The following is a 56,220-nucleotide window of genomic DNA, read 5'->3' on the forward strand; positions in this document are numbered from 1 at the left end:
GGCCCGTCGCCCGCGCGACGCCGAGCGCACCCGCCGCCACCCCCGCCGCAGCGCACGCCCCCGCGCCCGTCCCGCGCCGCTTCCCCGGGCAGCCGGTGCAGATCAGCAGCGGCCCCCGCGACCGGGCGCGCGTCGCCCTCACCTTCCACGGCCAGGGCGACCCCGCCATCGCCAGGACCGTGCTCGCCGAGGCCGAACGCGCCCACGCCAGGGTCACCGTCCTCGCCGTGGGCAGCTGGCTGGACGAACACCCCGAGATGGCCCGCCGCATCCTCGACGGCGGCCACGACCTCGGCAACCACACGCAGAACCACATCGACATCTCCGCGCTGGACGAGACCCGCGCCTACGCGGAGATCACCGGCTGCGCCCAGCGGCTGCGCCGGCTCACCGGCTCCATCGGCACCTGGTTCCGCCCCTCGCGCACCCAGTACGCCACCCCCCTCGTCCAGCGGCTCGCCGTCCGGGCGGGCTACCCCCACGTCCTGTCCTACGACGTGGACTCCCTCGACTTCACCTCGCCCGGCGCCGCGGCCGTCACCCGCAAGGTGGCCGGTGAGATCCGCAACGGATCGGTGGTGAGCATGCATTTCGGCTACGCGGACACGGTCGCCGCGCTGCCCCTCCTCCTCACCGAAATCGACCGCCGCCAACTGCGCGCGGTGACGACCACGGAGCTGCTGACCTGATGCCTCCCACCACCCCACGCACCGCCGCCCTGCTCGGCGGCGTCCTGCTCGCCGTGCTCACCGGCTGCGGCACCCCCGCCGGGAAGACGGCCGCCACCCCCGCGTCCGAGGCCGCCACCCCGACCGTCCGCGCCCGGCACGTCACCCCGCCCCAACCGCCGGGGCTCACCGGGATGCCGCCGGTGCTCGACCCGGAGAACGTGTACGCGGCCGACGCCCCCGGAAAGCTCTCCCCGGTCGTCAAGGACTTCCCCTCCCGCGTCTACGTGCCCAACACCAACTCCGACACCGTGACGGTCATCGACCCCGCCACGTACAAGGTCATCGAGACCATCCCGGTCGGCCGGCAGCCGCAGCACGTCGTGCCGTCCTGGGACCTGAAGACGCTCTGGGTCAACAACGACGTCGGCGACAGCCTCACCGCCATCGACCCGGCGACCGGCAAGCCGGGGAAGACCGTCGACGTCTCCGACCCGTACAACCTCTACTTCACGCCCAACGGCACGTACGCCATCGTGATGGCCTCCATGGACCGCGAGCTGGTCTTCCGCGACGCGCACACCATGAAGACCGCCAAGGCCGTGCCGGTCAGCTGCGCGGGCGTCAACCACGCCGACTTCTCCGCCGACGGCCGCTACTTCATCGTCTCCTGCGAGTTCTCCGGCGAACTCCTCAAGGTCGACACCGAGAAGATGAAGGTCGTCGCCCAGCAGAAGCTGCCGTTCGACGGCGCCATGCCGCAGGACGTCAAGCTCTCCCCGGACGGCGGCACGTTCTACATCGCGGACATGAAGGCCGACGGCATGTGGGTCCTGGACGGGGAGAAGTTCACCACCCCGAAGCTGCTGCCGACCGGCAAGGGCTGCCACGGGCTCTACGTCAGCCGCGACGCCAAGGAGATGTACATCTCCAACCGGGGCGAGGGCTCCGTCTCCGTCTTCGACTTCGCGCACAAGAAGCTGGCGAAGAAGTGGCACCTGCCGAACGGCGGCAGCCCGGACATGGGCGGCGTCTCGGCCGACGGCAAGGTCCTGTGGCTGTCCGGGCGTTACGACGCCGAGGTGTACGCGATCGACACCACCACCGGCAAGCAGCTCGCCCGCATCCCGGTCGGCAGCGGCCCGCACGGCCTCGCCGTCTACCCCCAGCCGGGCCGCTACTCGCTCGGCCACACCGGCGTCTTCCGCTGAGCACGGCCCGGAAACCCGCGCACCGGCCGGTGGCTCACCCCGCGATCAGCAGGGCCTCCGAACCCACCGGCCGGTAGCCAGCCGCCTGGAACGTCCGCACACTGCGGGCGTTCCCCGGCGACTGCTGGGCCCACACCACCCGGCCCGGCACCAGATGCCGGGCCGCCCGCGCCAGACGCTCGCCGAGCCGGCGGCCGCGCGCCTCCTCGGCCACCTCGATCGCGGCCTCCCAGCGGCCCGCCACGCCCCGGCCCAGGATCAGCACCCCGCCATCGGCTGACCAGACCCGCACCTCGTCGCGGTACTTCACCGCCCGCACCACCCGGGGGTGCTCCGGGTCGTCGATCTCCCGCAGCGCGAGTTCCGGCGCACCGGCCAGCGCGGGGGCGGCCGTGAGCAGATCGGCCGTGTTCATATGGCGGCCGGTCCGGGCCATCAGCGCGCCCAGGAAGTGCGGATTCATCGTGGCGGCGAGCGCGTCGCCGGGGGTCGCGGCCAGGGTGTCGCGCACCCACCCCGGGTCCTCGTCCAAGAACACCACCGAGTGCGCGGTGAACGCCAGCACCCCGGCGTCCCGGCGGTTGGGCTGTGCCACCACCGCCGTGGAACCGTCCGGCGGCGGGAACCGCCCCTCGGCCGCGTCGGCCAGAATCCTGGCCAGTGCCTCGCTCATCGGCGCCCCGCGCCTCCCTCTCCGGGTGACCGGCCACCGGGCGGCGGACGGCCCGTCCATGATCGGCCACCGGCCGCCGCGAGGGCCACCCCGGGCGCCCGTTAATCTGACCATCGTCAGACAGTCATACGAAGGGGTGGAAACGTGGCGGACATCGAGTCGGCGCGCAAGGCTTTCGAGCGGTACGACCTGAACGGCGACGGGCTGATCTCGGCCGCCGAGTACAAGAGCGTCATGGCTCAGCTGGGTGACCCCCACGTCACCGAGCCGGTCGCCCAGGCCGTGATCAACTCCCACGACGCCAACGGCGACGGGCTCCTGACCTTCGACGAGTTCTGGGCCGCGCAGAACAAGGGCTGACACGGGGCGGGCGGCCGGGCGAAGGAGGGGGACCAGTGCTTCCTGCCCGTGCACCGGCACCCGCCCGCCGCCGGCCCGCCGCCGCCGTCCTCGTCAGGGCGGCGGCCTGGGCCCCCGCCGTGGCGGCCGCCCTGCTGGGCGCGGCGGCGGCCACCCACGGCACCGGTGAGCTGCGCATACCCGGCGCCGGAACCGCGACCCTGCTGCGGGCGCTCCTCTTCGGCGCCCTCGCCGTGCACCTGGGCGCCCTCGCCGCGGCCGCGCTCACCCGTTCCGTACCCGGCCGCCCGGACACCGTCCCGCGCAGCTGGGCCGCGGCCGCCTCGGTCGCCGGCGCCCTCGCCGCGGCGGGCCAGATCGCCCGGCTCGCCCATGTCAGCGACCTCGGCCTGGTCGAGACGTACGCGACGCGGGAGGGCGGCCTCCTCCTCCTGACCGCCAACGGCTTCGCGCTCGCCGCCTGTTGCGCTGTGAGCAGGCGCCCCGGCCTCGCCGTCCTGCCGCTCGCCCTCGTCGTCGGCGCGGAGGCGCTGCGGGCCCACCCCGAGGCGTACAGCCCGCTGGTGGGCGCCGCGCTGACCGTCGTGCACCTGACCGCCGCCTCGCTGTGGACCGGCGGGCTCGTCCACGTCCTGCGCACCACGCGGCTGTGGCGGGCGGCCCCGGACGCGGCCCGCGCGCTGCTCGCCCGGTACGCGCGCCTCGCCGCGTGGCTGTACGCGGCGCTCGCGGTGACCGGTACGTGCAGTGCCGTGCGCCGGCTGCCGGCGGACACCGTCCTCACCTCGGCGTACGGGCGCACCCTGCTGGCCAAGCTGGTGCTGATGGCCGTGGTGAGCGCCCTGGCCCTGAGCGCACGCCGCCGGCTGCGGAACGGGGCCGGCCCGGCCGGTGCCCAGCGGGCCGCGCGCCGCGAAGTGGCCGCGCTGGTGGCCGTCGTGGTGGTCTCGGCCGTCCTGACCGTCGTCCCGGACCCGCACTGGCTCAGCACCCGCTGAAGACAGGCCCTGGCGCTACCGGTACGGCGGCCAGCCGCGCAGCTCGTCGTCGCGCGGGGCGCGCACCAGCTCCGGGGCGCCGGGACCGAAGCGCATCACCGGGCGCGAGGTGTCCCAGGCCGGCCAGCCCGGGTCGCCGGACGTCGCGAACCGCACCCATGCCGCGTGCATCGAGGCGGCCAGCTCGCGCGGGGCGTCGGGCCCGGCCAGCGCCTCGGCGTCGGGGCCGCCGAGGGTGTCGAAGACGAAGCCGATCTCCAGCCCGTGGCAGGCGCCGAGCCCCATGACGGGGGAGGGCCAGTCGAACTCGTAGAGGTGGGTGGAGCCGGGAGCGCCGGCGCGGGCGTCGGCCAGCCGGTTCAGCGGCACCCGCAGCAGCAGGTCGGTGGCGAGCGCGCCGAGCAGCTCGCCGGGCGTGGCCCCGGGCCGGTTGGCGCGGTACGTACGGGTGGTGGCGCGCGGCACCCGGAACTTCAGCAGCGCCAGCCGGAGTTTGGTGCGCGAGAGCCGTTCGGTCAGGCCGCTGGGGACGAACCAGAGCCGGTACTCCTCGGTGTTCGAGCCCATCATCAGGTCGACGCCGGACGCGGCCCCGTCGCACAGGGCCTCCACCGGGTCGCGGGGCAGCAGTTCGCCGTCCACCACGATCCGGAAGGCGTTGCCGCCGGTCAGCGGGGAAGCGCCGCCCGTCACCTCGCCCTGCGCGGCCAGCAGCGCGGCCGGGTCCACGGCGGCCAGGGCCCGGGCCGTCGCCGCCACCCCCAGCCGCTTCGCGATGAGCGCGGTCGTACGGCGGCCCTCGGCCGCGGGCACCGCGTCCGGTACCCCGCTCTGCAGCACGGCCCGCCGGAACAGCCCCCGGGCCCGGGGAGCGGTGAGCAGCGCCCCGATGCCGATGGCGCCCGCCGACTCGCCGCACACCGTGACCCGGTCCGGATCGCCGCCGAACGCCGCGATGTTGTCCCGCACCCAGGCGAGGGCGGCCAGCTGGTCGAGGAGACCGCGGTTGGCGGGGGCGTCCGGGAAGACCCCGAACCCCTCGATGCCCAGGCGGTAGTTGAGCGACACGAGCACCACACCGTCCCGGGCGAACGCCGTCCCGTCGTACAGCGGCAGGACGGACGAGCCGTGCAGCAGCGAGCCGCCGTGGATCCAGACCAGGACGGGCAGCCCGGTGCGGTCGGTGGACGGCGTCCACACGTTCAGGTTGAGGCAGTCCTCGCCCGGCACCGAGGGGTCGGCCAGCAGCCGGTCCAGCGGCGGGGCGTACGGCCGTTTGGGCGCGGTGGGGCCGAAGTCCACCGCCGCCCGCACCCCGGTCCACGGCTCCGGTGGCTCGGGCGGGCGGAAACGGAGGGCGCCCACCGGGGCCGCCGCGTACGGGATGCCCCGGAACACGGCGACGCCCCGCTCGTACGCACCCCGGACGGTCCCGTGGACGGTGTCGGCGTGCGGGGCGGGCCGCCCGGCGGACGGCCCGGATGTCGGAGGGGGTGCCGCTGTCATGACGTATCAGCCCTTCCGCGGTCGTCGGGGCGTCCGGTCCAGGAGACCACGGACCCGGGCGGGAGGCCAGGTGTGGGACGCCGAAACGGCGAAGGCGGGCCCGCGCACCGGCCACCGGTGCGCGAACCCGCCTTCGCCGTTTCGCCCTACTGGGCCCCGAAGCGCGCGCGCCAGCTCTCCAGGTCCTCGTCGGTGATCTTGGCGAAGAGCACCGGCGGCACCGAGAACGCGGTCCCGGCCGGCACGGACGCCAGGGCGCGGGCCTCGTCGGCGCTCACCCACGTCGCCGTGTCGTCCGCCAGGGCGAACGCCTCGCGCATGGCCCGCGCGGACGACGGGATGAACGGCTCCGAGACGACCGCGTACAGGTGGATCAGGTTCATCGCGGTACGCAGGGTGAGGGCCGCGCCCTCCTGGTCGGTCTTGATCTCCAGCCAGGGGGCCTTCTCCTCCAGGTAGGAGTTGCCCGCGCTCCACAGCGCCCGCAGGGCCTGGGCCGCCTTGCGGAACTGGAGCGCCTCCATGTGGCCCTCGTACTCGGCGAGCAGGCGCGCGATCTCCTCGCCCAGCTTCTGCTCCGCCTCCCCGGCCTCCTTGCCCGCCGGGACGGCGTCACCGAACCGCTTGCGCGAGAAGGACAGCACCCGGTTGACGAAGTTGCCGAGGGTGTCGGCGAGGTCCTTGTTCACCGAGGTGGAGAACAGCTCCCAGGTGAAGGACGTGTCGTCCGACTCCGGCGCCTGCGCCATCAGGAAGTAGCGCCAGTAGTCGGCCGGCAGCAGTTCGAGGGCGGTGTCGGAGAAGATGCCGCGCTGCTGCGACGTCGAGAACTTCCCGCCGTAGTAGTTCAGCCAGTTGAACGCCTTGACGTGGTCGACGCGCTTGACCGGCTCGCGGGTGCCGATCTCCATGGCCGGGAACATCACCGTGTGGAACGGGACGTTGTCCTTGGCCATGAACTGGGTGTACCGGACGTCGGACGCCTCGTACCACCAGGACTTCCAGTCCCGGGTCTCCGGCTCCAGGTCCGCCCACTCCTTCGTCGCCCCGAGGTACTCGATGGGGGCGTCGAACCAGACGTAGAAGACCTTGCCCTCCGCCGCCAGCTCCGGCCAGGTGTCGGCGGGGACCGGCACGCCCCACTCCAGGTCACGGGTGATCGACCGGTCGTGCAGACCCTCGGTGAGCCACTTGCGGGCGATCGAGGAGGCCAGGTGCGGCCACTCGTCGCTGGTCGCGTCGATCCACGCCTCGACCTCGCCCTCCAGCTTCGACTGGAGGAGGAAGAGGTGCTTGGTCTCGCGGACCTCCAGCTCGCTGCTGCCGCTGATCGCGGAGCGCGGCTCGATCAGATCGGTCGGGTCCAGCACCCGGGTGCAGTTCTCGCACTGGTCGCCGCGGGCCTTGTCGTACCCGCAGTGCGGGCACGTACCGACGATGTAGCGGTCCGGCAGGAAGCGGTCGTCGGCGATCGAGAAGACCTGCCGGATCGCCCGCTCCTCGATGAACCCGTTCTCCTGGAGCTTGCGCGCGAAGTGCTGCGTGATCTCGCGGTTCTGCTCGGAGGAGCTGCGGCCGAAGTAGTCGAACGCGAGCCCGAAGCCGTCGTAGACCGCCTTCTGCGCCTCGTGCTGCTCGGCACAGAACTCCGAAACCGGCAGCCCGGCCGCCTTCGCGGCCAGCTCCGCCGGGGTGCCGTGCTCGTCGGTGGCGCAGATGTACAGGGCGTCCTCGCCCCGCTGGCGCAGATACCGCGTGTACACGTCCGCCGGGAGCATCGACCCGACCAGGTTCCCCAGGTGCTTGATCCCGTTGATGTAGGGAAGCGCGCTGGTGATCAGGTGTCGAGTCATCGTCGGATGCTCCCAATTTCTACTGCGATGAGCCGTCTGCGGCCCGGCAATGGAGTCGAGGTCGGATTCCTGCCGAGGCGGCACCGCTCACGCGCGGAGCGCGCCGGTGCCTCTGTTGCAGGCCATGGGCATCCTATCGAATGGGGGGAGGCGGCCCTTACCGGATTTCCGCGGCGGCGGCCAGGGCCCGGCGAGAACCGCGGCCGTCCCGTCGGGCGTCCTGATCTACGGTGTCGTGAGTTCGCGGGAGAGGGGAGGGGCCGTGGAGCGATCAGGCGCAGCGCTTGCCGAGCGCATAGCCGAGCGGAGGAGCGGGGTCGGGGACCCGCGGGCGCTGGTCGGTGAGATGCGGCGTTCGGTTCTTCTGGTGCCGATGTCCGGGGACCGCTTGTGGTCGGGCGGATGGACCCGGCTCCGAAGCCGGCCAGGTCATCACCGCATACGGGCCGTCGGGGATCAAGGGAAGCTCCGGGGCGTCGGCGCTCGGTGGCAATGCTACGGATCCCGGTGGGCCGGTTACGCACGAGGCCATCGTGGAAGGCAGGATCCCGAGTAGAGACGGGTTCAAACCCCAGCAAAGCAGATCAGATGAGGCAGAGTCGACCATGAGACTGAGCTTCGACGGCAACTGGTGCGCGACGGTGACGGAGGAGCCGCTGAGCCTCGTCCCTCGTTTCGAAGGCCGGACAGTACGCGTCGTGTCCTATGCGGACGTGACTGAGCGGGAGGAGTTCCTCCTGAATACGTTCGGCAGCCAGGAATGTCTGTGGGACATGCCCGACGTCCTTCGGTTCACCCCAGCCGGCCGGCAGCTCGTCGGGGCCGAGTTCCGTGTGCCCGAGGGGTCCGCGGCCGCCGAGGACTGCGCCCGCGTACCGCTCCGACCTCCCGTACGTCCGGGCGGGCTTCGTGCCGACGAGGCACGGGATTTCCGGCACGAGATGGCCTCGGTGCACTGCCGCGCTCCCGGGGACGCCGTACTGACATGCCTGCGCGACCTCGATGTCCTCGACGGGCCCCTGGACGCCCGCATCGGCATCGCCCAGGACCTGGCGCTCCTCGTCCAGCACGGCAGTGTCGTCGGATGGAGCCTCTCCGACCCCGCGCGGTACCTGACCGCCTCCTACACCGACCCCGACCCCAACCCACCGACAGCCGCCGTCCGAAGGCTGTTCACCGAGTGTCTGGACCTGATCACCCAGCCCCTGATCCTCGACGTGGAAGACGGTGAACCGGCCGCCCTGGAACGGCTTCGGGCAGCCGATCAGGCCCTGCGCGGCCAGCAGGAGGCCCCCCACCGGGCGGACGCTCTGCGCACGTTCATCAGCCAATTGGTCGAGGACTACATCGACCTGCCGGCCAATGGGACAGACTCCTCAACGGCAGCGACGGATTGACGGTCACCACGCGCGTACTCAAGTCGTTGGCCGACGAGCCGCACTACCCTGTGGGCACGTCTGGTGGGAATGGGCGGGAGTCGCCATCGTTGGGCGACGGCGGAAGGTGGATATGTACCGAGAGTTCCTGACCCCCGACGACGAAGAGGTTTTCGAGGCCACCGGCGAATGGCCGGATGCGGACGAGAGCGGCGCGCGGATTCTCACCCTGCACGATGATGCAGGGCAATCGATCTTTTTCTCCTACGACGCATTGGGGAGATCGGTGAGGATCCGCTGGGTGAACGATCAGGGGGCCGAGATGCTGGACGTCTTCCGTGAAAGCGCGACGCGTCTCTTCTTCACCTCCGGGAATTCGGTCAAGGGAATTTCCATCGACTTCCACACGGGCGAGTGCGCGGGCACCCTTGAGATTCAGGTGACGCCCCGAATCTCGGTGAGCGACCGCCTGTTGTTCCCATAAGCAGCCAGTTCACAGGAGGAGAGCGAGAGACGCCCGACGTCCAGCTTCGCCGCCGCGTTCCGCAGTTCACCGAGCCCGTACCGCACGACTTGTGCCTCGGCGCCCGCGGACTCGATGGCGGGGGCATCGGCCGCGTCGGTGGTGGCCACGGTGGGAATTCCGGATTCCCCGCCGCGCACCCACGCGCCGGCGAAGCTCTTGCCCAGGGCGGTCCGGAGGTGGCCGGCGCGTGCTCCCGCCTCCGCCTCGTTACTGAGCCGCTCGCGCACTTGACGGGGCGTGAGGTGGAGATCGCGCTGCAGCGCGCTCAGCATGGCGGCGGACGGCTTCTCGGCCCCGGGAGCCGCGGCGGCGACTGCCGGCTTGCCGGAGGTCGCGGATCCGGTCGCCGACGTGGGCGGCTCGGCGGCGAACGCGACGGGCAGGCCCGTCAGCGGCAGGGCTCCGACTGCGGTCAGCGCGGCATGCGCGGCTCCAGCGCTTCTGTGGCCCATTGCGTGGCTCCTTGATTCCGGTGTGGAGAACGCCGGGGACCACAGGCATTGCCGAAGCCGCGTGAATGTTGCCTCCGGGGAATCGTCCGGCATGATCTGGAGAGGCCGCCTCGCAGCGCGCTGCGGCCCCGCCTCCGCCGCCGTGCTCGGTCGCGGGCGACGACTCGACCGGCCGGCCCCTCTGCACAGCAGCGCGCGTTCGCGTTCGTCAATGCGAACATGCGTTTTCACCGTCGGGCAGGCATGCGTAGAAGTAGAAGCCGCAGGCGCACGCCACCTCGCTGTCTGCAGAACGACGAAGCCCGTGGTCAGCTCAACGAGCTGACCACGGGGACCTTGAACGCCAGGTGCAGTGCCGGAGGCTGCGTGGCCTCAACTCACATGGGGCGCCCGGCCGGGCGTGAGAGCGACCGCCAGGGCCAGCAGAGCGATCAAGGTGGCCAGTATGGCTGTGAGGGCCGCGAACGCGCCGCCCGTCTCCGCAGCGGAGGCGAGGGTAGCGGCCGAAGTCTTGGTGGCGAGCAGATGCGCCGCGGTCAGCGCGCCCAGGAACACGACATCGGCTACGAGCACCGGCAGCCCTCGAGACAACAGAGTGGTGCCCGCGAGGAGGAGGCACAGACCTGCAACGCTTGCCAACACCGCGTAGGCGCTCGTCGACATGTCAGCCCGGTGGAGGGGGAAGTGCGTGGCGCCACAGAGAAGCAGCGCGGCAGCGGTCGTCCACCGAAGCCAATGAGGCAGTGATGTTCGGCCTGGCGTGCCCTTCTCTCCCGCACGGGTGAGGAGAGACCCGAGGGAGCGGGACGGCGGCTTGGGCCGTACGAGCTCGGGAGACGGTGGCCTTGAGCGAGCGGGCTCGAAGGCGCGCTCGGGGTGCGAGGGTGAGGTTTCGGTGGTCGGTACGTCTCCGGCGCCCGGCAGCCCGGCTGCGCCCGGTGCTTCGCCTGCCGGAACACCCCCCGCGTGCACCTCGCGGGTCGGGCTGCCCTCACCCAGCCCCTCACCCAGCCCCTCGTCCGGGTCCTTTGCCGACACGGGCGAGGCGTCCGAGGCAGTAATCGCCTCCGGCAACCGCTCGCTCTCCAGTCGGCTGATGAGCTCCGCCAGTTCGTCGACGGCTAGTTCCGTGGCAGCCGCGTGCACCGCCTCCTTCCCGGTCTGTGGGCTGTGGGGCGGGCAGTGAAGGAGGGCCACCAGACGGCTGATGTCGTCGATGGACCGCCGCGCGGCCGCCGCACGAATCACCTCGTCGGCCCGGGCGAGCAATTGCGGTGGCTCTGACAGCCGGGCTATCAGTTCGGCGACGTCGGGCACGGGCCGTTCCACAGCGGCCGCGCGCAGGGCCTCACCTGCGGCTTCCTCGCCACCCGGCGACTCCTCCAGCATCCGGATGAGGTGGATGACCTCATCCAGCGACCGGGCGGTGACAGCCGTCTTCACCAGGCCGCCGATGGGGTTCACGCGGACTTCGTGGTCCGGCACTGCACAGGCTTCGTGCTTTTGCGGCGCGCTCGGATGGAGGAGGTTTTGGACATCATCCAGCGCGAGCACCGGACCAGCCGTCACCGGTTCACTCATCTCCTGCGAAGGCGGTATAGGCGGCACGCCGCGAGTAAGGGGTTCCGGTTCGGTCGTCATGACTGCCTTTCGATTCCGGGCGTTGCCCCAGAGGAACGCTGATGTACAGGCACATGCGGACTCGGGACCTTTCTAATCTCGCCCGTTTCACGCCGCCACCGGAGGGGGCCCACCTGACTCGGCGAAATCCCGATCGACGTCGCCCGAAAGGTGAGCACCGGGCCCCGCGGTGTCCACTGCGGTACTCGTAGACCTCCGGGTACATCCCGGTGCACTGAAAAGCCGAACAGGTGGCGCCCCTGCTACTGTCAAGCGCTTCGCAGCGGTTGCCTGTCGCTCAGGGTCTGGTTGACGTCGAAGATGACGGCCTCGGGGTAGGACTGGGCGTGGGCGTGCTGGTCCGGCCGTTGGGCCAGTGGTGTGGGAGATGCCCTGCACGGGCTGCTTGGTACGGGGTACGCGGAACGGATGTGGTCCCCGATCTCTGGAGTCGTCCAAGAACACCGTCAACCCGCTCTCCCGGCTCCACGCACTGACGATCATGTCGGCCGGGCAGCAGACGATGAACTTCTGCATGAACACCGGCCCCACCTACATGGAGCCGATCGCCCGGCAGCTGTACCAGCAGATCGGTCTCATCGAGGAGGAGCACGTCAGGCACTACGAGTCGCTCGTCGACCCGGGTGAGTCGTGGTGGGAGCAGCTCGTCCACCACGAGTACAACGAGTGCTACCTCTACCACTCCTTCACGGAGCGGGAGAGCGATCCCACGGTGAAGGCGATCTGGGAGCCGCACCTGAACATGGAGCTGGAGCTGGAGCTGGAGCTGAAGCTGGAGCACCTGCACATCGCGGCCGATCCGATGGGCCGGCACGACGGCCGGGAAGCGGCCGAAGCGTGCGCGCCGTCGCCAACGTGCTCACGTTCGAGCCGGACAAGGCATACCTACGGGGTCTGATCGCCAACCAGCTCGACCTGACCACGCTGGGCACCGGTCACGTGCGCGAGGCCCACGAGCGGTTCGAGGCGATGCAGGACTCCATCCACGGCGGCGAGCCGTCCCCGAGCTCCGGTCGGCCCGATGAGCACGGCCGCGACCAGCCGGGGCCGGCATAGGAGGACACAGCGACCGAGCAGTCCCAGAAGGACATCACAGGACGGGGACCCGTGGCGTTCCCCTCTCGGCCGAGATTGCCCGGGACACCGGCTCTACCGCCCGTCTTCTTCCCCAGCAGCTGCGGAAGCCGCGTCCTTGCCGAGGTGCTGGAGCCGGGCCTCCACGAGAGCGCCGGTGATACGGGTCTCGAACGCCGGCTGGGCCGCGGTGGCCGGGCCCGAAGTGTTCCAGCCGTCCGACAGACGGAAGGTGCTGCCGTGCCAGGGGCAGCGGATGCAGCCGTCAACCACCTCCCCCTCGGAGAGCGGCCCGCCCATGTGACTGCACCGGTCGGACAGCACCCGGACCGACCCGTACGACTCGTGCACCACGACCACCGGCTCGTCGTTCAAACGGCTGCGCAGAGGTGTCCCGACCGGGAAATCGGCCAGGTCGCCGACCGGCCACCAGCCGGTTCCGACCAGTTCAGGAACATGCTCGGCGTGGTTGGCGCCCGACGCCTGCCGAAACGCCATGTGGCCGCCCAACGCACCACCCACGCTCACCGCGGCGAGCCCGCCCAGGCCCCACAACCGGCCGCGAGCGAACCGGCCGCGGGCCCGGGCGGCGAGGGAGACCCCGTAGAGAGCCACACCAGCCGCATTGGATACGGCGTGCACCAAGCCGACGCGCATTTGCGGACGTCGCAGCTCCGCCCAGTCCGCCCAGCCGGCCGCCGCCGCGGGGAGCGCGGCCACCAGCCCGATTCCCACCAACGTCCTGGCCGCCCGCTGCCGGCCCGGAACAAAGTCCAGGGCCGCTGCCGACATCCAGCTGCCCAACGGCAACTGCACCATCAGCGGATGCGCCGGATGCCCCAGCCACCGGCCATGCAGAACATCCCGACCCCGGCCCATGGGCACCGCCCGCACACCGGCCCGCAGCACGTCGATCAACCGGTCCACGCGCTCGGTATGCTCCAAGCGGTCCAGCGCGATCAGAAGCCGCCCCGGACCCGCCGCGGATGGCAGAACCGTATGCAAGGCGCCCAGCAACCGGTCCCGCGTCCCAGAGATATTCATGTACCCCGTGTAACCCACAGCGCCCGCAGGAAACAGCCCGCACTGCACTCCTCGGTCCCGACCAAGCCGATACCGGGCCTCGCGCCACCGGACGCACCCGCGGCAGAACTCAACCGGCCGCATCCATGCATTTCGGTCGGGCGGCCCCTCCACCTGGCCCCGCAGAGAACTCGTCATCGACGTCGTCCACAAGGCTGTGTACGCCCTTGTCACCGGCGCCGTAGCCGACGCACTCGCTGCCTGCGGGCAGCGCCACGCCGCCATCCGTCCGTGCCGGACACCGGATGGTGAGACGGAGAGCGGGCATCCGCTGGTGGGGCGGAACCGCTCGCGCCGCCGTGCGCACGATGTATGGACAGTTGCACGAATCGTCTCGACCGTCTCGCTTCCGGACGGCCCGAGCCGCAGCCCGTGGACGCGGCAGCCTGCCGGCTCTGCATCCCGACGGGCTGACCATGGCGGGCCGCTTGGACGTGCCCGCACGAGTGACGCGCTGGGATGTGCCGTGGCTGGACGCCCCCGGCTCGTACACGGTGACGGCGCGCTGGTCGCGCGCCGCCGGTCCTCCGCATCCAGCGGTTCGCGGGCCAGGACCTCGTCGAGCATCACGTGTCTCCTCTTCCTCCCCCTGCTCTTCGCTGCGCGCCGCGTCCCTCCGTCAAGGAACTGCCTGCCTGCGGGCTCCAGTCGCCACGGCCAAGCCGTGAGAAGTCGATGTCATCAGTCAGAGCCGCTGTTCTTCTGGAGCAGGCAGTCGTATCCCAGCTGCATGGCGTCGGCCATCGCCAAGGCGGCGACCGCTTCGGTAACGGTGCGCGTGGCGCGGGGCCACAGCTGATGAGCGCCGGCGAAGGTGGTTGTCAGCCAGACGCTGAGGCAGAAGGGGCAGGTAGCGAGCTCACCTACGGTCGACCTGATGCGGCCCCCACGGGGACTCTCCTTCACTTCGGCGGGGCCCGCCGCTCCTTCGTACCGTGTGAACGGTGCCCGCAGCGGGCTCGTGACGGACCCCTTGCTGAGCAGCCGGCCCAGCCGGAACACGGCGGCTGCCGTCAATACGAGATCGAGCGGGCGGTGGCGGTCCTGGAGCACGTCCCTTCGCAGACATACCGCCGTGCCCCAGCCGGCCGTGTACACACCGAACGCGACCAGTGCACCGAGGTGCCCGGCGAGATCATGCTCCTCAGGCGGTGAGTAGCCCTTGTTCACTCGCCGAAAGGCTGCTCCTGCCCTTTGCAGCAGCGCACCTTCCTTGTGTACGCCATGATGCATGATGCAAACCTCCACAAGTGTTATGCGCGATTTGAGCTTCGCTCGAAGGGGACGCTTCCTGGCGCGCCTGTTAACGAGGAGGACGTGGAAGGCGGAACGAGATCGGATTCATCGTCCGGGCCATATCGGCCCGGACCTGGGATGGTGATTTTTCCTGCATGCGTTGGCTTCTTTCCCTGTCGCGGCTGGGCGATGCGCCGACACCGCACGCGTATATGAGGATTGCCCATTTCGGACTGCGGTAGACCTCGCCAGACCACCGTGGTGCCGTTTGGGGGAACGCGCGGTCTTCACGAGGAACTGCGTGAGGGGTACGGGGCGAATCGTGAGCGGCGAGTCCCGGCCGGCGTGGATCGGCGATGCGGGAGCTCGCTGAAGGTGACAGTCTCGCCGTTGAGGAGTGTGTCCGCGAAGGCGGTGACCTGCCGGACGACGTCCGTGAAGCGTCCGGGGTAGCTCGTTGCGGCGGTGCCTTGCCGGCGGTGCCTTGCCGGCGGCGCCAGGCGGTGTAGGAGGTCTGGCGGCGCTCGCCGAGGTCGGTGATGGTGGTGCTGAGGGGTTTCAGAGTGATGCCGCGGTGTGTGGCGGTGGCGGTCAGCGCTGTGGTGAGTTCTTGGCCGTCCAGGTCGTTGAGGGTGAGGAGGCGGTAGAGGTCACCGTAGTCGCGGTCGCGGGTGTTGAGGTCGCCGAGTGAGATGGCGGTGGAGAGTTTTTCGGGACGACGCCGTCGTCGCTCTCGGTGGCGGCGATGGCCGCGATTCTGTGGATGATCTCTGTTTCTGTGCCTGGGAAAGATCGACCGAGGATATCGACGTCCCGGGTCATTCGACGTGCGCCGAACTGAGCGGGCAGCAGGCCACCTTTGAGGACGAAGCGCTTCCGGCCCAGGGCCGATGAGGCCAGGCGGTAGAGGAACCGTTCGAGGATGTACTCGACCATGACCTCGTCCGTGGACCGGCTGTTGCGGCGCGCCAGGTTGCGCAGGTCCTTGTAGACGCGGCCGGCGGTGGTGTCGCGGGTGGGGTCGGCCATCGGGCGAGCACCGCCTCTACGGCGGGGCGGACGACGGAGAGGGCGCCCAACTCGCGTGCGATGTGCTGGAGTTCGCCAACCCCGCCGCGCCCGCTCCGGCGCAGGTAGCGGCCGAGCGCGGACAGGGCGAGGGTTTCGCCGAGGCGGCTGCGGTGGCGCATTGCGTCGACGACGCTGCGAGCTGCGTTGTACATGGGGATGGTTTCTCCCGGGGCTGCTTCGAACCGTTCGATACTGAGGTCGAAGGTCTTTGCGGCGTACTGCGCCACCACGGTCGGCGGGTAGGAAATCGTCGGGCGGCGTGAACCGCGCGGCACGGCGATGTGTACTGCTGCGGGGATGTCGTCGATCAGTTCATGCAGGGCCAGGGCGGATTCACCGCACACGACGGCGCGATGGGCCCGTGCGCACACGGCCAGCACATCCGCGTGCGCCGTTTCCGGGGCGTCTGCCCGCCGGTACACCCCACGGGACAGTTCGTCTATCTCCCCCTCCGTGACCAAGTGCGCCAGATCGCGAGGGGAGAGCAGGGCCTGTCGCGCCTGCGCCGTCGTGAATGTGGGGGAGAGGCCGGCCAGTCGCTGCTCCAAGCGCGGGTTTTCCGCAGCGTTCGCGTATCGAAATGATCCCCCTTGGGTGGGAGTGGGGGGACGTTTTGATACATCAGCTGGTGGGTGAGCGGCACATCCGGCGTTGATCACATGTCGCGAACCCGCAGGTCGAAAACGCCTTCCAGGGGGATGTCCCAGGGACTTTTCAGGGACTTTCACGTCTGTCCCAGGGCGCGTTTTCAGGGACTTTCCGCCGCGTAAGCAGGGAAGGCCCTGACAGCGCTGAAAGATACAAACGCACTGGTCAGGGCCAATCTGCCTAACACTCGATGATGTTCACCGCGAGCCCGCCCCGGGCCGTTTCCTTGTACTTGACGGACATGTCCGCCCCGGTCTCCTTCATCGTCTTGATGACCTTGTCGAGGGATACCTTGTGGCTCCCGTCGCCGCGCAGCGCCATCTTCGCCGCGGTGACCGCCTTCACCGCGGCCATGCCGTTGCGCTCGATGCACGGGATCTGGACGAGGCCGCCGACCGGGTCGCAGGTCAGGCCCAGGTTGTGTTCCATGCCGATCTCGGCGGCGTTCTCGACCTGTTCGGGGCTGCCGCCCAGGACCTCGGCGAGGGCGCCGGCGGCCATGGAGCAGGCGGAGCCGACCTCGCCCTGGCAGCCGACCTCGGCGCCGGAGATGGAGGCGTTCTCCTTGAACAGCATGCCGATGGCGCCGGCGGCGAGCAGGAAGCGGACGATGCTGTCGTCCTTCTCGGCCTCGGTGGCGCCGCCCGCCGCGAAGTTCATGTAGTAGTGCAGGACCGCCGGGATGATGCCGGCCGCGCCGTTCGTCGGGGCGGTGACGACGCGGCCGCCCGCGGCGTTCTCCTCGTTGACCGCCATCGCGTAGAGCGTGATCCACTCCATGGCGTGGGTCTGCGGGTCGCCCTCCGCGCGCAGCTGGCGGGCGGTCTTCGCGGCGCGGCGGTGGACCTTGAGGCCGCCGGGCAGGATGCCCTCGCGGGCCATGCCCCGCGACACGCACGCCTGCATGGCGCGCCAGATGTCCAGGAGGCCGGAGCGGATCTCGTCCTCGGTGCGCCAGGCGCGCTCGTTCTCCAGCATCAGCGAGGAGATGGACAGGCCGGTCTCGCGGGCCGTGCGCAGCAGCTCGTCGCCGGTGCGGAAGGGGTACTTCAAGACCGTGTCGTCGAGCACGATCCGGTCCTCGCCCACGGCGTCCTCGTCCACGACGAAGCCGCCGCCGACCGAGTAGTACGTCTTCTCCAGGAGTGGGGCGCCCTCGGCGTCGTACGCGAAGACGGTCATGCCGTTGGCGTGGTACGGGAGCGCCTTGCGGCGGTGCAGGACCAGCTGCTCGTCCGCGTCGAAGTCGATCTCGTGCATGCCGAGGAGGTTGATCCGGCCGGTGGTGCGGATCGCCTCGACCCGGTCGTCGGCGGTCTCGACGTCGACCGTGCGGGGGGACTCGCCCTCCAGGCCGAGCAGGACCGCCTTGGGGGTGCCGTGGCCGTGGCCGGTGGCGCCGAGGGAGCCGTACAGCTCGGCGCGCAGCGAGGCGGTGTGGGCGAGCAGGCCCTCGTTCTTCAGGCGGCGCGCGAACATACGGGCCGCGCGCATGGGGCCGACCGTATGGGAGCTGGACGGGCCGATGCCGATCGAGAACAGGTCGAAGACCGAGATGGCCACGGGGTGACTCCTAAGGGTTGGTAGACGCCGTTGTCCGCCGGGTGGTGCGGTACGGGCCGGATCGGCCCGAAGAACAAGGGGCAAGGGATGGGGCACCGTGCTCACTGTTCAGTGTGCGCGGTGCCCCTCCCGGAAACGCAAACGTGCTGGTCCGGCTACTTCAGGCCGGGGTACAGCGGAAACTTCTCGGCGAGCTTCGCGACCCGGGCCTTCAGGTCGTCCGCGTCGTAGGACGGCTTGAGGGCGGAGGCGATGATCTCGGCGACCTCGGTGAAGTCCTCCGTCTGGAAACCGCGGGTGGCCAGGGCCGGGGTGCCGATCCGCAGGCCCGAGGTGACCATCGGCGGCCGCGGGTCGTTGGGGATGGCGTTCCGGTTGACCGTGATGCCCAGCTCGTGGAGCCGGTCCTCGGCCTGCTGTCCGTCCAGCTCGGAGTTGCGCAGGTCGACCAGGACCAGGTGCACGTCCGTGCCGCCGGACAGGACGGAGACGCCCACCTCGGTGACGTCCGGCTGCACCAGGCGCTCGGCCAGGATGCGGGCGCCGTCCAGGGTGCGCTGCTGGCGCTCCTTGAACTCCTCGCCCGCCGCGACCTTGAACGAGACCGCCTTGGCCGCGATCACGTGCTCCAGCGGGCCGCCCTGCTGACCCGGGAAGACCGCCGAGTTGATCTTCTTGGCGAGCTCCTGGGTGGAGAGGATCACACCGCCGCGCGGACCGCCGAGGGTCTTGTGCGTGGTGGTGGTGACGACGTGGGCGTGCGGCACCGGGTTGGGGTGCAGGCCCGCGGCGACCAGACCGGCGAAGTGCGCCATGTCGACCATCAGGTACGCGCCGACCTCGTCCGCGATGCGGCGGAAGGCGGCGAAGTCCAGCTGACGCGGGTACGCGGACCAGCCGGCGACGATCAGCTGCGGCTTGGACTCCTTGGCCAGGCGCTCGACCTCGGCCATGTCCACGGTGCCGGTGTCGTCCACGTGGTACGGGACCACGTTGTAGAGCTTGCCGGAGAAGTTGATCTTCATGCCGTGGGTGAGGTGACCGCCGTGCGCCAGGTTCAGGCCCATGATCGTGTCGCCCGGCTTCAGCAGCGCGAACATCGCGGCGGCGTTGGCCTGCGCACCGGAGTGCGGCTGGACGTTCGCGGCCTCGGCACCGAAGAGCGCCTTGATGCGGTCGATCGCGATCTGCTCGACCACGTCGACGTGCTCGCAGCCGCCGTAGTAGCGGCGGCCGGGGTAGCCCTCGGCGTACTTGTTGGTCAGGACGGAGCCCTGCGCCTCCATGACGGCGACGGGAGCGAAGTTCTCCGAGGCGATCATTTCGAGCGTGGACTGCTGGCGGAGGAGCTCGGCGTCGACGGCGGCGGCGACGTCCGGGTCCAGCTCGTGGAGGGAGGAGTTGAGAAGCGACATCAGGTGGTCCCTTGGGGTCTTTAGTTGCCGGAGAACTCGGTGTACTCGTCGGCGGAGAGCAGGTCCTTCGGCTCCTCCGCGACACGTACCTTGAACAGCCAGCCGCCTTCGAACGGAGCGGAGTTCACCAGTGACGGGTCGTCCACGACGTCCTGGTTGGAGGCCGTGACCTCACCGGTCACCGGCGAGTACAGGTCGCTGACCGACTTGGTCGACTCCAGCTCACCGCAGGTCTCGCCCGCGGTCACCGTGTCACCGACCTCGGGGAGCTGGGCGTAGACGACGTCGCCGAGCGCGTTGGCCGCGTGCTCCGTGATGCCGACCGTGGCCACACCGTCCTCGACGGCCGACAGCCACTCGTGCTCCTTGCTGTACCGCAGCTGCTGGGGGTTGCTCATGACCTGAATTCTCCTGTACGCGGGGGAGTGCTGATGAACGGTGGTCTTACGGTGTGAGACGGGACTGCGTCACGTACGCGGAGCCCGCCGGGTCCTACGCTTCTACTTCTGCCGCTTGTAGAAGGGGAGCGCCACGACCTCGTACGGCTCGTGGCTGCCCCGGATGTCCACGGCGACGCCCGCGGTGCCCGGCTCGGCGTGCGCCGCGTCGACGTACGCCATGGCGATCGGCTTGCCCAGGGTGGGGGAGGGGGCGCCGGAGGTGACCTCGCCGACGGCCTGGCCGTCCGCGACGACCGGGAACCCGGCGCGCGGCACCCGGCGGCCCTCGGCGACCAGGCCGACGAGCTTGCGGGGCGGGGCGGTCTCGGCGCGCTCGGCGGCGGCCTCCAGCGCCTTGCGGCCGACGAAGTCGCCGTCCTTCTCGAACTTCACGACCCGGCCGAGCCCGGCGTCGAACGGGGTCAGCGAGGTGGTCAGCTCGTGCCCGTACAGCGGCATGCCCGCCTCCAGGCGCAGCGTGTCGCGGCAGGAGAGCCCGCACGGGATCAGGCCGTGCGGGGCGCCGGCCTCGGTGAGCGCCTTCCACAGCTGCTCGGCGTACTCGGGGGCGACGAACAGCTCGAAGCCGTCCTCGCCGGTGTAGCCGGTCCGGGCGATCAGCGCGGGCGTCCCGGCGACCGTGCCGGGCAGCCCGGCGTAGTACTTCAGGCCGTCCAGGTCCGCGTCGGTCACGGACGCGAGGATCGCGGGGGACTCGGGGCCCTGGACGGCGAGCAGCGCGTACGCGTCGCGGTCGTCGCGCACCTCGGCGTCGAAGCCGGCGGCGCGCTCGGTGATCGTGTCGAGGACGAGCTGGGCGTTGCCGGCGTTGGCGACGACCATGTACTCCTCCTCCTGGAGGCGGTACACGATCAGGTCGTCCAGGATGCCGCCGTCCTCGGCGCAGATCATCGTGTAGCGGGCGCGGCCGACCGGGACGGTGCCGATGTTGCCGACCAGCGCGTAGTTCAGCAGGTCCACGGCCTGGGGGCCGGTGACGGTGATCTCGCCCATGTGGGAGAGGTCGAAGAGGCCGGCCTTCGTGCGGACGGCGTTGTGCTCGTCGCGCTCGCTGGCGTAGCGCAGCGGCATGTCCCAGCCCGCGAAGTCGGTCATCGTGGCGCCCAGCGAGCGGTGCAGGGCGTCGAGGGCTGTGAGACGGGGGGTGGTGCTCATGGACGGGGCTCCCAGGGCATGACGACGAGGACGATCCTCCCCATCTGTCATCGGAACCTGAGAGGTTCGCCGAGAGACCCCGCGGGGGTTCGGCTTGCACCTTGGGTGGAGCCGCGGCGCGGCTCGCTTTTCAGATCTGCCTCATCCACGCGGTACGGGGCCTGAGAGATTCAAGGGAGGATCTTGCTCCTTCGGCGCCCGGCACGGTGACCGGGACTCTCCCGCGCGGATTCAAGCGGCCTGTATGCAGTTGGCGGGGTCATCATCGCACGCATCCGGGAGGAGTGGGGCGCCGGGACAGGTGCGGTCGGTCACCGGATTCCGGCGGGTCGCACGGTTGTGGCGCATTACCTTTTCTTTACACTTCGCGGGTATGTACCGGCCGTGCACGCGCCGGCCATACGGCAGGGGGAGGCGATGACGTTGCGATACGCGACGACCGCGGGGCTTCGCGGACACGGCCCGGTGCGCGACGCGCCGCCCGCGCAGCCGGGCTCGCCCGCCCGCCGCGCGGCGGCGTTACGCGCCCCCGTCGTCCGGGACCTGCGCGGCCGGGCCGGGCGCGGCCCGCGCGTCCTGCGCTTCACCGCCGGGGACATCGTGGTGGTCTCCGGGCTGCCCGGCAGCGGCAAGTCCACCCTGATCGCCCGCGCCGCCCCGGCGCACGCCGTCGACTCCCAGGACGCCCGGGACCGCTGGGCCGCCCGGCTGCCCCGCTCGGTCCCCTACCTCCTCTACCGCCCGCTCGTCCGGCTCGCCCACTACTGGGGCCTGCGGCGGGTCCTGCGCTCCGGCGCCTCCGTCGTGGTGCACGACTGCGGCACCCAGGCATGGGTGCGCGCCCGGCTCGCCCGCCACGCCCGCCGCCGCGGCCGCGGCCTGCACCTGGTCCTGCTCGACGTCAGCCCGCGGACCGCCCGTGAAGGACAGCGCGCCCGGGGACGCGGCGTCTCCGGATACGCCTTCGCCCGGCACCGCAGGGCCGTGCGGCGGTTGCTGCGGGACATCTCGACCGGACTGCTGCCGCGCGGCTGCGCCTCGGCCGTGCTGCTGGACCGGGACGCGGCCGGGCTCCTCGCGCGGATCACGTTTGCTGACGCACAGACCGACAGCTGAGCGCGGTCCGTCCAAAAGCCGGACAGTAGCCACGAGACGAAGGGTGCGGGACAGCGCGCACCGGAACAGGCCCTACCCTCTTGCTGCACGGCATCGGGGTGAGAGAGGGAAGCAGTGGACATTCCTGCACAGGCCGGGAGCCAGCCGCAGGGCGGATGGCCGGCCAATGAACTCGAAGAGGTGCTGGGCGCCTCGCTCGGCGTCCCGGAGGCGGGCGGCCGCCTCGTGGAGGTGCTCGGGCGCAGCAACGTCTGGGTGCCCCTGCCGGGCGGCGGCGGGCCCGACGCCCGCGACCTCGACCTGCCCACGCTGGAGATCGAGGGCGCCGCGTACGTCCCCGTCTTCAGCTCCGAGCAGCAGTTCCTCGCCTGCGTCGGCGCGCACATGTCGTTCACGGTGGCCCCCGCCCGCGACTTCGCCCGCGGTCTGCCCCCGCAGCTCGGCATCGCGGTGAACCCGGGCGGTGCCGTCGGCATGCCGCTGCCCCCGCCCGCCGTCGCGGAGCTCTGCAGGGCCGGACGAACCCCGCTCGACGGCCCGGCCGTCGGCGGCAGGGTGCGGCTGTTCGAGCCGGACTGGCAGGAGGAGCCCGTCGACTTCCTGGCCGCCGCGGCCGGCGAGTTCGAGGAGAGCGGCGTCGTGCTCGGTGCCCGCCGGGCCCTTGCCAGCATCGAGGGCGGCGACCCCGTCCTCTTCGTCGGTGTCGAGCTCTCCACCTGGGAGGGCGCCGGGCAGAGCGCCCCCATGGACGCCCTGGGCCGGGCGCTGGGCCGCGTCGAGGTGCCCTGGCCGGTCAACCTCGTGCTGCTCGACATGGCGCAGGACCCGGTCGCCGACTGGATGCGCGAGCGGGTGCGGCCGTTCTACACGCGCGCGGGCGCTCAGGGGTCCGGCCCGTTCGCGGGATGACGGGGCCGGCCCGCGGCGTCAAGCCGGTGACAGTACCGCCGCATAAGCTGGTTTGATGGCCGAAGGCCCGTGCCCGGTGGCCGAAGGCCGGCGGCTCGGCACCGCGCCGCACCCGAGTGCCCCGGGGCGGCAGGCCGAAACAGAGGATCGACGAGGGGCGGGACCCAGGGTGAGTGCGTCAGGCACGGGGGCGGCCGACGGGGTCTTCCCCGCTCGAGCGGAGCCGAGAGGTCCGGGACAGGTCGAGCACATGCTGCGCCAGGTCACGCCCGGGCGCTACGACGCGTACGAGGCGCTGCTGCAGGCCCTGGCGGCCGACCGGGTCTGGATGCTCCTCTGGCACGGCCGCCCGGGCGCCCCCGACGCCCAGTACGGCAACATGGAGGTCGACGGGCTCGGCTACGCCCCCTGCGTCACCTCCGCCCAGGAGCTCTCCGCCAGCGGCTGGAACCGGGACCACGAGGTCGTCGCTGGCCTCGACATCGCCCGCGCCCTCTACCCCGACCGCTGGGGCATCTGGCTCAACCCGCACGGCCCCGGCGGCGGCGTCGGCGTCCCCTGGCTGGACCTGCGCCGCATCGCCACCGGCCTCGACCGGATGCCCGCGGGGCCGCTGCGGATCAGCGAGCCCGCCATCGAGATCCCGCAGTTCTACGCCCAGCTCGCGCGAAACGCCCACCACACGCCGGCGATCCGCTCGCTGCGCCGCGCCTGGGTGCAGCCCGCGCTCGGCGTCCCGTACCTCGCCATCGGCCTCGACCTGTACGACACGAGCTCGCCGTCCGTGGACGCGGTGCGCGCGATGATGCGGCAGTCGGTCGGCGCCGTCCCGGACGGGCTGCCCGTCTCCACGGTCGCCCTGTCCGACGAGTACGACCCCGTTGCGATGTGGCTGCGCGCCGGCGCCCGGCCCTTCTACGACCGCGAGGCGCACGCCGCCCCGGGTTACGGCTACCCGCAGGCCCCCGGCGCGGCTCCGCACGCGTACTGACGGCGCGTCGGCGGCCTGCGCATTCTCGGGGCATTCGTCAGCTGCTCAACGCTCTTGCGCGGTATGACCGTTATTGCTGATAAGTGACCGAGAGGTCCGCTCGGTGAGCATGGTTGTCCGGATACCGGAAGCATTCTGACGGCATCACGTTTGAGCAAACATTCCCCGTGAGGTCTGGCGGGGGGTCGCGAAGTGACTGAAGACTCCACGCAGCAGGTGCTCCCTGCCCTACGTGCCCCGCTTCTCACCAGGGCATGTCCGGCCGAGCCCTCGCGCCATTCAGCTACGAAGAAGCCGCTACCGCGGCGGTCACGGGCCGGCCATCGCCGGCCGAGAGGGGTCTCCAGCGCAATGACGGCACCTATCGAGACCACTGGGGCGGATGCGCGGCCCGAAGCGGTGCTGGAAGGCGCGGGCCGTAAGGAGATCGAGGGCCGTTCGCTCGGCCGCATCGCCTGGACCCGCTTCAAGCGGGACAAGGCGGCGATGGCCGGTGGCATCGTTGTCGTGCTGCTGATCCTCACCGCGGTGTTCTCCAAGCCGCTCCAGTCGCTCCTGGGGCTCGACCCCGACGCGTTCAACCAGGGCCTGGTCGACCCCATCATGCTGGCGCCCAAGGGCGACTTCGGCGGGATGAGCTGGGACCACCCGCTCGGTGTCGAGCCGCAGACCGGCCGCGACATCCTCGCCCGCATCCTCGAAGGCTCCTGGGTCTCGCTCGTGGTCGCCGTCGGCTCGACCCTGCTGTCCGTCGCCATCGGCGTCGTCATGGGCGTCGTGGCCGGGTTCTACGGCGGCTGGGTGGACAGCCTCATCAGCCGGCTGATGGACACCTTCCTCGCCTTCCCGCTGCTGCTCTTCGCGATCTCCATCTCCGCCTCCCTGCAGGGCAACGCCTTCGGGATGGAAGGGCTCACGCTGCGGATCGCGGTCCTGATCTTCGTGATCGGCTTCTTCAGCTGGCCCTACATCGGCCGCATCGTCCGCGCGCAGACCCTGTCGCTCCGCGAGCGCGAGTTCGTCGAGGCGGCCAGGTCGCTGGGCGCCCGCGGCCCGTTCATCCTCTTCCGCGAGCTGCTGCCCAACCTGGTCGCGCCGATCCTCGTGTACGCGACGCTGCTGATCCCCACGAACATCCTCTTCGAGGCGGCGCTGTCCTTCCTGGGCGTGGGCATCGCCCCGCCCCAGGCTTCCTGGGGCGGCATGCTCACCCAGGCGGTCGACCTCTACGAGGTGGACCCGATGTTCATGGTCATCCCCGGCATGGCGATCTTCATCACCGTGCTGGCCTTCAACCTGCTGGGGGACGGGCTGCGTGACGCACTCGACCCTCGTGGCAAGTAAACGCGGCAGTGCCGCACAGGACTAGCGAGGGGGCTTTCCTCAGCATGCAGAACAGAAAGACAGCGGCGCTCATAGCCGTCGCGATCGCGGTGTCGCTCGGTGCCACGGCGTGCAGCAAGGACTCGGACGGCGGCGGCGGCAAGGGCGGCGGCAACGCCAAGGCGGACGCCGGCCTGACGAGCATCGTCAACGCCTCGGACAAGAAGGGCGGGACGGTCACCTACGAGCACACCAGTGGCCCGGACTCCCTGGACCCCGGCAACACGTACTACGGCTGGGTGCAGAACTTCGCCCGCCTGTACGCCCGTTCGCTGGTGACCTTCAAGCCGGCCGCCGGCAAGGAGAGCCTGGAGGTCGTGCCCGACCTCGCCACCGGCCTCGGCAAGGCCAGCGCGGACGCCAAGACCTGGACGTACACGCTCCGCAAGGGCGTGAAGTTCGAGGACGGCTCCGAGATCACCTCGCAGGACGTCAAGTACGCCGTCGAGCGCTCCAACTTCGCGCCGGAGGCCCTGTCCAACGGCCCGACGTACTTCAAGGCGTACCTGGACGGCGGCGACAAGTACAAGGGTCCGTACAAGGACAAGTCCGCCGAGGGCCTCAAGTCCATCGAGACCCCGGACAAGTACACGATCGTCTTCCACCTCAACAAGCCGTTCGCGGACATGGACTACCTCGCCGCGTTCTCGCAGACCGCGCCGATCCAGCAGAAGGCCGACACGGGCGCCAGCTACGTCCAGAAGATGGTCTCCTCGGGTCCGTACAAGTTCTCGGCGTACGACGAGAGCAAGGGCGCGACCCTGGTCCGCAACCCGCAGTGGGACGCCAAGACGGACCCGATCCGCAAGGCGCTGCCGGACAAGATCCAGCTGAAGTTCAACGTCAACCCCACCACGGTCGACGAGCACCTGCTCAACGACGAGACGACCGCGGACATCGCGGGTACGGGTCTGCAGTCCAAGACCCAGCCCAAGGTCCTGCGCAAGGCGGCGGAGAAGGCGAAGACGGACAACCCGTACGCCGGCGCCCTCCAGTACCTCGCGCTGAACGTCAACGTGAAGCCGTTCGACAACGTCGAGTGCCGCAAGGCCGTCCAGTACGCCGTCGACAAGCAGAGCATGGTCGACTCGATCGGCGGCTCGGTCAAGGGCGACCCGGCCAGCACGGTCATCCCGCCGACCGTCGCCGGCTACAAGAAGTTCGACCTGTACCAGACCGAGGGCAGCAAGGGCGACGCGGCCCAGGCCAAGGAGCACCTGGCCAAGTGCGGTCACCCGAACGGCTTCAAGACCACGCTGACCGCGCGTTCCGACCGTCCTGACGAGGTCACCGCCGCCACGCAGCTCCAGAACAGCCTGAAGGCGATCGGCGTCACCGCCGAGATCAAGCAGTTCCCCGCGGACAAGTACTTCACCGACTTCGCCGGTGTCCCGAACTGGGTCCACAAGAACAACGCGGGCATGATGATGATGGCCTGGGGCGCCGACTGGCCGACCGGCTTCGGCTTCCTCGACCAGATCGTCAACGGCTCGGCCATCAAGCCCTCCGGCGGCACGAACCTGATGGAGCTCGACGACAAGGGGATCAACAACCTCCTCGTCAAGGGCATCGGCACCGTCGACACCGCGGAGCGCAACGCCACGTGGGGCGAGGTCGACCAGAAGGTCATGGAGAACGCCTCGGTCGTTCCCCTCTTCTACCGCAAGAACCTGCTCTACCGCCCGGACTCCGCGGCGAACGTCACCGTCACCGACGCGTACCTCGGCATGTACGACTACGTGCTCATGACGTCCAGCAAGTAACACCTGTTCACCAAAAGCATCCCCTGAAAGGCAGGTGAAGGCGCCGGGCCGGCGGGCGTACCCCGCCCGCTCGCCCGGCGCCGCACGGCTGTGGCTGCGTACATCATCCGACGCGTATTCGCCGCGGTGTTGCTGCTGCTGGTGGTCAGCGCAGTCACGTTCGCGATCTTCTTCCTGGTGCCCCGCCTCGGCGGGCAGACCCTCGACTCCATGGCCGCCCAGTACGTGGGGAAGAGCCCCGACCCCGACGTCATCGCCGCGGTCAAGAAGAACCTGGGGCTCGACCAGCCCCTGTACCTCCAGTACTGGCACTTCATCAAGGGCATCGTCGTCGGCGCCGAGTACCAGTTCGGCCCCGACCCCGTCACCTGCAACGCCCCGTGCTTCGGCTACTCGTTCAAGACCCACACCGAGATCTGGCCGCAGCTCGTCGACCGGATCCCGGTCACGCTGTCGCTGGCCGTCGGTGCCGCCGTCATCTGGGTCGTCTCCGGTGTCGCGATCGGCGTCGTCTCCGCGCTGAAGCGGGGCTCCTTCTTCGACCGCCTCTCCATGGGCGTCGCCCTCGCCGGTGTCTCGCTGCCGATGTTCTTCACCGGCCTCGTGGTCCTGGCGCTCTTCGGCAACGGCGAGTACGTCCCCTTCACCGAGGACCCGGTCGCGTGGGCCGGCAGCCTGGTCCTGCCCTGGTGCACCCTCGCCCTGCTCTACTCCGCGCTCTACGCCCGGCTCACCCGGGCCGGAATGCTGGAGACCATGGGCGAGGACTACATCAGGACCGCGCGGGCCAAGGGCCTCCAGGAACGCAAGGTGGTCGTCAAGCACGGGCTGCGCTCCGCGCTCACCCCGCTCGTCACCATCTTCGGCATGGACTTCGCGCTGCTGCTCGGCGGCGCGGTCATCACCGAACGCGTCTTCTCCTTCCAGGGCCTGGGCGCCTTCGCCATCCAGGGCGTGACCACCGCCGACCTGCCCAAGGTGATGGGCGTGACCCTGGTCGCCGCCTTCTTCATCGTCATCTGCAACCTGCTGGTGGACCTCGTGTACGCCGCGATCGACCCCCGGGTGAGGCTCTCATGAGCGACGCAATCAGCAAGGCTTCCCGGGCAACGGACGCCGTTCCGGGGCCCCGGTCCGGCGACGGACACGCGTTCCTCTCCGTACGCGACCTCACCGTCCACTTCGACACCGACGACGGCCTCGTCAAGTCCGTCGACGGCGTCAGCTTCGACCTGGAGGCCGGGCAGACCCTCGGCATCGTCGGCGAGTCCGGCTCCGGCAAGTCCGTGACCTCGCTGGGGATCATGGGCCTGCACACCTCGGAGCGGGCCCGGATCGGCGGCGAGATCTGGCTCGACGGCGAGGAGCTGATCGGCTCGGGCGCCGAACGCGTACGCAAGCTGCGCGGCCAGAAGATGGCCATGATCTTCCAGGACCCGCTCTCCGCCCTGCACCCGTACTACACGATCGGCACGCAGATCGTGGAGGCCCACCGGGTCCACAACAAGGTCGACAAGAAGACCGCGAAGAAGCGCGCCATCGAGATGCTCGACCGCGTCGGCATCCCCGAGCCGCACCGCCGGTACGACGACTACCCGCACCAGTTCTCCGGCGGCATGCGCCAGCGCGCGATGATCGCGATGGCCCTGGTCAACAACCCGCAGCTGCTCATCGCCGACGAGCCGACGACCGCCCTGGACGTCACCGTCCAGGCGCAGATCCTCGACCTGATCCGCGACCTCCAGAAGGAGTTCGGCTCCGCGGTCGTCATGATCACCCACGACCTCGGCGTCGTCGCCGAGATCGCGGACAGCCTGCTCGTGATGTACGCGGGACGCTGCATCGAGCGCGGCAGCGCCGAGAAGGTGTTCTACGAGCCCCAGCACCCCTACACCTGGGGCCTGCTCGGCTCGATGCCGCGCATCGACCGGGAGCAGACCGACCGGCTCGTCCCGGTCAAGGGTTCGCCGCCCAGCCTCATCAACGTCCCGTCGGGCTGCGCCTTCCACCCGCGCTGCCCGTACGCCGACGTCCCGCCCGACAACATCACCCGCACCGAGCGTCCGGAGCTGCGGCAGGTCGGCGACGGGCACTTCTCCGCGTGCCACATGTCGCCCGAGCAGCGCGACCGGATCTGGACCGAAGAGATTGCGCCGAAGCTGTGACTGAGCTGAACAAGAAGACTCCCGCGCCCGCCGCGGCCGGGTCGGACGGGTCCGGTCCCGAGCCGCTCCTCAAGGTCGACGGCCTGGTCAAGCACTTCCCGATCACCAAGGGCGTGCTGAAGCGCAAGGTCGGTGCGGTCCAGGCCGTGGACGGGCTCACCTTCGACGTGCGCCCCGGGGAGACCCTGGGCGTCGTCGGCGAGTCGGGCTGCGGCAAGTCGACCATGGGCCGGCTGGTGACCCGGCTGCTGGAGCCGACCGGCGGAAAGGTCGAGTTCCAGGGGCGCGACATCACCCACATGTCCGCCGGGCGGCTGCGGCCGATGCGCCGCGACATCCAGATGATCTTCCAGGACCCGTACGGCTCGCTGAACCCGCGCCACACGGTCGGCGGGATCGTCAGCACCCCCTTCAGGCTCCAGGGCGTCAAGCCCGCGGGAGGCGTGAAGGCGGAGGTCCAGCGGCTGCTGGAGCTGGTGGGCCTCAACCCCGAGCACTACAACCGCTACCCGCACGAGTTCTCCGGCGGTCAGCGCCAGCGCATCGGCATCGCCCGGGCGCTCGCACTGAAGCCGAAGCTGGTCGTCGCGGACGAGCCGGTCTCGGCGCTGGACGTGTCGATCCAGGCGCAGGTGGTGAACCTGCTGGACGACCTCCAGGACGAGCTCGGGCTCACGTACATGATCATCGCGCACGACCTGTCGGTGATCCGCCACGTCTCGGACCGGATCGCGGTCATGTACCTCGGCAAGATCGTCGAGCTCGCGGACCGCAAGTCGCTGTACGAGGCGCCGATGCACCCGTACACGAAGGCGCTGATGTCCGCGGTGCCCGTGCCCGATCCGCGCCGCCGCGGTGCCAAGAGCGACCGCATCCGGCTCAAGGGCGATGTGCCGTCGCCGATCTCGCCGCCGGCCGGCTGCCGGTTCCACACCCGGTGCTGGAAGGCGACACAGGTCTGCGGGACGACCGAACCGCCGCTGCTCCAGCTGAAGACCGGGCACCAGGTGGCCTGCCACCACCCGGAGAACGGCGAGGACCTGGTGCCGGGGGACGCGCCGCTCGTCGCGGACGTCATCACCGTGAAGTCGGCCGGCGCGACGGTGCCGGCCGCGGAACCCGCCGCGCCGGAAGCGCCGGAAGCGCCGGAGGGGTCGGAAGCGCCCGAGGAGTCGGCCGCGCCGGAGGCTCCGGAAAGCGCCGAGACCGCCGGGGCCACGGAGGTCACCGGGCCCGCCGGGGCCCCCGAGCCCGCCGAGTCCCCGGATTCGTCCCAGGACGGCCCGAAGGAGTAGTACGGGCACAATTGTCCGGTGCTCAACGAACTGTTCACGCCCTCCGTCCAGCATGCGCTCGACATCGTCGGGATCTTCGTCTTCGCGATCTCCGGTGCCCTGCTCGCCGTGCGCAAGAACTTCGATGTCTTCGGCATCGCGGTGCTCGCCGAGGTGACCGCGCTGGGCGGAGGGCTCTTCCGTGATCTGATCATCGGCGCGGTACCGCCGGCCGCCTTCACGGACCTGGGGTACTTCACCACCCCGCTGCTCGCCGCCGGCCTGGTGTTCTTCCTGCACCCGCACGTGGAGCGCATCCAGGTCGGCGTCAACGTCTTCGACGCCGCCGGCCTCGGCCTGTTCTGCGTCACCGGCACGGTGAAGGCGTACGACTACGGCCTGGGGCTCACCTCCTCGGCCGCGCTGGGCCTGGCCACGGCGGTCGGTGGCGGTGTGCTGCGGGACGTGCTGGCCAACGAGGTGCCGTCGCTGCTGCGCTGGGACCGCGACCTGTACGCGGTGCCCGCCATCGTCGGGGCCACGATGACCGTGCTCTGCATCCGCTTCGACACCCTCAACGCGCTGACCAGCGGCGCGGCGGTGATCACCGCGTTCACCCTGCGGCTGCTCGCGCTGCGCTTCCACTGGCGGGCCCCGCGCGCCTACAACCGGCGCTCGGCGCGGGCGGACGAGGCGTAGCGGATTCCGATGGCCCGATACACCGATACACCGATACATCGAAAAGCTACCGCTCAGTAATACGATCGGTGTACGGTGCCTCCATGGCACAGGCAACCATCGGAGACAGCGAGTTCGACCGGGACACCGCCGTCACCCTTCGCGAAGAGGGCGTCTACGACGCCGAGCTCTCGGCCGGCTGGACGATCATCCACGCCGTCAACGGCGGCTACCTGCTGGCGATGCTCGGCCGCGCCCTCGGCGAGGCCCTTCCGCACAGCGACCCGTTCACCGTCTCCGCGCACTACCTGACCGCGTCCGTGCCCGGCCCCGCGATGATCCGCACCGAGACCGTCCGCACCGGCCGCACCCTGTCCACCGGGCAGGCGTCGCTCTTCCAGTACGCCGAGGACGGCACCGAGGTCGAGCGCATCCGGGTCCTCGCCACCTACGGCGACCTGGACGCGCTGACCGACGACGTCCGCACCTCGGCCAAGGCCCCGGCCATCCCGCCCCGCGAACACTGCCTCGGCCCGAGCGACGGCCCGGCCCCCATCCCGGGCAGCTCCGCCATCACCGAGCGGCTCGACATCAAGCTCGACCCGGCCACGGTCGGCTGGGCGATCGGGCAGCCGTCCGGCAAGGGCGAGATGCGCGGCTGGTTCGGCCTGGCCGACGGCCGCGACCCCGACCCGCTCTCCCTGCTGCTCACCGTGGACGCGCTGCCGCCGACCTCGTTCGAGCTGGGGCTCAAGGGCTGGACCCCGACCATCGAGCTCACCACCCACATCCGCTGCCGCCCGGCCCCCGGCCCGCTCCGCGTCTCCATCACCACCCGCAACCTGGCGGGCGGCTTCCTGGAGGAGGACGCGGACGTCTGGGACAGCGCCGACCGCCTGGTCGCCCAGTCCCGCCAGCTGGCCCGCGCCCCGCGCAGCTGACCCCGTGACGGACCCGCTCCACGCCGCCCGTCTTCACGGACAGGCGGTGCGGGTCATACAGCGATACGGGTACCGGGGGGCGTCCGCAGGAAACGGGTGAGCACGGCGGTGAGCTCCGCCGGAGCATCCTCCTGCACGAGGTGCCCGGCCCCTTCGACGAACCGAGGGGAAGGGTGTTCCGTGCACCAGGACGACGGGAGGCGCCGCAGCGCCGCCCAGGACGTCCCAGCGGACCTCCCCGGCGAAGCTGGCGAACGTGCGGCCCAGCGTCCACCAGCCGGCGGCGTCGTTCATGCCGTGCAGCCTATGACCGTCCCGCCGGCCCGCCCCGGGGCCCCCGTTCCGGCTCGTCCAGCCAGTGCAGGGCGCCGAGCGTGATCAGCCGGAGGCGGCGCCGGGCGACGCGGGCCACCCGCGCGGCGCCGTCCGGGCCCGCGTCCAGTATCGCGGAGGCGGTGACCACCATGTGGTCCACGTAGAGGCCGCCCAGCATCAGGAGGTCCTCCTCGGTCCAGCCCTGTGACTCCGGTTCCGTCGCGAGGGCCGCCGCCACCTCCTCGGCGAACAGCTGGAGCTGGGCCGCGATGGCCTCGCGGACCGGGCCGACCCCGCCGTGCTGCTCGCGGGCGATGAAGCGGAAGTGGGCGGGCTGCTCCCGCACGTGACGCGCGATCAGGTCGACGCTGCGGTCCAGCCGGACCTCGCTGTCGCCCGTCCCGGCGAGTATCGCGCCGATCATGCCGTGCAGGCTGCCCAGCGTCTGTTCGACCAGGGCCACACCGAGTGCGGGGATGCTCTCGAAGTGCCGGTAGAAGGCCGTGGGGGTGATGCCCACCGCCCGGGTCACCTCCCGCAGGCCCAGGCTGCTCAGGCTCTGGTGCTCCAGCAGCCCGAGCGCGGCGTCCAGCAGCGCCTGGCGCGTCTTCAGCTTCTGGCTCTGCCGGATGCCGGCGGTGTGACTCATGCCATTCAGTAAACAACTGTTCTCTGACGCGGGAAAGGGGCGCACAGGTTTAGACTCATAAGTCAGTGAACACTCGTACTCCGAATGGTTCACCCGCACACGGAAAGGCCGAACATGATCGTCCTTGTCGCCGCCCTGCTCCTGCTGGGGATCGTGCTGGGAGCGGTGGCCCAGATTCCCCTTCCGCTGACGCTCGTCCTCGGCGCCCTGATCGGCTGCTGGCTGCTCGTCTTCGCCGTACGCGAGAGGACGCGCCGCTCGCAGTGACGGCCGCCCCGATCCGTACCGTCTCGTACCCGAAGGAGTCCGCACCATGACGCACACCGTGTACGCCCGCCGCACCACGTCCGAGACCGGGACCGAAACCGGGGCGGGGCCCGAGACCGAGCCCCGCACCGGCGCCGCGCCCGGGCCCGAGGCCGATGGTGCTCAGGCCGCCCCCGCCCGTCGGCGCTCCACCCGGGACGCGGACGCGCTCGCCGTCGCCTCCTTCGTGCTGGGGCTCGTCGGGCTGCTGGTGATGAACATCCTGCTCGGCCCCGCGGCCATCGTCATGGCGCTCGTCGCCCTGGCCCGCTCCACCGCCCGGCGCGGCCGCGCCTTCCTCGGCCTCGCGCTCGGCATCGCCGACCTGGTGGTCCTGGCCTTCCTCGTCACCGGAAACGGCGTCGTCGCCTGGAGCTTCGGCGGCTGACCGGGCCCCGCCCGCCGCGGTGCGCGGCCCCGGGACCCCATGCGGTCGGCATACGCCCCGCCCCGGGCTCGTAGAATCGAGCCCACCATGGCTTACCTCGACCACGCCGCGACCACGCCGATGCTTCCGGAGACGATCGCGGCGATGACCGCGCAGCTCGCCGTCACCGGCAACGCGTCCTCACTCCACGCCGCCGGCCGCCTGGCCCGCCGTACCGTCGAGGAGTCCAGAGAATCCCTCGCCGACGCCCTCGGCGCACGCCCCAGCGAGGTGGTGTTCACCTCCGGCGGCACCGAGTCGGACAACCTCGCGGTGAAGGGCCTGTACTGGGCCCGCCGCGACGCCGACCCCCGCCGCACCCGGGTCCTCGCCAGCCCCGTCGAGCACCACGCGGTGCTGGACGCGGTCGACTGGCTCGCCGCCCACGAGGGCGCGAACGTCGAATACCTCCCCGTCGACGCCTACGGGCGCGTCCACCCCGAAGCGCTGCGCGAGGCGGTCCTCCGCGACCCCGACGACGTCGCGCTGATCACCGTGATGTGGGCCAACAACGAGATCGGCACCATCATGCCGGTACGCGAACTGGCGGCGGTGGCCCGTGAGTTCGACGTGCCGATGCACGCGGACGCGGTGCAGGCGTTCGGACAGCTCGACGTGGACTTCGCCGCGTCCGGGCTGGCCGCGATGACGGTGAGCGCGCACAAGATCGGCGGCCCGACCGGCGTCGGCGCGCTGCTGCTGGGCCGCGAGTACACCCCGGTGCCCGTCCTGCACGGCGGAGGCCAGGAGCGCCACGTCCGCTCCGGCACCCTCGACGTGCCCGGCATCGCCGCGTTCGCCGTCGCCGGGCGGCTCGCCGCCGAACGGCGCGAGGACTTCGCCCGGGAGATCGGCGGGCTGCGCGACCAGCTGGCCGACGCCGTCCTGGCGCGGGTCCCCGACGCCCTGCTCGGCGGCGACCCGGCACCCGGCGGGCGGCTGCCGGCCAACGCGCACTTCACCTTCCCCGGCTGCGAGGGCGACTCGCTCCTGCTGCTGCTGGACGCCCAGGGCATCGAGTGCTCCACCGGCTCGGCCTGCACCGCCGGGATCGCCCAGCCCAGCCACGTCCTGCTCGCCACCGGCACCGACCCGGACCTGGCCCGGGGCACCCTGCGCTTCTCGCTCGGCCACACCTCCACCGAGCAGGACGTCGAGGACGTGGCCCGCGCGATCGGACCGGCGGTCGAACGGGCCAGGACGGCGGGGCTCAGCTAGGCCGGGCATGCCCGGTCCGGGCTGCCTGGGCTAGGACTTCTCGGACGCGGGCGCCGAGGCCGCGCGCCGGACCAGCTCCAGGTAGCGGTCCCAGTCCCAGCCCCGGCCCGGGTCCGTGTGGTCGGCCCCCGGCACCTCCACGTGCCCGATGATGTGCTCGCGGTCCACCGGTATCCCGTACCGCCCGCAGATCGCCGCGGTGAGCTTGGCGGACGCCCCGTACATCGCGCCGGTGAAGTCCTGGGGGCGGTCCACGAAGCCCTCGTGTTCGATGCCCACGCTGCGCTCGTTGTACGAGCGGTTGCCGGCGTGGAACGCCACGTCCAGCTCGCGGATCATCTGCGTCACATGGCCGTCCTTGCGCACCACGTAATGGGCGGCCGCCCGGTGCCCCGGGTCCTGGAAGGCGCGCACCGCGCTGCTGAAGCTGCCCTGCGTGACATGGATGACCACGCGGTCGATGCCGTAGTCGTCGGGGCGGTCCGCGCGCCGCCAGTTGGCGTCGGACGCCGCCACCCACCGGGCCCGGGCGTAGTCCACCGCGCCCGGCGTACGCGGCTTCTCCACGCCCGGCAGCCGCCACCAGGCGTGCTTCAGCCGGTCCCGCGCCAGCGCCGCCGTACCCACGGCCGTGACGGCGCCGCCGATCAGCACCGAGCGCCGGCTGATCCCGGTCCCGGTGCCGGACCCCGCCGTCCCCTTGGTCCCCATGTGACGGACAACGCTTATCCGCGAGCTTTCGGTTCCCGCCCCCACGTACCCTGGGGGAGCTATGACTGAGACTCCCCAGCGCCCCCTCCGCGTGCTCGCCGCCATGTCGGGCGGTGTCGACTCCGCCGTCGCCGCGGCCCGCGCCGCCGAGGCGGGCCACGACGTGACCGGCGTGCACCTCGCCCTCTCCGCGAACCCGCAGTCCTTCCGGACCGGCGCCCGCGGCTGCTGCACCATCGAGGACTCCCGCGACGCCCGCCGCGCCGCCGACGTCATCGGCATCCCGTTCTACGTCTGGGACCTGGCCGAACGCTTCCGCGAGGACGTCGTGGAGGACTTCGTCGCCGAGTACGAGGCCGGGCGCACCCCCAACCCGTGCCTGCGCTGCAACGAGAAGATCAAGTTCGCCGCGCTCCTGGACAAGGCCCTCGCGCTCGGCTTCGACGCGGTGTGCACCGGGCACTACGCCACCGTGGTCCTCGCCGAGGACGGCAGCCGGGAGCTGCACCGCGCCTCGGACATGGCCAAGGACCAGAGCTATGTGCTCGGCGTCCTGGACGAGCGCCAGCTCGCCCACGCGATGTTCCCGCTCGGCGACACCCTCACCACCAAGGACGAGATCCGCGCCGAGGCCGAGCGCCGGGGCCTCGCGGTCGCCAAGAAGCCGGACAGCCACGACATCTGCTTCATCGCGGACGGCGACACCCAGGGCTTCCTCGCGGACCGCCTCGGCGGCAAGGCGGAGGGCGACATCCTGGACGAGTCAGGTGCGAAGCTCGGCACCCACGAGGGCGCCTTCGGCTTCACCGTCGGCCAGCGCAAGGGCCTGCGCATCGGCCACCCGGCCCCGGACGGCAAGCCGCGCTACGTCCTGGACATCTCCCCGGTGAACAACACCGTCACGGTCGGCCCGGTCGAGGCCCTCGACGTCACCGCGCTCACCGCGATCAAGCCCCGCTGGTGCGGCACCCCGCCCTCCGGCCCGGGGACGTACACCGCCCAGCTGCGCGCCCACGGCGGCGAGACCGAGGTCACCGCCGAGCTGACCGACGCCACCCTCCACGTCACCTTCACCGAGCCGGTCCGGGGCGTGGCCCCCGGCCAGGCGGTCGTGCTCTACGACGGGACGCGCGTGGTCGGCTCCGCGACGATCGCGACGACGGTGCGCCGGGAGCGGGCGGCGGCGAGCTGAGCACCGTGCGGGGAAGCCCCGCACGGCTACGCCCGACCCCAGTACGGGCGTGGCCGCGCGGGGCGCTCACGGCCCCCCGGACCCGCCCGGCGCGGGTCAGGACGCCTGGCGGGCGTACGCGTCACGGCCGAAGAACTCCGCCGGCACCCGGGCGATCACCTGGGATCCCGGCTCGCGGGTCCGGCCCGTCAGCGTCCGGCGGCGGCCCCGGGCAGCGCGTCCGCCGGCTGCCGGGTCGCCGACCTCGCGGTGGCCGAGCTGGACCCGCCGCAGACCGCCGGGGAAAAGATTGCCTGACGGCCAGTCAGTGAGCGATCAGCTCCGTGTCGTAGAAGCAGAAGTGGTCCTTGATCGCCTCCACCTCGGCCTTCGGCTCCTCGTACGCCCAGACCAGATCGGCCGCGCCCGGCAGCGACCAGTAGGAGGCGTCCCCCTTGAACGGGCAGTGCGTGCGCGTGTCAGACGGCGTCAGCAACTCCGTACGCACGTCCTCCGGCGGCAGGTAGTAGCGGTCCGGACAGCCCGTCTCGCGCAGGACGAGCGGGCGGCGGCTCTCGGCGAGCAGCAGGCCGTCGCAGACCACGCGCACGTGCTCGGTGCCGGGCTCGACGGTGATGCGGTGTCCTCGGGTGGTAGTCATACCTCTCTCAGCCGTCCCCGGGGCTGGATTCTTCCCCGGTCGCCTCCCCGCCGGCGGCGGGCTCTACCGTGGCAGCCATGAACATCTGCGTCTTCCTCTCCGCCGCCGACCTCCCTGACCGCTACACCGTGCCCGCCCGCGAGTTCGCCGAGCTGATCGGCCGCGGCGGGCACACCCTGGTCTGGGGCGGCTCGGAGAGCGGGCTGATGAAGGTCGTCGCCGACGGCGTCCAGGAGGCGGGCGGCAGGCTCGTCGGGGTGTCGGTGGACTTCCTGGCCGCCAAGGCGCGGAGCAACGCCGACGAGATGGTGATCGCCCACGACCTCGCCGAGCGCAAGGCCCTCCTCCTGGCGAAGGCCGACGCGATCGTGATCATGGTCGGCGGCACCGGGACGCTGGACGAGGCCACCGAGATCCTGGAGCTGAAGAAGCACGGCAAGCACAGCAAGCCGGTCGTCCTGCTCAACACCGCGGGCTTCTACGACGGGCTGCGCGAGCAGTTCCGGCGGATGGAGGACGAGGGCTTCCTGCCGTTGCCCCTGACCGAGCTGGTCTTCTTCGCCGAGGACGGGGTCGGCGCCCTGGCCTACCTGGAGGAGTGGGCCGGCCTGCAGTGACCCGTGGTGCCGGGTGCGACGATGGGGCCATGTCCACTCACCTCATCACCGGTGCCGGCTCCGGCATCGGCGCAGCGGTCGCCCGCCGTCTCACCGAGCGCGGGGACGACCTCGTCCTGCTGGCCCGCGACGCGGGCCGCGCCAAGGAGCTGGCCGCGCTCCACCCCGGCGCCCGCACCCTCGTCGGCGACCTGTCCAACCCGGACCGGCTCTCCTGGGCCTTCGCCCAGCAGCCGATGCCGGAACGGCTCGACTCGCTGCTGCACATCGCGGGCGTCGTGGAACTCGGCCGGGTCGGCGAGCTCACCCCCAAGGCATGGCACCTCCAGCTCAACGCCAACCTCGTCGCCCCCGCCGAGCTGACCCGCCTCGTCCTCCCACAGCTGCGCGTCGCCCAGGGCCACGTCCTGTTCGTCAACTCCGGGGCCGGGCTCTCTGCGAGCGCCGAGTGGAGCGCGTACGCGGCGAGCAAGCACGGGCTGAAGGCGCTCGCCGACTCCCTGCGCCACGAGGAGCACGGTAACGGCGTCCGGGTCACGTCCGTCTACCCCGGCCGCACCGCGAGCCCCATGCAGGCCAAGGTCCACCAGCAGGAGGGCAAGGAGTACGACCCGGCCCGCTGGCTGGACCCCGAGTCCGTCGCCACCACCATCCTGATGGCGCTCGACCTGCCCCGCGACGCCGAGGTCAACGACCTCACGGTGCGCCCCGGCCGCTGACCGCACGGGCGGCGGACCGCCGTAGGCTTCCCGCGTGAGCGAGAAGAGCGAGTTCAGGGACTGCCCGGCCACCGGAATCGGCTCGATGCCCGGATCGGACGCCCGGGAGGCGGCGAAGACCGTCACCGGCTCCTTCGGCGACGGCCAGGGCATGCCGTATCTGGCGGAGCTGCCCGGACGCGGGCCGGGCGCGGACATGACCGGGCGGACGATCGGGCTGCTGGCCGAGATGTACGGGCACGTCGAGCCCAGCGGCTGGCGGATCAGCGACCGGCCGGGCCGCGACACCCGCCGGGCCCGGTCCTGGCTCGGCGAGGACCTGGACGCCCTGGAGGAGTTCACCCAGGGCTACGAGGGCCCGCTCAAGGTCCAGGCCGTCGGGCCCTGGACGCTGGCCGCCGCCCTGGAGCGCCGGGGCGGCGAGGCGTTCCTCGGCGACCCGGGCGCCTGCCGCGACCTGGCGGACTCGCTCGCCGAGGGGCTGCGCGGCCACCTCGCCGAGGTGCGGCGCCGGATGCCCGGCGCGCGCCTCGCCCTCCAGCTGGACGAACCCTCCCTCACCGGGGTCCTGCTCGGCCGGATCAGGACCGCCAGCGGCTACCGCACCTACCGGGCCGTGGACCGCCAGGTCGTGGAGGACACGCTGCGCGAGGTGCTGTCCGCGGCGGGCGAGGCCGCCACGCTCGTGCACACCTGCGCCCCCGAGGTTCCGTTCGCCCTGCTGCGCCGGGCCGGGGCGGACGGGATCTCGTTCGATTTCTCCCTCCTCACCGAGCGTGAGGAGGAGGCGGTCGGGGAAGCCGTCGAGAGCGGCACCCGGCTGTTCCTCGGGGTGGTGCCGGGCACCGACCCGGCCTCGGGCGGATTGTCAGACCCGGGCGGTAGCGTCATGGGTGTCAGGACGCTGTGGCGCAGGCTGGGGCTGAATCCGGGGACTCTGACCGAGTCCGTGACGGTCACCCCCTCGTGCGGTCTCGCGGGTGCGTCGCCCGCGTACGCACGGGCCGCGCTCGCCCATTGCGCCCGGGCCGCTGAATCGCTCGCAGACAACCCTGAGTAACGGGGCGCTGGGTAACGGGAGGACGGGACGATGGCCGGCGAAGAGCAGACGGCAGTGCCAGTGGAGGCGCGGGAGAGGCACAAGCTCCTCGCGGAACAGATCGAGGAGCACCGCTTCCGGTATTACGTGAACGACCAGCCGGTCGTCAGCGACGCCGAGTTCGACCGGCTGATGCGTGAGCTGGAGGCCCTGGAGGACGCCCACCCCTCGCTGCGCTCGCCCGACTCGCCGACCCAGAAGGTCGCCGGTCCCTACCGCACGGAGTTCACCTCCGTCGAGCACCGCGAGCCGATGCTCTCCCTGGACAACGCCTTCGACGACGAGGAGCTGGCCGCCTGGGGCGAGCGGATCGCCCGGGACGTGGGCTCCCCGGGCTACCACTTCCTGTGCGAGCTGAAGATCGACGGCCTCGCCGTCAACCTCACGTACGAGAACGGCGTGCTGACCCGGGCGGCGACCCGGGGCGACGGCCGCACCGGCGAGGACATCACGCCCAACGTCCGTACGATCGCCGACATCCCGCACCGGCTGAAGGGCGACCGCGTCCCGCCGCTGGTCGAGATCCGCGGCGAGGTCTTCTTCCCGATGGAGGGGTTCGAGGAGCTGAACGCCCGGCTGGTGGAGGCCGACGACAAGCCCTTCGCCAACCCGCGCAACGCGGCGGCCGGTTCACTGCGCCAGAAGGACCCCAAGGCCACCGCCTCCCGCCCGCTGCACATGGTGGTGCACGGCATCGGCGCCCGCGAGGGCTTCGACATCGACTGCCTCTCGCACGCCTACGAGCTGCTGCACGAGTGGGGTCTGCCCACCGCCAAGTACAACAAGGTGGTCGACTCCCTCGCCGGCGTACGGGAGTTCATCGCCTACTTCGGCGAGCACCGGCACTCCGTGGAACACGAGATCGACGGGGTCGTCGTCAAGCTGGACGAGATCCCGCTCCAGGGCCGTCTCGGCTCCACCTCGCGCGCCCCGCGCTGGGCCATCGCCTGGAAGTACGCCCCGGAGGAGGTCAACACCAAGCTGCTCAACATCCGCGTCGGCGTCGGCCGCACCGGCCGCGTCACCCCGTACGCCCAGGTCGAGCCGGTCGTGGTGGCGGGCTCCGAGGTCGAGTTCGCCACCCTCCACAACCAGAACGTGGTCCGCGCCAAGGGCGTCCTGATCGGCGACACGGTGGTGCTCCGCAAGGCCGGTGACGTGATCCCGGAGATCCTCGCCCCCGTCGTCGCCGACCGCGACGGCACGGAGACGGCGTTCGTCATGCCGACGCACTGCCCCGAGTGCGGGACGGAGCTGAAGCCCATGAAGGAGGCGGACGTCGACGTCCGCTGCCCGAACGCCCGCTCCTGCCCCGCACAGCTGCGCGAGCGCGTCGCCTATCTCGCCGGCCGCAAGTGCCTGGACATCGACCACTTCGGTTACGTGGTCGCCGCCGCCCTGACCAGGCCGCTGGAGCCCACCGAGCCGCCGCTGCGCGACGAGGGGGACCTCTTCGGGCTGACCGTCGAGGAACTGCTGCCGATCCGGGCCTACGTCCTCGACCCGGACAGCGGGCTGCCCAAGCGCGACCCGAAGACCGGCGAGGAGAAGACGGCCCTGGTCTTCGCCAACCAGCAGGGCGAGCCGAAGAAGAACGCCGTCGCCATGCTGGACGCCATCGCGGCCGCCAAGCAGGCGCCGCTGGCCCGCATCCTCACCGGGCTCTCCATCCGGCACGTCGGCCCGGTCGCGGCCCGGGAGCTGGCCCGCCAGTTCCGCTCCATCGACCGCATCGAGGCGGCCACCGAGCAGGAGCTCTCCGACGCCGACGGGGTCGGGCCGGTCATCGCGGCCTCGGTCAAGCAGTGGTTCGCCGAGGACTGGCACCGCGAGATCCTGCGCAAGTGGCGGGAGGCCGGAGTCCGGATGGAGGACGCGGGGGCCGGCGAGGACGAGGGGCCGCGGCCCCTCGAAGGGCTCACCGTCGTCGTCACGGGCACCCTGGCCGGGCACACCAGGGATGGCGCGAAAGAGGCCCTGCAGAGCCGGGGAGCGAAGGTCACCAACTCCGTATCGAAGAAGACCTCCTTCGTCGTGGTGGGCGACAACCCGGGCTCCAAGTACGACAAGGCGGTGCAGCTGAAGGTCCCCGTGCTGGACGACACCGGCTTCGCGGTACTGCTCGACCAGGGCGCGGGCGCGGCCCGCGAGGCGGCGGTCCAGCCGGAGGGACCGGCGGCCGAGGCGCCGGGGGAGGCGGCCGGACCCGGAGCGTGAGAGGCCCCAACACACCGCCCGTTTCACCCGATCGGGTGCATAGCAGATGCTGACGGATGGTCGGTTCGCATTCGGGCAAGAGCGGTAGACCGCTGCCCGTAGAAGCCTTCCGCGGCCTACTGTTGGAAGATGCGCCCTCGGACCCGGCCACCGGGCGAGGTCCGGGGCGTGGTGGCACGGAACGCAATCATCGGGTGACATCGGCATCGCCGGCTGTGAGAGGGACGGAATGAAACCGACCGAGAGCGCCGCACCGGTGGCGCGGCTGCAAGGTTTCGTGGGCCTCACCCCCAAAGTGGGTGCCGTCGTCGTGGCGCTCGCCACGGTCCAGCTCGCGACCGGCTTCTACCGTGCCCTCAGCCACGGGCACGCCCTCTTCCCGGACGGCCGGGCCGGCTGGTCGCTCGCCGTCCTCACCGGCATCGTCGTCGGCCACCTCGTCGCCCTAGGCCGCGACCGCTGGTGGGGCGGCACAGGCTCCGGCGCGGCCCTCACCCTGGCCGTCCTGCTGCTCTACGGCTGGGTGCCCGCCGGACTGGTCAGCCTCGTCGTGGTCGTCCTCGTCGGCGTCGCCCGCAGGCACCGCTGGTGGCAGGGGCTGCTGCACGGGGCTGTGGACATCCTCGGGGTCGGCGCGGCGGCCCTGGTGCTCGCCGCGTTCGGCGAGGTGCAGTCCGTCGAGGCGCCGTGGAAACCACTCGACTGGGGCATCGACGCCGTCCCGGAAGTCCTGCTCGCCGCCTCCACCTACCTGCTCGTCACCCGGGTCCTGCTGTGGTATTCGCGGGCCCAGCCGGGCGGCGGGCTGCCCACCGTCGCCCGCACCGCCATGCTGCGCCAGGGCCTGGTCGCGGTCGCCCTGCTCGGCATCGCCCCGCTGATCTGCGTCGTCGCGATGGCCAGACCCATCCTGCTGCCGCTCTTCGCGGTGCCGCTGATCGCGCTCGACTCCACGCTCTGGATCGCCCGCGCCCGGGCCGAGGAGCAGCTGAAGGACCCGCTGACCGGGCTGCCCAACCGGCAGTGGCTGCTGGAGCGGACCTGGACGGCGCTGGAGGAGGCCGAGAGCCTCAGCAGCCGGGTCGGCCTGGTCCTGATCGACCTCGACCGCTTCCGGGCGGTCAACGACACCCTCGGCCACCTCGCCGGCGACCGGCTGCTGCTCCAGATAGCGGAGCGGCTGCGGCTCGCCCTGCCGCGCGGCGCGGAGGCGGCCCGGCTCGGCGGCGACGAGTTCGCCGTCCTGCTGCCCACCGCCGACTCCACCACCAGCGCCCAGCGCGTCGCCCGCCACCTGGTCGCCGAGCTGTCCTCGCCGCTCGACCTGGACGGCCTCACCCTGGTCCTGGAGGCCAGCGCCGGCGTCGCCGTCTACCCGGACCACGCGCTGGACGCGGAGGGGCTGCTGCGCCGGGCGGACGTGGCGATGTACCAGGCCAAGCGCGACCGCACGGGCGTGGAGGTGTACGAGTCGAAGCGCGACAGCAACACCCCGGACCGGCTCGGCCTCCTCGGCGACCTGCGCCGCGCGCTGGACGCGGGCGAGGTGGAGCTGCACTACCAGCCCAAGGTCCGCTTCGACGGACAGGTGGCCGGGCTGGAAGCGCTGGTGCGCTGGGTGCACCCGGAGCGCGGCCGGGTCCCCCCGGACGAGTTCATCGCCATCGCCGAGTCCTCCGGGCTGATGCCGCACCTGACGGAGTACGTCCTGGAGACGGCGCTCGCCCAGGTCGCCCGGTGGCGCGCGCAGGGCCTCTTCGTGCCCGTCGCGGTCAACGTCTCCCCGCGCGACGTGCACACCCCCGGATTCGCCGGCGGCGTCGCGGCCCGGCTCGCCCGGCACGGCGTCCCGGCGGGAGCGCTCCAGCTGGAGATAACGGAGCACGTACTCCTGGAGGACCCGCAGCGGGCCGCCGACACACTGGCCGGGCTGACCGGGCACGGCGTGAAGATGTCCCTGGACGACTTCGGCACCGGGTACTCCTCCCTGGTCCACCTGCGCCGGCTGCCGGTCAGCGAGCTGAAGATCGACCGGTCCTTCGTGGCCCGGCTCGCCATCGACCACGAGGACGCGGAGATCGTCCGCTGCACGATCGACCTGGCCCACTCGCTCGGCCTGCTGGTCGTCGCCGAGGGCGTCGAGGACGACGAGACCTGGGAGCGGCTGCGGGACCTGCGCTGCGACGCGGTCCAGGGCTGGCTGGTGGCGGCCGCGATGCCGCCCCAGGAGACGACCGCGTGGCTGCGGGCCCGGGGCGAGCACGGCTGGCGCAGACCGGCCGAGCTGGCCGCCGCGGCGGCCGCGGCAGCGGCGGCGGCGAGTGTGGCGGCGGCGGCGCCGACCCCCGAGCTGGAGCAGCGGCCCTCCGGGCGGACGGCCGGTTCACGGCCGTCTCCGACGTAGAGCCGTCCCCGGGCGGCGAATCCGGCAGGTGGCCGTGGGCGGTGCGGGCGACCCCATAGGATTGGGCCAAAACCACACACCAACCCCTGAGGATCGCTGCATGCCTGGCATCACGCGCGAGGAGGTCGCCCACCTCGCCCGGCTGGCGCGTCTGGAGCTGAAGGGCGAAGAGCTCGATCACTTCGCCGGACAGCTCGACGACATCATCGGCGCGGTCGCCCGCGTCTCCGAGGTCGCCGACCAAGACGTACCGCCGACCTCCCACCCGCTGCCGCTGACGAACGTCATGCGGGCGGACGTGGTCCGCCCGTCCCTCACCCCCGAGCAGGCGCTCTCCGGGGCCCCGGCCCAGGAGCAGCAGCGTTTCAAGGTGCCGCAGATCCTGGGGGAGGACTGACAGCCATGACGGACATCAGCAGCATCATCAAGCTCACCGCGGCCGAGATCGCCGCGAAGATCGCCTCCGGCGAGCTCACGGCCGTCGAGGTCACCGAGGCCCACCTGGCCCGGATCGAGGCCGTGGACGAGAAGGTCCACGCCTTCCTGCACGTCGACCGCGAGGGCGCGCTCGCGCAGGCCCGCGCCGTGGACGCCAAGAAGGCGTCCGGCGAGAAGCTCGGCCCGCTGGCCGGCGTCCCGCTCGCGCTGAAGGACATCTTCACCACGAAGGACATGCCGACCACCGTCGGCTCGAAGATCCTTGAGGGCTGGGTCCCGCCGTACGACGCGACCCTCACCCGGAAGCTGAAGGCCGCCGACGTCGTCATCCTCGGCAAGACCAACATGGACGAGTTCGCCATGGGGTCCTCCACCGAGAACAGCGCCTACGGCCCCACCGGCAACCCCTGGGACCTCACCCGCATCCCGGGCGGCTCCGGCGGCGGCTCCTCGGCCGCCCTCGCCTCCTTCGAGGCCCCCCTCGCCATCGGCACGGACACCGGCGGCTCCATCCGCCAGCCCGCCGCCGTGACCGGCACCGTCGGCGTCAAGCCCACCTACGGCGGGGTCTCCCGCTACGGCATGGTCGCCTTCTCCTCCTCGCTCGACCAGGGCGGCCCCTGCGCCCGCACGGTCCTGGACGCGGCCCTGCTGCACGAGGCGATCGCCGGGCACGACCCGATGGACTCCACGTCGATCGACGCGCCGGTACCGCCGGTGGTCGAGGCCGCGCGCAACGGCTCCGTACAGGGCATGCGCGTCGGCGTCGTCAAGCAGTTCTCCGGCAAGGGCTACCAGGCCGGCGTCGTCCAGCGCTTCGAGGAATCGGTCGAGCTGCTGAAGTCGCTCGGCGCCACGGTGGTCGAGTTGGACTGCCCGTCCTTCGACCTCGCCCTCTCGGCGTACTACCTGATCGCTCCGTCCGAGTGCTCCTCGAACCTCGCCCGGTTCGACGCCATGCGCTACGGCCTGCGGGTCGGCGACGACGGCACGAAGTCCGCCGAGGACGTCACCGCGCTCACCCGCGAGGCCGGCTTCGGCGACGAGGTCAAGCGCCGCATCATCCTCGGTACGTACGCGCTCAGCTCCGGCTACTACGACGCGTACTACGGCTCCGCGCAGAAGGTCCGGACCCTGATCACGCGGGAGTTCGAGCGGGCCTTCGAGCAGGTCGACGTGATCGTCTCGCCGACCACGCCCACCACCGCCTTCCCGATCGGCGAGCGCGCCGACGACCCGATGGCGATGTACCTGGCCGACCTGTGCACCATTCCGACCAACCTGGCGGGCAACGCCGCCATGTCGCTGCCCTGCGGCCTGGCGCCCGAGGACGGCCTCCCGGTCGGGCTGCAGATCATCGCCCCCGCCATGAAGGACGACCGGCTGTACAAGGTCGGAGCCGCCGTAGAGGCCGCATTCGTGGAAAAGTGGGGACACCCGCTGATCGAGGAGGCTCCGTCGCTGTGAGTGCCATGGCAAAGCAGGCCAAGAACTTCAAGAAGTCGAAGACCGGGCTGTACGTATCGCTCGGCACCACCGCGTTCGGCGCGATCAGCGTCGCCAAGCAGGCGAAGCTCGCGCGCAACGACAACGACATGCTGCGGCTCGTCGACGCCGCGGTGTCCGCCGCCGCCATCGTCACGGGCCTCGCGATCCTCTATCGCGAACTGAAGCGTCTCGGCGACGACGACGTTCTGCTGGGCTGAGAGGGAAAGTTTTCACCGTGACTGTCATCGACCTGGAGTCGTACGAGGACGCCCTCGCGACGTACGACCCCGTCATGGGCCTTGAGGTCCATGTGGAGCTCGGCACCAAGACGAAGATGTTCTGCGGCTGCTCCACCGAGCTGAAGCAGGACGCCAACTCGCAGACCTGCCCGGTCTGCCTCGGGCTGCCCGGCGCGCTGCCGGTCGTCAACGAGATCGGCGTCGAGTCCGCCGTCAAGATCGGCCTCGCGCTCAACTGCGAGATCGCCGAGTGGTGCCGCTTCGCCCGGAAGAACTACTTCTATCCGGACATGCCGAAGAACTTCCAGACCTCCCAGTACGACGAACCGATCGCCTTCGACGGCTACCTGGACGTCCAGCTGGAGGACGGCGAGGTCTTCCGGGTGCAGATCGAACGCGCCCACATGGAGGAGGACACCGGAAAGTCGACGCACGTCGGCGGCGCCACCGGGCGTATCCACGGCGCGTCCCACTCCCTGCTCGACTACAACCGCGCGGGCATCCCGCTCATCGAGATCGTCACCAAGCCGATCGAGGGAGCGGGGGCGCGCGCCCCCGAGGTCGCCAAGGCGTACGTCGCCGAGCTGCGCGAGCTCATCAAGGCGCTCGGCGTCTCCGATGCCCGCATGGAGATGGGCCAGATGCGCTGCGACGTGAACCTGTCGCTGCGCCCGCACGGCACCGAGAAGTTCGGTACGCGCTCCGAGACGAAGAACGTGAACTCGCTGCGTTCCGTCGAGCGCGCCGCCCGCTTCGAGATCCAGCGCCACGCCGCGGTGCTGAACTCCGGCGGCACCATCGTGCAGGAGACCCGGCACTTCCACGAGGAGGACGGCTCCACCACGGCCGGCCGCATCAAGGACAACGCCGAGGACTACCGCTACTTCCCCGAGCCCGACCTGGTGCCGGTCGCCCCGGCCCGGGAGTGGGTCGAGGAGCTGCGCAAGGGGCTCCCCGAGCTGCCGCGGCTGCGCCGTGCCCGGCTCAAGGAGGAGTGGGGCGTCTCCGAGCACGACATGCAGTCCATCCTCAACGCGGGCGCGGTCGAGCTGATCGTGGCCACGATCGAGGCGGGCGCCCCGTCGGACCAGGCCCGCAAGTGGTGGATGGGCGAGCTGGCCCGTAACGCCAACGAGACCGGCCGCGGCCTGGACGAGCTGCCCGTCACCCCGGCGCAGGTCGCCCGGGTGGCCGAGCTCGTCGCCTCGGGCGACCTCAACGACAAGCTCGCCCGCCAGGTCCTGGAAGGCGTCCTCGCGGGCGAGGGCGACCCGGACACCGTCGTCGAGAAGCGCGGCCTGAAGGTCGTCTCCGACGAGGGCGCCCTGTCCACGGCCGTGGACGAGGCCATCGCGGGCAACGCCGCCATCGCGGACAAGATCCGCGGCGGCAAGGTCGCGGCGGCCGGTGCGCTGGTCGGCGCCGTCATGAAGGCGACGCGCGGCCAGGCCGACGCGGCGCGGGTGCGCGAGCTGATCCTGGAGAAGCTCGGCGTCGAGGGCTGAGCCCTTCCGTACACGCCCTGGGGGCGGTGCTTCCGGTCCTGGACCGGGGCGCCGCCCCTTCGGCGTCACTTCTTGAGCGTCGGGGCTCCCAGCACCAGATCGCCCATGTCGCAGTGGTCGGCGGGGTCGGCGTAGGTGATGGTCACGCGGAGGATGCCGGTGACCGGCACGGAGATGGTCTTCGGCTTGCCCACGGACACCTCGCCGGTGAAACCCGCCTTGCCGTCCACCGTGATCGTGACGCGGGCGGTCTCGTGCTCCGAGTCGTCGTCGATCCCCGCCACCATGGTGAGGGTCTTCCACTCGCGGCTCAGGTTGTACTTCGCGGAGCCCGTGCACTCCGCGTCGATGCCGTCGTCGGGGACCAGGGCGGTGTCGTAGTACTTGCTGTTCAGCGTGCCGCTCCCCACGGTGAGCCCGGCGAAATTGCCCGAGGCGACGGGTTCCATGAGCGTCAGCGACTGGCTGTCGGCCGTGGCCGCCTCCGGGGGAGTGGTCGTCGCCTCCGATTCCCCCGGCGAAGCACTCGGCGAGGTCTGGGCCTCGTCGTCCTGCCCGGCGGGCACGGTGGCCGTGACGGTCACGGTGGGCGCCGCCTGCGCGCCCTTGCCGTCGCCCTTGTCGTCGTCCGCGCGCAGGGCCTGGATGCCGAGCGCGGCCAGGGCGGCCACGAGGGCGAGGGAGAGCAGGGGGACGAGGACCGGGCGGCGCTTCTTCGCGGGGGACGCGGGTGCCGCCGCCGCGTCGGGCTCCGTGGCGAACGGCGGGTCCTGCCGCAGCGGCATGGTCGGCACCGGGGCTTCCCGTGGCGGGTGCCCCGGGCCCGCCGGGGGCGGCAGCAGCGGCGGGGGAGGCGCGGCCGGCGGGGCGTCGCGTACGTGTTCCGAGGGCGCCGCGTCACGCGCCGACGAGCCCGTGACCGTGGTCGACACCACCGCCGAGCGGACGTCCTTCACCCATGAGGACAGGCTCTCCGGCCGTTTGCCGGGCTCGGCCGCGCAGACGGACAGGATGCGTTCGCGGCGCTCGGGGGTGGCCGCGGCCACCTGCGGCAGCGCGCCCAGCGCGGCCCGCAGCTGCTCGGGCGTGCTGGGCGGCGCCTGGCCGCTGAGCAGGAAGTAGGCGATCGCGCCGAACGCGTACCGGTCGGTGCCCGGGGACCGCTTGCCCTCGAAGACCTCGGGGGCGGCGTAACCGGGGGTGAACCAGACCTCGGCCGTCTGGTGGTCGGCGGTCAGCTTGCTCAGACCGAAGTCCACGAGCGTGGCCTGCCCGTGCGCGTCGACCATGACGTTGCCGGGGGAGAGATCGCCGTGGACGACGGTACGGCCGGACGGGGTCGCCCGGCCGGAGTGCAGCCAGTCCAGCACGTCCGCCAGCTGCTCCAGCGTCCGCAGTACCTCGCGGCGCTCGGCGTGCGTGGCGAGGGTCCGCTCGGCGCGCCAGTCGCGCAGGTCGAGGCCGTCCACCTGGTTCATCACCAGGACCAGGGCCCGGCCGGCCGCCGTCGAGGCGTCCCCGGGGCTGTGGATCGGCGGGCCCTCGAAGTGCTCGCGCACGCCGACGACGCCCGGCCGGTTCACGAAGCGCAGCAGCTCGGCCTGGTCCCGCCACTTCGCGCTGAGGCGCTGGAACTGTTCGACGGTGATCGTGGTCCTGGAGTCCAGGACCTTCACGACGACGGTCTCGGGTACGTTGTCGAGCTCGATCTCAGCCCGGTACAGGACGGCCTCGCCGCCCCGTCCGATGGAATTGAGCAGGCGGTAGCGGTCGGGCGCCGAGTCCGGCCCTATGTGGTGCGTGGCGCTGGTCAATGATCCCCCCGCAGACGGTAGTTGACGGATCATAAGGTAACGGGGCGGGCGCGGGGAGTGGGGTGGGGCCGCGCAACGCGCACCCGCGGGTGCCGGCTGCGAGCGCCCGCCGCCGGGCCACGCGCCGTGCCCGCGGGTCCCTCGTACGGGGGTGTGATGTCGCCCATAAGGTGATCCGCACCCTGTGACCCTCCCCACGAAACGGGCAAATGATCACATAAGGCTGCCAGAGTGGCGGTTCTCAGGTCATGCGTTTTCCTGCGGGCGGCTCTGCCGGGCCCCCGGGGAGGCACGAACCCGCAGGGAGTACGTCCCTTGGCTGCCATCGCCCGCTGGTGCGTCACGCACCGCCTCCTCGCCGTCCTCATCTGGCTGCTCGCCCTCGGGGGCACGGCCGCCGCCGCGGCGATCGCGGGGTCGGCCTACTCCAACGACTACGAGGCGCCGGGGACCGAGTCCGGCCGGGCCGCCGCGCTGCTGAAGAGCGGGTTCACCGATCTCGGCGGTGACACCGACACCATCGTCTGGCACACCGACGACTCCACCGTGCGGGCCGCCGACGTCCAGCAGAAGATGACCCGGACCCTGCACGCCGTCGAGCGGCTGCCGGGCGTCGGGGCGGTCGACGGACCGTACACGCAGACCGGCGCCGCGCAGATCAGCGCGGACGGGCGCACCGCGTACGCCACCGTCACCTTCCACCAGCGCGCCGACGACGTCCCCGTGGCGCAGGCGCAGGAGGTCGTGGACACCGCGAAGGCGGCCGAGAGCCCGCATTTGCGCGTCGAACTGGGCGGCTCGGCCGTCGCTCTGACCGAGGCACCGGCCGCGCACCTCAGTGAGGCCATCGGGGTCGCCGTCGCGGCGGTCGTGCTCTTCCTCGCCTTCGGCTCGCTCGCCGCGAGCATGCTGCCCATCGCCACCGCGCTCGTCTCGGTCGGCACGGCGTACGCGGGCATCGTGCTGCTCGGGCACATGATGACCGTCGCCGACTTCGCGCCGATGCTGGGCATGCTGATAGGGCTGGGCGTCGGCATCGACTACGCGCTGTTTATCGTCACCCGGCACCGTTGGGGGCTGCGGCGGGGCATGACCGTGCCCGAGGCGGCCCAGCACGCGGTCGCGACGACCGGGCGGGCCGTCGCCTTCGCGGGGGCCACCGTCTGCATCGCCCTGCTCGGCATGCTGATCCTGCGGCTGAGCTTCCTCAACGGCGTCGCCATCGCCGCCTCGCTCACCGTCGTCCTGACCGTCGCCGCCTCGGTGACCCTGCTGCCGGCCCTGCTCTCGCTGATCGGCCTGCGGGCACTGAGCAGACGCGAGCGCGCCCGGCTGGCCGCCCACGGGCCGCAGCCCGAACCACCCACCGGCTTCGCCGCCCGCTGGTCCGCCTTCGTGGAGCGGCACCCCAAACTGCTGGGCTCGCTCGCCGCCGCCGTGATGCTGGTCCTCGCGCTGCCCACCTTCTCGCTCCACCTCGGCAGCTCCGACCAGGGCAACAACGCGGAGTCCTCCACCACCCGGCAGGCGTACGACCTGCTCGCCGACGGCTTCGGCCCCGGTGTCAACGGGCCGCTGACGGTCGCCGCGCACCTGGACGGCGCCGACGACCGGCTCGCGATGGACGCCCTGCCCGCCACCCTGCGGGCCGTCGACGGGGTGGCCCGGGCCTACCCGGTGACGTACAACGCCGGCGGCGACACCGCGTACGTCACCGTCGTCCCCGACTCCTCCCCGCAGTCCCGCGAGACCAGCGCCCTGGTCGAGCGGCTGCGCACGGACGTGCTGCCGAGGGCGGCCGACAACACCTCGCTGGAGACCCATGTGGGCGGGGTGACCGCGAGCTACGACGACTTCGCGCAGATCATCATCGGCAAGCTGCCACTCTTCATCGGCGTCGTCATAGGGCTCGGCTGCCTGCTGTTGCTGCTGGCCTTCCGGTCCATCGGCATCCCGCTGAAGGCGGCCGCGATGAACGTGGCGGCGGTCGCCTCGTCGTTCGGCGTCGTCGTGGCGATCTTCCAGTGGGGCTGGGGGAGTGAACTGCTCGGCCTCGGCAGCGCGGGCCCCATCGAGCCCTTCCTCCCGGTGATCATGGTCTCGGTGCTCTTCGGCCTCTCCATGGACTACCAGGTCTTCCTGGTGGGCCGGATGTACGAGGAGTGGCTGGAGACCGGCGACAACCGGCGCGCGGTCCGGGTGGGCCTCGCCGAGACCGGCCGGGTGATCAACTCGGCCGCGGTGATCATGATCTCGGTGTTCCTCGCCTTCGTCCTGAGCGGCGACCGGGTCATCGCGATGTTCGGCATCGCCCTGGCGGCGGCCGTGGCCCTGGACGCCTTCGTCCTGCGCACCCTGCTCGTCCCGGCGCTGATGCACCTGCTGGGCGGGGCGAACTGGTGGCTGCCCGGCTGGCTGGAGCGGCGGCTGCCCCGCCTGAGCATCGAACCGCCCGACCGCGCGGTGCCGCGCCTGCCGGTGCCGGGGGTGCGGGTCCGCGAGGAGGAGCGGGCCGAGCGCGTCCACTGACCGCGCGCCGGGGCGACGGCGGGCGTTAAGGGGCCTCTCATCTGCGGCACCTAGCGTGCGCCCCATGAACCCCACGACGCCCGAAGCCGCCGTCACCGACGGCGAGCAGACGACCGACAAGCCCGAGCACGCCACCGCGCAGGAGACGGACCAGCAGGACCTCGACGAGGCGGGCCGGGGGGCCGGGGCGGACGCGGATGCCGAGGACGTCGACGTAGACGCCGACGCCGACGCCGAGTCCTCCGGGCTCGTCGCCGCCGCGGCGGCCGTCGTCTCCGCCGGACTCGGCGTCGCCGCGCTCACGGGCGGCTGGAGCGGCCGGGTCGCCGCCGAGCGCGAGACCCTGATCGGTCAGATCAAGACGTCCTCCGGCGGCTCCGCGGCCCAGCAGATCTCCGAGATATACGGCGACGCCTGGCACGCCACCGCCCTGGTCAACGGCCTCTTCGGCCTGCTCGCCCTGCTGGTCGGCTGCTACGTCCTGGTCCGGCCCGCGTTCGGCGCCCCGACCGCGCACCCGCAGGCCGGCTGGGTCCGTGCGGTGGCCAAGGGCGGCATCGCGCTGGGCACTCTCGGCGTGCTGATCTCCGTGGCCATGTACTTCGACCTCATCGTGGCGCTGCCCGCGACGGCCGGGTAGTCGCCCGCGACGGCCGGGGAGTCGCCCGCGACGGCCGGATAGGTGCCCGCGACGGCCGGATAGGTGACCTCCCGGACACGGCCTAAGGCATGGACGGGCCGCACCACCGCACCTCTGCGGTGGTGCGGACCCGTGCCTAAGGCCGCCGCACCCCGCAGATGCGGAACTCGCCCGATGTGGCGCACCCCCCTGGGGGACGAGAGTGGTGGCACGGCGGACGACCGCCGTGCCACCGAGGCCCGAACGGGCCCTCACCCAAGGGGGACATCCCATGTACGAGCTCGAACTCCACAAGATCATGCAGGCCGAACTCCTGCGCCGCGCCGACCATCGGCGGCTCCTCGTGGAAGCCCGCCGCGCCCGCAGGTCCGGCGGCCGCTCCCCGCGCCAGGAGGACGGGAGGACGGTGAGTACCGGCGGCGAACGGCGACGTTTCACCCCCGCCGCGTAGGACGGGCCCGGTGGACCAGGGCCGGACGGCATGAACGCCCGGAAAATTCCGACCGCACTGTCGGACCCGTGTGCGATGCTCGGCCACGTGGAGACCAGGTCAGTCAGCCCCGTGTTCGTCGGCCGCACCGGCGAACTCACCTCGCTCACCGGCGCGCTCACCCGCGCCACCGCCGAACCCTCCGGTGCCGCCGGAGGGTTCGGCGGCGAACCGCAGGCCCTGCTCATCGGCGGCGAGGCGGGGGTCGGCAAGACCCGCCTGGTCGAGGAGTTCCTCGCCGTGGCGGTCCGCCGCGAAGCCGTCGTCGCCGTCGGCGGCTGCGTCGAGATCGGCGCCGACGGCCTGCCGTACGCCCCCTTCTCCACCGCCCTGCGCGCCCTGCTCCGCGCCCTGCCCGACGAGATGGCCACCGCCTGCGCCGGCCAGGAGGGCGAGCTGGCCCGCCTCCTGCCCGAGCTCGGCGAGCCGGGCCAGGGCAGCTTCGACGAGCACGGCACCGCCCGCCTCTTCGAGCTCACCGTCCGGCTGCTGGAGCGCATCTCGGCGGACCGGGCCGTCGTGCTCGTCCTGGAGGACCTGCACTGGGCCGACTCCTCCACCCGCCACCTCCTCGCCTACCTCTTCCGCACGCTGCGCAGCGGCCGCCTCGTCGTCGTCGGCACCTACCGCGCCGACGACATCCACCGCCGCCACCCGCTGCGCCCCCTCCTCGCCGAACTGGACCGGCTGCGCACCGTCCGCCGCATCGAGCTGTCCCGGTTCACCCGGTCCGAGGTCCGCCGCCAGCTCGCCGGCATTCTCGCCGGCACCCCCGAACCGGCCCTCGTGGACGAGATATTCGAGCGCTCCGACGGCAACGCCTTCTTCGTCGAGGAGCTGGCCTGCACCCTGGAGTGCGGTGACGGCGCCGGCCTGCCCGACTCGCTGCGCGACCTCCTCCTCGTCCGCGTCGAGGCCCTGTCCGACGACGCCCAGAAGATCGCCCGGATCGTCGCCGAGGGCGGCTCCGCCGTCGAGTACGAACTGCTCGCCGCCGTAGCCGGCCTCGCCGAGGACGACCTCATCGAGGCCCTGCGCACCGCAGTCGGCGCCAACCTGCTGCTCACCACCCCCGAGGGCGACGGCTACCGCTTCCGCCACTCCCTGGTCCGCGAGGCCGTCAGCGACGACCTGCTCCCCGGCGAGCGCTCACGGCTCAACCGCCGCTACGCCGAGGCCCTGGAGGCCGACCCGGGCCTCGTCTGCGACGGGGAGCGCGCCACCCGCCTGGCCAGCTACTGGTACGGGGCGCACGACCCGGCCAAGGCCCTGCCCGCCGTCCTCAGGGCATCCGTCGAAGCCCGCCACCGCAACGCCTACGCCGAACAACTGCGCCTGCTGGAACGGGCGCTGGAGCTGTGGGACGACGCACCCGAAGCCGTACGCGCCACCCTGCGCCCCATCGACTACGCCGAGGTCTACCCCGCCTGCGGGCGGGACGGCACCACCCCGCTGAGCTATCTCGACCTGATGGCCGAGGCCACCGTCGCCGCCCGCCTCGGCGGTGAGCGCGAGCGGGCCTTCGCCATCTGCAAGAAGGCGCTGCGCATCCTGGAGGGCGAGGACGACGCCCTGCGCGCCGCCTGGTTCTGGGTGCAGCGCTCCCGCCTGGTCCAGGACCTCACCCGCGGCGACGGCTGGGAGGAGCTGGCCACGGCCGAGCGGCTGGTCCGGGGCCTGCCGCCGTCCGCGGTGCACGCGGACGTCCTGATGATGGTGGCCGGCTGGGGCGCCCTGCACCGCCCGGGCGCCGACACCCTGGCCGCCGCCGAACGGGCCGTGGAGTACGCGCAACTGGTCGGCGACGAGTACATCGAGCTGCACGCCCGGCTCACCCGCGGCTGGCTCAACGCGGACGCCGGAGCCGTGGACGAGGGCATCGCCGAGATGTACGCCGTCCGCGACCGGGCCGACGAGCTGGGCCTCATCGACATCATGGGCCGCGCCAGCATCAACCTCCCCTCTACCCTGGAAGCCATGGGCCGCTCCCTCGAAGCGGTCACCGCCGCGGACCACGGCATCGGGATCTGCCACGAGCACGGCGTCGCCGACATCGAGGCATGGGTCCGCACCAACCAGGCGATGTCCCTGTTCTCGCTGGGGCGCTGGGACGAGTCGGAGGCCACCACCGAGGCGGCCGCCCGCAAGTCGCTGTCGCGTAAGTCGCAGGGGCTCGTCGCGGCCCGGCGTACCGAAGTGGCCCTCGCGCGCGGCGACCTCGCCGAGGCCGAGCGCCAACTCGTGCTGACCCGCCGGTGCTTCGGCTCCAGTGATCCGCAGCCGCAGCACTTCCTCAACCCCGTCCGGCACGCCATCCAGCTCGCCGTGCGGCAGGGGCGCCTCCCCGAGGCCCGCGCCGCCTTCGAGGCCCAG

50 protein-coding genes, 4 pseudogenes and 1 riboswitch (1 of these 55 only partly in view) are annotated in these 56,220 nt (G+C 71.5%); of the genes and pseudogenes, 35 read left to right on the forward strand and 19 right to left on the reverse strand.

Annotation, left to right across the window (positions count from 1 at the left end; translation table 11 throughout):
- The coding region (locus E6R18_RS14955) for a polysaccharide deacetylase family protein (protein ID WP_136317389.1) at positions 1 to 689 on the forward strand (689 nt) is incomplete at its 5' end.
- Positions 689 to 1,879, forward strand: coding sequence for a YncE family protein (locus E6R18_RS14960; RefSeq protein ID WP_136317390.1), 1,191 nt, complete (start codon positions 689 to 691; stop codon positions 1,877 to 1,879). The genes E6R18_RS14955 and E6R18_RS14960, both read left to right, overlap by 1 nt.
- A gap of 34 nt (positions 1,880 to 1,913) precedes the next feature.
- On the opposite strand, the gene E6R18_RS14965 is transcribed toward E6R18_RS14960, so the two are convergent.
- A complete protein-coding gene (locus tag E6R18_RS14965; RefSeq protein WP_136317391.1) occupies positions 1,914 to 2,552 on the reverse strand; it encodes a GNAT family N-acetyltransferase in 639 nt (212 codons plus the stop codon).
- A gap of 144 nt (positions 2,553 to 2,696) precedes the next feature.
- On the opposite strand from E6R18_RS14965, the gene E6R18_RS14970 reads away from it, so the two are divergent.
- Positions 2,697 to 2,912, forward strand: a complete 216-nt coding sequence (locus E6R18_RS14970; RefSeq protein WP_018550129.1) for an EF-hand domain-containing protein — start codon at positions 2,697 to 2,699, stop codon at positions 2,910 to 2,912.
- 35 nt (positions 2,913 to 2,947) lie between these two features.
- Complete coding sequence (locus E6R18_RS14975) at positions 2,948 to 3,910, forward strand: CopD family protein (protein ID WP_240799737.1); 963 nt, start codon at positions 2,948 to 2,950, stop codon at positions 3,908 to 3,910.
- A gap of 15 nt (positions 3,911 to 3,925) precedes the next feature.
- On the opposite strand, the gene E6R18_RS14980 is transcribed toward E6R18_RS14975, so the two are convergent.
- Both E6R18_RS14980 and metG read right to left on the reverse strand, forming a co-directional pair.
- Positions 3,926 to 5,416, reverse strand: a complete 1,491-nt coding sequence (locus E6R18_RS14980; protein ID WP_136317393.1) for a carboxylesterase family protein — start codon at positions 5,414 to 5,416, stop codon at positions 3,926 to 3,928.
- A gap of 146 nt (positions 5,417 to 5,562) precedes the next feature.
- Positions 5,563 to 7,269 carry a methionine--tRNA ligase gene (metG, locus tag E6R18_RS14985; protein WP_136317394.1) on the reverse strand — a complete coding sequence of 569 codons (1,707 nt, stop codon included), beginning with the start codon at positions 7,267 to 7,269 and terminating at the stop codon, positions 5,563 to 5,565.
- A gap of 262 nt (positions 7,270 to 7,531) precedes the next feature.
- Between metG and E6R18_RS34865 the strand changes: the two are divergent.
- The 3 genes and pseudogenes from E6R18_RS34865 to E6R18_RS15000 form a co-directional block, all read left to right on the forward strand.
- Positions 7,532 to 7,642: pseudogene (locus tag E6R18_RS34865) on the forward strand (SseB family protein); the annotation flags it as partial.
- 340 nt (positions 7,643 to 7,982) lie between these two features.
- Positions 7,983 to 8,666 carry a hypothetical protein gene (locus E6R18_RS14995; RefSeq protein ID WP_240799738.1) on the forward strand — a complete coding sequence of 228 codons (684 nt, stop codon included), beginning with the start codon at positions 7,983 to 7,985 and terminating at the stop codon, positions 8,664 to 8,666.
- Between the two features lie 112 nt (positions 8,667 to 8,778).
- Positions 8,779 to 9,129 carry a hypothetical protein gene (locus E6R18_RS15000; protein WP_136317396.1) on the forward strand — a complete coding sequence of 117 codons (351 nt, stop codon included), beginning with the start codon at positions 8,779 to 8,781 and terminating at the stop codon, positions 9,127 to 9,129.
- Here E6R18_RS15000 and E6R18_RS15005 read toward each other — a convergent pair.
- Both E6R18_RS15005 and E6R18_RS15010 read right to left on the reverse strand, forming a co-directional pair.
- Positions 9,081 to 9,623 carry a hypothetical protein gene (locus E6R18_RS15005; protein ID WP_136317397.1) on the reverse strand — a complete coding sequence of 181 codons (543 nt, stop codon included), beginning with the start codon at positions 9,621 to 9,623 and terminating at the stop codon, positions 9,081 to 9,083. The two genes, E6R18_RS15000 and E6R18_RS15005, sit on opposite strands and share 49 nt — an antisense overlap.
- A 372-nt stretch (positions 9,624 to 9,995) precedes the next feature.
- A complete protein-coding gene (locus E6R18_RS15010; protein ID WP_136317398.1) occupies positions 9,996 to 11,264 on the reverse strand; it encodes a hypothetical protein in 1,269 nt (422 codons plus the stop codon).
- A 448-nt stretch (positions 11,265 to 11,712) separates the two neighbouring features.
- On the opposite strand from E6R18_RS15010, the pseudogene E6R18_RS15015 reads away from it, so the two are divergent.
- Positions 11,713 to 12,272 (forward strand): annotated as a pseudogene (locus E6R18_RS15015) (hypothetical protein); the annotation flags it as partial.
- Positions 12,273 to 12,413: 141 nt separating this feature from the next.
- Here the strand turns inward: E6R18_RS15015 and E6R18_RS15020 are convergent.
- From E6R18_RS15020 to gcvT, 9 genes and pseudogenes are all read right to left on the reverse strand, one after another.
- A complete protein-coding gene (locus tag E6R18_RS15020) occupies positions 12,414 to 13,382 on the reverse strand; it encodes a Rieske (2Fe-2S) protein (protein ID WP_136317399.1) in 969 nt (322 codons plus the stop codon).
- Positions 13,383 to 14,102: 720 nt separating this feature from the next.
- A complete protein-coding gene (locus E6R18_RS15025) occupies positions 14,103 to 14,654 on the reverse strand; it encodes a DUF1360 domain-containing protein (RefSeq protein ID WP_136317400.1) in 552 nt (183 codons plus the stop codon).
- A 70-nt stretch (positions 14,655 to 14,724) separates the two neighbouring features.
- Positions 14,725 to 15,351, reverse strand: coding sequence for a hypothetical protein (locus E6R18_RS35375; protein ID WP_346764988.1), 627 nt, complete (start codon positions 15,349 to 15,351; stop codon positions 14,725 to 14,727).
- Positions 15,249 to 15,686 (reverse strand): nucleotidyl transferase AbiEii/AbiGii toxin family protein, encoded by a 438-nt coding sequence (locus tag E6R18_RS15030; protein ID WP_240799740.1) that lies wholly within the window; start codon positions 15,684 to 15,686, stop codon positions 15,249 to 15,251. Before E6R18_RS15030 ends, E6R18_RS35375 begins: the two co-directional genes overlap by 103 nt.
- A gap of 464 nt (positions 15,687 to 16,150) precedes the next feature.
- A pseudogene (locus tag E6R18_RS35380) lies at positions 16,151 to 16,456 on the reverse strand (type IV toxin-antitoxin system AbiEi family antitoxin domain-containing protein); the annotation flags it as partial.
- Between the two features lie 100 nt (positions 16,457 to 16,556).
- Positions 16,557 to 17,939, reverse strand: a complete 1,383-nt coding sequence (locus tag E6R18_RS15040; protein WP_136317401.1) for an L-serine ammonia-lyase — start codon at positions 17,937 to 17,939, stop codon at positions 16,557 to 16,559.
- Positions 17,940 to 18,094: 155 nt separating this feature from the next.
- Positions 18,095 to 19,354, reverse strand: a complete 1,260-nt coding sequence (gene glyA, locus E6R18_RS15045; RefSeq protein WP_136317402.1) for a serine hydroxymethyltransferase — start codon at positions 19,352 to 19,354, stop codon at positions 18,095 to 18,097.
- Positions 19,355 to 19,374: 20 nt separating this feature from the next.
- A complete protein-coding gene (gcvH, locus tag E6R18_RS15050; RefSeq protein WP_136317403.1) occupies positions 19,375 to 19,752 on the reverse strand; it encodes a glycine cleavage system protein GcvH in 378 nt (125 codons plus the stop codon).
- 102 nt (positions 19,753 to 19,854) lie between these two features.
- Positions 19,855 to 20,970 (reverse strand): glycine cleavage system aminomethyltransferase GcvT, encoded by a 1,116-nt coding sequence (gene gcvT, locus E6R18_RS15055; protein WP_136317404.1) that lies wholly within the window; start codon positions 20,968 to 20,970, stop codon positions 19,855 to 19,857.
- Between the two features lie 140 nt (positions 20,971 to 21,110).
- Positions 21,111 to 21,204, reverse strand: a riboswitch (glycine riboswitch).
- A gap of 183 nt (positions 21,205 to 21,387) precedes the next feature.
- Here gcvT and E6R18_RS15060 point away from each other — a divergent pair.
- The 10 genes from E6R18_RS15060 (at position 21,388) to E6R18_RS15105 (ending at position 32,190) form a co-directional block, all read left to right on the forward strand.
- Positions 21,388 to 22,086, forward strand: a complete 699-nt coding sequence (locus E6R18_RS15060) for an AAA family ATPase (protein ID WP_136317405.1) — start codon at positions 21,388 to 21,390, stop codon at positions 22,084 to 22,086.
- A gap of 114 nt (positions 22,087 to 22,200) precedes the next feature.
- Complete coding sequence (locus tag E6R18_RS15065) at positions 22,201 to 22,995, forward strand: enhanced serine sensitivity protein SseB (protein ID WP_136317406.1); 795 nt, start codon at positions 22,201 to 22,203, stop codon at positions 22,993 to 22,995.
- A gap of 250 nt (positions 22,996 to 23,245) precedes the next feature.
- Complete coding sequence (locus E6R18_RS15070) at positions 23,246 to 23,986, forward strand: enhanced serine sensitivity protein SseB C-terminal domain-containing protein (RefSeq protein WP_136317407.1); 741 nt, start codon at positions 23,246 to 23,248, stop codon at positions 23,984 to 23,986.
- Between the two features lie 351 nt (positions 23,987 to 24,337).
- Complete coding sequence (locus E6R18_RS15075) at positions 24,338 to 25,330, forward strand: ABC transporter permease (protein WP_136317408.1); 993 nt, start codon at positions 24,338 to 24,340, stop codon at positions 25,328 to 25,330.
- A gap of 44 nt (positions 25,331 to 25,374) precedes the next feature.
- A complete protein-coding gene (locus E6R18_RS15080; RefSeq protein WP_136317409.1) occupies positions 25,375 to 27,132 on the forward strand; it encodes an ABC transporter substrate-binding protein in 1,758 nt (585 codons plus the stop codon).
- A 90-nt stretch (positions 27,133 to 27,222) separates the two neighbouring features.
- Positions 27,223 to 28,212, forward strand: a complete 990-nt coding sequence (locus tag E6R18_RS15085) for an ABC transporter permease (protein ID WP_136317410.1) — start codon at positions 27,223 to 27,225, stop codon at positions 28,210 to 28,212.
- Positions 28,209 to 29,297, forward strand: coding sequence for an ABC transporter ATP-binding protein (locus E6R18_RS15090; protein WP_136317411.1), 1,089 nt, complete (start codon positions 28,209 to 28,211; stop codon positions 29,295 to 29,297). Before E6R18_RS15085 ends, E6R18_RS15090 begins: the two co-directional genes overlap by 4 nt.
- Positions 29,294 to 30,592, forward strand: coding sequence for a dipeptide ABC transporter ATP-binding protein (locus tag E6R18_RS15095; protein ID WP_240799741.1), 1,299 nt, complete (start codon positions 29,294 to 29,296; stop codon positions 30,590 to 30,592). Before E6R18_RS15090 ends, E6R18_RS15095 begins: the two co-directional genes overlap by 4 nt.
- Positions 30,593 to 30,610: 18 nt before the next feature.
- A complete protein-coding gene (locus E6R18_RS15100) occupies positions 30,611 to 31,270 on the forward strand; it encodes a trimeric intracellular cation channel family protein (RefSeq protein WP_136317412.1) in 660 nt (219 codons plus the stop codon).
- 83 nt (positions 31,271 to 31,353) lie between these two features.
- Positions 31,354 to 32,190 carry a thioesterase family protein gene (locus E6R18_RS15105; RefSeq protein ID WP_136317413.1) on the forward strand — a complete coding sequence of 279 codons (837 nt, stop codon included), beginning with the start codon at positions 31,354 to 31,356 and terminating at the stop codon, positions 32,188 to 32,190.
- Between the two features lie 304 nt (positions 32,191 to 32,494).
- Here the strand turns inward: E6R18_RS15105 and E6R18_RS15115 are convergent, their stop codons facing one another.
- Positions 32,495 to 33,154, reverse strand: a complete 660-nt coding sequence (locus E6R18_RS15115; RefSeq protein WP_136317415.1) for a TetR family transcriptional regulator — start codon at positions 33,152 to 33,154, stop codon at positions 32,495 to 32,497.
- A gap of 114 nt (positions 33,155 to 33,268) precedes the next feature.
- Between E6R18_RS15115 and E6R18_RS34035 the strand changes: the two genes are divergently transcribed.
- From E6R18_RS34035 to E6R18_RS15125, 3 genes are all read left to right on the forward strand, one after another.
- Positions 33,269 to 33,421, forward strand: a complete 153-nt coding sequence (locus E6R18_RS34035; protein WP_018553198.1) for a hypothetical protein — start codon at positions 33,269 to 33,271, stop codon at positions 33,419 to 33,421.
- Positions 33,422 to 33,467: 46 nt separating this feature from the next.
- Positions 33,468 to 33,848: a DUF4190 domain-containing protein gene (locus E6R18_RS15120; protein WP_136317416.1), complete on the forward strand. Its 381-nt coding sequence runs from the start codon at positions 33,468 to 33,470 to the stop codon at positions 33,846 to 33,848.
- Positions 33,849 to 33,935: 87 nt separating this feature from the next.
- Complete coding sequence (locus E6R18_RS15125; protein WP_136317417.1) at positions 33,936 to 35,105, forward strand: cysteine desulfurase family protein; 1,170 nt, start codon at positions 33,936 to 33,938, stop codon at positions 35,103 to 35,105.
- Positions 35,106 to 35,135: 30 nt separating this feature from the next.
- Here E6R18_RS15125 and E6R18_RS15130 read toward each other — a convergent pair whose 3' ends face one another.
- Entirely contained in the window at positions 35,136 to 35,816 is a 681-nt protein-coding gene (locus E6R18_RS15130; RefSeq protein ID WP_136317418.1) for an N-acetylmuramoyl-L-alanine amidase, read from the reverse strand.
- Positions 35,817 to 35,877: 61 nt separating this feature from the next.
- On the opposite strand from E6R18_RS15130, the gene mnmA reads away from it, so the two are divergent.
- Positions 35,878 to 37,008 carry a tRNA 2-thiouridine(34) synthase MnmA gene (mnmA, locus tag E6R18_RS15135; protein ID WP_136317419.1) on the forward strand — a complete coding sequence of 377 codons (1,131 nt, stop codon included), beginning with the start codon at positions 35,878 to 35,880 and terminating at the stop codon, positions 37,006 to 37,008.
- Positions 37,009 to 37,104: 96 nt separating this feature from the next.
- Here mnmA and E6R18_RS34875 read toward each other — a convergent pair.
- Positions 37,105 to 37,283: pseudogene (locus E6R18_RS34875) on the reverse strand (alpha/beta hydrolase); the annotation flags it as partial.
- Positions 37,284 to 37,312: 29 nt separating this feature from the next.
- Positions 37,313 to 37,648, reverse strand: coding sequence for a DUF427 domain-containing protein (locus tag E6R18_RS15145; RefSeq protein WP_136317420.1), 336 nt, complete (start codon positions 37,646 to 37,648; stop codon positions 37,313 to 37,315).
- Between the two features lie 77 nt (positions 37,649 to 37,725).
- Between E6R18_RS15145 and E6R18_RS15150 the strand changes: the two genes are divergently transcribed.
- The 9 genes from E6R18_RS15150 to gatB all read left to right on the forward strand — a co-directional run bounded on the left by E6R18_RS15150 (position 37,726) and on the right by gatB (position 48,374).
- Entirely contained in the window at positions 37,726 to 38,265 is a 540-nt protein-coding gene (locus E6R18_RS15150; RefSeq protein WP_136317421.1) for a TIGR00730 family Rossman fold protein, read from the forward strand.
- Positions 38,266 to 38,294: 29 nt separating this feature from the next.
- Positions 38,295 to 38,984: an SDR family oxidoreductase gene (locus E6R18_RS15155; RefSeq protein ID WP_136317422.1), complete on the forward strand. Its 690-nt coding sequence runs from the start codon at positions 38,295 to 38,297 to the stop codon at positions 38,982 to 38,984.
- Positions 38,985 to 39,018: 34 nt separating this feature from the next.
- Positions 39,019 to 40,044, forward strand: coding sequence for a methionine synthase (locus E6R18_RS15160; RefSeq protein ID WP_136317423.1), 1,026 nt, complete (start codon positions 39,019 to 39,021; stop codon positions 40,042 to 40,044).
- A gap of 30 nt (positions 40,045 to 40,074) precedes the next feature.
- Positions 40,075 to 42,300: an NAD-dependent DNA ligase LigA gene (gene ligA / locus E6R18_RS15165; RefSeq protein ID WP_136317424.1), complete on the forward strand. Its 2,226-nt coding sequence runs from the start codon at positions 40,075 to 40,077 to the stop codon at positions 42,298 to 42,300.
- A 229-nt stretch (positions 42,301 to 42,529) separates the two neighbouring features.
- The gene (locus E6R18_RS15170; protein WP_136317425.1) at positions 42,530 to 44,704 is read left to right on the forward strand and encodes a bifunctional diguanylate cyclase/phosphodiesterase; all 2,175 of its coding nucleotides are present in this window, start codon (positions 42,530 to 42,532) and stop codon (positions 44,702 to 44,704) included.
- 100 nt (positions 44,705 to 44,804) lie between these two features.
- Positions 44,805 to 45,101 (forward strand): Asp-tRNA(Asn)/Glu-tRNA(Gln) amidotransferase subunit GatC, encoded by a 297-nt coding sequence (gene gatC / locus E6R18_RS15175; RefSeq protein ID WP_018102521.1) that lies wholly within the window; start codon positions 44,805 to 44,807, stop codon positions 45,099 to 45,101.
- Between the two features lie 5 nt (positions 45,102 to 45,106).
- The gene (gene gatA / locus E6R18_RS15180) at positions 45,107 to 46,609 is read left to right on the forward strand and encodes an Asp-tRNA(Asn)/Glu-tRNA(Gln) amidotransferase subunit GatA (protein ID WP_136317426.1); all 1,503 of its coding nucleotides are present in this window, start codon (positions 45,107 to 45,109) and stop codon (positions 46,607 to 46,609) included.
- 5 nt (positions 46,610 to 46,614) lie between these two features.
- On the forward strand, positions 46,615 to 46,848 hold the full coding sequence (locus E6R18_RS15185) for a hypothetical protein (RefSeq protein ID WP_168712355.1): 234 nt from the start codon (positions 46,615 to 46,617) through the stop codon (positions 46,846 to 46,848).
- Between the two features lie 17 nt (positions 46,849 to 46,865).
- Positions 46,866 to 48,374: an Asp-tRNA(Asn)/Glu-tRNA(Gln) amidotransferase subunit GatB gene (gene gatB, locus E6R18_RS15190; RefSeq protein ID WP_136317427.1), complete on the forward strand. Its 1,509-nt coding sequence runs from the start codon at positions 46,866 to 46,868 to the stop codon at positions 48,372 to 48,374.
- Positions 48,375 to 48,439: 65 nt separating this feature from the next.
- Here gatB and E6R18_RS15195 read toward each other — a convergent pair whose 3' ends face one another.
- Positions 48,440 to 50,188, reverse strand: a complete 1,749-nt coding sequence (locus tag E6R18_RS15195; RefSeq protein ID WP_136317428.1) for a protein kinase — start codon at positions 50,186 to 50,188, stop codon at positions 48,440 to 48,442.
- 315 nt (positions 50,189 to 50,503) lie between these two features.
- Between E6R18_RS15195 and E6R18_RS15200 the strand changes: the two genes are divergently transcribed.
- From E6R18_RS15200 to E6R18_RS15215, 4 genes are all read left to right on the forward strand, one after another.
- Entirely contained in the window at positions 50,504 to 52,717 is a 2,214-nt protein-coding gene (locus E6R18_RS15200; protein ID WP_136317429.1) for an MMPL family transporter, read from the forward strand.
- A 64-nt stretch (positions 52,718 to 52,781) separates the two neighbouring features.
- The gene (locus E6R18_RS15205) at positions 52,782 to 53,357 is read left to right on the forward strand and encodes a hypothetical protein (protein WP_136317430.1); all 576 of its coding nucleotides are present in this window, start codon (positions 52,782 to 52,784) and stop codon (positions 53,355 to 53,357) included.
- Positions 53,358 to 53,628: 271 nt separating this feature from the next.
- Entirely contained in the window at positions 53,629 to 53,808 is a 180-nt protein-coding gene (locus tag E6R18_RS15210; RefSeq protein WP_136317431.1) for a hypothetical protein, read from the forward strand.
- 75 nt (positions 53,809 to 53,883) lie between these two features.
- Positions 53,884 to 56,220, forward strand: the 5' portion of a protein-coding gene (locus tag E6R18_RS15215) for an AAA family ATPase (RefSeq protein WP_206308293.1). The gene runs 804 nt beyond the window's last position; 2,337 of the gene's 3,141 nt are visible here — the first part of the coding sequence; its start codon is at positions 53,884 to 53,886; its stop codon lies off the right edge, out of view.

The sequence above is a fragment of the Streptomyces sp. A1277 genome, assembly GCF_004795015.1.
GTDB lineage: Bacteria > Actinomycetota > Actinomycetes > Streptomycetales > Streptomycetaceae > Streptomyces.

Excerpts from the sequence above, each read along its gene's own strand:
- E6R18_RS14960 (WP_136317390.1), top strand. The coding sequence starts at position 689 with ATGCCTCCCACCACCCCACGCACCGCCGCCCTGCTCGGCGGCGTCCTG.
- E6R18_RS14965 (WP_136317391.1), bottom strand. The coding sequence starts at position 2,552 with ATGAGCGAGGCACTGGCCAGGATTCTGGCCGACGCGGCCGAGGGGCGG.
- E6R18_RS14980 (WP_136317393.1), bottom strand. The coding sequence starts at position 5,416 with ATGACAGCGGCACCCCCTCCGACATCCGGGCCGTCCGCCGGGCGGCCC.
- metG (WP_136317394.1), bottom strand. The coding sequence starts at position 7,269 with ATGACTCGACACCTGATCACCAGCGCGCTTCCCTACATCAACGGGATC.
- E6R18_RS15000 (WP_136317396.1), top strand. The coding sequence starts at position 8,779 with ATGTACCGAGAGTTCCTGACCCCCGACGACGAAGAGGTTTTCGAGGCC.
- E6R18_RS15005 (WP_136317397.1), bottom strand. The coding sequence starts at position 9,623 with ATGGGCCACAGAAGCGCTGGAGCCGCGCATGCCGCGCTGACCGCAGTC.
- E6R18_RS15010 (WP_136317398.1), bottom strand. The coding sequence starts at position 11,264 with ATGACGACCGAACCGGAACCCCTTACTCGCGGCGTGCCGCCTATACCG.
- E6R18_RS15020 (WP_136317399.1), bottom strand. The coding sequence starts at position 13,382 with ATGAATATCTCTGGGACGCGGGACCGGTTGCTGGGCGCCTTGCATACG.
- E6R18_RS15025 (WP_136317400.1), bottom strand. The coding sequence starts at position 14,654 with ATGCATCATGGCGTACACAAGGAAGGTGCGCTGCTGCAAAGGGCAGGA.
- E6R18_RS15030 (WP_240799740.1), bottom strand. The coding sequence starts at position 15,686 with ATGGCCGACCCCACCCGCGACACCACCGCCGGCCGCGTCTACAAGGAC.
- glyA (WP_136317402.1), bottom strand. The coding sequence starts at position 19,354 with ATGTCGCTTCTCAACTCCTCCCTCCACGAGCTGGACCCGGACGTCGCC.
- gcvH (WP_136317403.1), bottom strand. The coding sequence starts at position 19,752 with ATGAGCAACCCCCAGCAGCTGCGGTACAGCAAGGAGCACGAGTGGCTG.
- gcvT (WP_136317404.1), bottom strand. The coding sequence starts at position 20,970 with ATGAGCACCACCCCCCGTCTCACAGCCCTCGACGCCCTGCACCGCTCG.
- E6R18_RS15060 (WP_136317405.1), top strand. The coding sequence starts at position 21,388 with ATGACGTTGCGATACGCGACGACCGCGGGGCTTCGCGGACACGGCCCG.
- E6R18_RS15070 (WP_136317407.1), top strand. The coding sequence starts at position 23,246 with ATGCTGCGCCAGGTCACGCCCGGGCGCTACGACGCGTACGAGGCGCTG.
- E6R18_RS15075 (WP_136317408.1), top strand. The coding sequence starts at position 24,338 with ATGACGGCACCTATCGAGACCACTGGGGCGGATGCGCGGCCCGAAGCG.
- E6R18_RS15080 (WP_136317409.1), top strand. The coding sequence starts at position 25,375 with ATGCAGAACAGAAAGACAGCGGCGCTCATAGCCGTCGCGATCGCGGTG.
- E6R18_RS15090 (WP_136317411.1), top strand. The coding sequence starts at position 28,209 with ATGAGCGACGCAATCAGCAAGGCTTCCCGGGCAACGGACGCCGTTCCG.
- E6R18_RS15105 (WP_136317413.1), top strand. The coding sequence starts at position 31,354 with ATGGCACAGGCAACCATCGGAGACAGCGAGTTCGACCGGGACACCGCC.
- E6R18_RS15115 (WP_136317415.1), bottom strand. The coding sequence starts at position 33,154 with ATGAGTCACACCGCCGGCATCCGGCAGAGCCAGAAGCTGAAGACGCGC.
- E6R18_RS34035 (WP_018553198.1), top strand. The coding sequence starts at position 33,269 with ATGATCGTCCTTGTCGCCGCCCTGCTCCTGCTGGGGATCGTGCTGGGA.
- E6R18_RS15120 (WP_136317416.1), top strand. The coding sequence starts at position 33,468 with ATGACGCACACCGTGTACGCCCGCCGCACCACGTCCGAGACCGGGACC.
- E6R18_RS15125 (WP_136317417.1), top strand. The coding sequence starts at position 33,936 with ATGGCTTACCTCGACCACGCCGCGACCACGCCGATGCTTCCGGAGACG.
- E6R18_RS15130 (WP_136317418.1), bottom strand. The coding sequence starts at position 35,816 with ATGGGGACCAAGGGGACGGCGGGGTCCGGCACCGGGACCGGGATCAGC.
- mnmA (WP_136317419.1), top strand. The coding sequence starts at position 35,878 with ATGACTGAGACTCCCCAGCGCCCCCTCCGCGTGCTCGCCGCCATGTCG.
- E6R18_RS15145 (WP_136317420.1), bottom strand. The coding sequence starts at position 37,648 with ATGACTACCACCCGAGGACACCGCATCACCGTCGAGCCCGGCACCGAG.
- E6R18_RS15150 (WP_136317421.1), top strand. The coding sequence starts at position 37,726 with ATGAACATCTGCGTCTTCCTCTCCGCCGCCGACCTCCCTGACCGCTAC.
- E6R18_RS15155 (WP_136317422.1), top strand. The coding sequence starts at position 38,295 with ATGTCCACTCACCTCATCACCGGTGCCGGCTCCGGCATCGGCGCAGCG.
- ligA (WP_136317424.1), top strand. The coding sequence starts at position 40,075 with ATGGCCGGCGAAGAGCAGACGGCAGTGCCAGTGGAGGCGCGGGAGAGG.
- E6R18_RS15170 (WP_136317425.1), top strand. The coding sequence starts at position 42,530 with ATGAAACCGACCGAGAGCGCCGCACCGGTGGCGCGGCTGCAAGGTTTC.
- gatC (WP_018102521.1), top strand. The coding sequence starts at position 44,805 with ATGCCTGGCATCACGCGCGAGGAGGTCGCCCACCTCGCCCGGCTGGCG.
- gatA (WP_136317426.1), top strand. The coding sequence starts at position 45,107 with ATGACGGACATCAGCAGCATCATCAAGCTCACCGCGGCCGAGATCGCC.
- E6R18_RS15185 (WP_168712355.1), top strand. The coding sequence starts at position 46,615 with ATGGCAAAGCAGGCCAAGAACTTCAAGAAGTCGAAGACCGGGCTGTAC.
- E6R18_RS15205 (WP_136317430.1), top strand. The coding sequence starts at position 52,782 with ATGAACCCCACGACGCCCGAAGCCGCCGTCACCGACGGCGAGCAGACG.
- E6R18_RS15210 (WP_136317431.1), top strand. The coding sequence starts at position 53,629 with ATGTACGAGCTCGAACTCCACAAGATCATGCAGGCCGAACTCCTGCGC.